At 62.4% G+C, this 55,122-nt stretch carries 61 protein-coding genes and 1 pseudogene (1 of these 62 cut by a window edge); 31 read left to right on the forward strand and 31 right to left on the reverse strand.

Going from position 1 to position 55,122, the window contains the following annotated elements; all coding sequences use genetic code 11:
* A protein-coding gene (gene ald, locus ASH00_RS04340) for an alanine dehydrogenase (protein ID WP_056545365.1) crosses the window boundary here: on the forward strand, positions 1–536 show its end. Its footprint begins 577 nt before the window's first position; the window shows 536 of its 1,113 coding nt (coding positions 578–1,113); its start codon lies off the left edge, out of view; its stop codon occupies positions 534–536.
* Here ald and ASH00_RS04345 read toward each other — a convergent pair.
* A complete protein-coding gene (locus tag ASH00_RS04345) occupies positions 533–1,555 on the reverse strand; it encodes a Gfo/Idh/MocA family protein (protein ID WP_056545367.1) in 1,023 nt (340 codons plus the stop codon). The genes ald and ASH00_RS04345 overlap by 4 nt on opposite strands.
* Before the next feature lie 138 nt (positions 1,556–1,693).
* Here ASH00_RS04345 and ASH00_RS04350 point away from each other — a divergent pair, with 138 nt between their 5' ends.
* The gene (locus ASH00_RS04350) at positions 1,694–2,194 is read left to right on the forward strand and encodes a hypothetical protein (RefSeq protein ID WP_056545368.1); all 501 of its coding nucleotides are present in this window, start codon (positions 1,694–1,696) and stop codon (positions 2,192–2,194) included.
* 37 nt (positions 2,195–2,231) lie between these two features.
* Here ASH00_RS04350 and ASH00_RS04355 read toward each other — a convergent pair whose 3' ends face one another.
* Both ASH00_RS04355 and ASH00_RS04360 read right to left on the reverse strand, forming a co-directional pair.
* The gene (locus ASH00_RS04355) at positions 2,232–2,423 is read right to left on the reverse strand and encodes a hypothetical protein (RefSeq protein WP_056545370.1); all 192 of its coding nucleotides are present in this window, start codon (positions 2,421–2,423) and stop codon (positions 2,232–2,234) included.
* Positions 2,424–2,476: 53 nt separating this feature from the next.
* Positions 2,477–3,439 carry a lantibiotic dehydratase C-terminal domain-containing protein gene (locus ASH00_RS04360; RefSeq protein ID WP_056545372.1) on the reverse strand — a complete coding sequence of 321 codons (963 nt, stop codon included), beginning with the start codon at positions 3,437–3,439 and terminating at the stop codon, positions 2,477–2,479.
* 617 nt (positions 3,440–4,056) lie between these two features.
* Between ASH00_RS04360 and ASH00_RS04365 the strand changes: the two genes are divergently transcribed.
* Positions 4,057–5,025 (forward strand): helix-turn-helix transcriptional regulator, encoded by a 969-nt coding sequence (locus ASH00_RS04365; RefSeq protein ID WP_056545374.1) that lies wholly within the window; start codon positions 4,057–4,059, stop codon positions 5,023–5,025.
* Between the two features lie 46 nt (positions 5,026–5,071).
* The gene (locus tag ASH00_RS04370; RefSeq protein WP_056545376.1) at positions 5,072–6,373 is read left to right on the forward strand and encodes an aminotransferase-like domain-containing protein; all 1,302 of its coding nucleotides are present in this window, start codon (positions 5,072–5,074) and stop codon (positions 6,371–6,373) included.
* 52 nt (positions 6,374–6,425) lie between these two features.
* Here ASH00_RS04370 and ASH00_RS04375 read toward each other — a convergent pair whose 3' ends face one another.
* The 4 genes from ASH00_RS04375 to ASH00_RS04390 all read right to left on the reverse strand — a co-directional run bounded on the left by ASH00_RS04375 (position 6,426) and on the right by ASH00_RS04390 (position 11,261).
* Entirely contained in the window at positions 6,426–7,841 is a 1,416-nt protein-coding gene (locus ASH00_RS04375; protein WP_056545378.1) for a dihydrolipoamide acetyltransferase family protein, read from the reverse strand.
* Positions 7,842–7,851: 10 nt separating this feature from the next.
* Positions 7,852–8,826, reverse strand: a complete 975-nt coding sequence (locus ASH00_RS04380) for an alpha-ketoacid dehydrogenase subunit beta (protein WP_056545380.1) — start codon at positions 8,824–8,826, stop codon at positions 7,852–7,854.
* Positions 8,826–9,998 (reverse strand): thiamine pyrophosphate-dependent dehydrogenase E1 component subunit alpha, encoded by a 1,173-nt coding sequence (locus tag ASH00_RS04385; RefSeq protein WP_056545382.1) that lies wholly within the window; start codon positions 9,996–9,998, stop codon positions 8,826–8,828. The genes ASH00_RS04380 and ASH00_RS04385 overlap by 1 nt, the downstream gene beginning before the upstream one ends.
* A 123-nt stretch (positions 9,999–10,121) precedes the next feature.
* Positions 10,122–11,261, reverse strand: coding sequence for a histidinol-phosphate transaminase (locus ASH00_RS04390; protein WP_056545384.1), 1,140 nt, complete (start codon positions 11,259–11,261; stop codon positions 10,122–10,124).
* Positions 11,262–11,365: 104 nt separating this feature from the next.
* Here ASH00_RS04390 and ASH00_RS04395 point away from each other — a divergent pair, with 104 nt between their 5' ends.
* Positions 11,366–11,770, forward strand: coding sequence for a phage holin family protein (locus ASH00_RS04395; protein ID WP_056545386.1), 405 nt, complete (start codon positions 11,366–11,368; stop codon positions 11,768–11,770).
* Here ASH00_RS04395 and ASH00_RS04400 read toward each other — a convergent pair.
* Both ASH00_RS04400 and ASH00_RS04405 read right to left on the reverse strand, forming a co-directional pair.
* Positions 11,732–13,006, reverse strand: a complete 1,275-nt coding sequence (locus ASH00_RS04400; RefSeq protein ID WP_056545388.1) for a hypothetical protein — start codon at positions 13,004–13,006, stop codon at positions 11,732–11,734. The two genes, ASH00_RS04395 and ASH00_RS04400, sit on opposite strands and share 39 nt — an antisense overlap.
* Positions 13,003–13,302, reverse strand: a complete 300-nt coding sequence (locus ASH00_RS04405; RefSeq protein WP_056545390.1) for a hypothetical protein — start codon at positions 13,300–13,302, stop codon at positions 13,003–13,005. Before ASH00_RS04405 ends, ASH00_RS04400 begins: the two co-directional genes overlap by 4 nt.
* 170 nt (positions 13,303–13,472) lie before the next feature.
* Here ASH00_RS04405 and purB point away from each other — a divergent pair, with 170 nt between their 5' ends.
* Positions 13,473–14,912, forward strand: a complete 1,440-nt coding sequence (purB, locus tag ASH00_RS04410; RefSeq protein ID WP_082565875.1) for an adenylosuccinate lyase — start codon at positions 13,473–13,475, stop codon at positions 14,910–14,912.
* On the opposite strand, the gene ASH00_RS16955 is transcribed toward purB, so the two are convergent.
* The 4 genes from ASH00_RS16955 to ASH00_RS04430 form a co-directional block, all read right to left on the reverse strand.
* Positions 14,909–15,505 carry a 2'-5' RNA ligase family protein gene (locus ASH00_RS16955; protein ID WP_235563202.1) on the reverse strand — a complete coding sequence of 199 codons (597 nt, stop codon included), beginning with the start codon at positions 15,503–15,505 and terminating at the stop codon, positions 14,909–14,911. The genes purB and ASH00_RS16955 overlap by 4 nt on opposite strands.
* Positions 15,435–16,346, reverse strand: coding sequence for an FHA domain-containing protein (locus ASH00_RS04420; protein ID WP_056545395.1), 912 nt, complete (start codon positions 16,344–16,346; stop codon positions 15,435–15,437). The genes ASH00_RS16955 and ASH00_RS04420 overlap by 71 nt, the downstream gene beginning before the upstream one ends.
* Positions 16,347–16,349: 3 nt before the next feature.
* Positions 16,350–16,595, reverse strand: coding sequence for a hypothetical protein (locus tag ASH00_RS04425; RefSeq protein ID WP_056545397.1), 246 nt, complete (start codon positions 16,593–16,595; stop codon positions 16,350–16,352).
* Between the two features lie 133 nt (positions 16,596–16,728).
* A complete protein-coding gene (locus ASH00_RS04430; protein WP_056545400.1) occupies positions 16,729–18,195 on the reverse strand; it encodes a cryptochrome/photolyase family protein in 1,467 nt (488 codons plus the stop codon).
* Between ASH00_RS04430 and ASH00_RS04435 the strand changes: the two genes are divergently transcribed.
* The gene (locus ASH00_RS04435; protein WP_327019683.1) at positions 18,079–18,813 is read left to right on the forward strand and encodes an ATP-binding cassette domain-containing protein; all 735 of its coding nucleotides are present in this window, start codon (positions 18,079–18,081) and stop codon (positions 18,811–18,813) included. The genes ASH00_RS04430 and ASH00_RS04435 overlap by 117 nt on opposite strands.
* Here ASH00_RS04435 and ASH00_RS04440 read toward each other — a convergent pair.
* Complete coding sequence (locus ASH00_RS04440; protein ID WP_056545402.1) at positions 18,810–19,538, reverse strand: response regulator; 729 nt, start codon at positions 19,536–19,538, stop codon at positions 18,810–18,812. The genes ASH00_RS04435 and ASH00_RS04440 overlap by 4 nt on opposite strands.
* Entirely contained in the window at positions 19,535–21,145 is a 1,611-nt protein-coding gene (locus ASH00_RS04445) for an ATP-binding protein (RefSeq protein WP_235563151.1), read from the reverse strand. The genes ASH00_RS04440 and ASH00_RS04445 overlap by 4 nt, the downstream gene beginning before the upstream one ends.
* Positions 21,146–21,355: 210 nt before the next feature.
* Here ASH00_RS04445 and ASH00_RS04450 point away from each other — a divergent pair, with 210 nt between their 5' ends.
* From ASH00_RS04450 to ASH00_RS04465, 4 genes are read left to right on the forward strand one after another with little or no spacing between them, the layout of a single operon-like run.
* The gene (locus ASH00_RS04450; protein ID WP_082565878.1) at positions 21,356–22,354 is read left to right on the forward strand and encodes a Bug family tripartite tricarboxylate transporter substrate binding protein; all 999 of its coding nucleotides are present in this window, start codon (positions 21,356–21,358) and stop codon (positions 22,352–22,354) included.
* A gap of 5 nt (positions 22,355–22,359) precedes the next feature.
* Entirely contained in the window at positions 22,360–22,908 is a 549-nt protein-coding gene (locus tag ASH00_RS04455; protein ID WP_056545404.1) for a tripartite tricarboxylate transporter TctB family protein, read from the forward strand.
* A complete protein-coding gene (locus ASH00_RS04460) occupies positions 22,901–24,460 on the forward strand; it encodes a tripartite tricarboxylate transporter permease (RefSeq protein WP_056545406.1) in 1,560 nt (519 codons plus the stop codon). Before ASH00_RS04455 ends, ASH00_RS04460 begins: the two co-directional genes overlap by 8 nt.
* Positions 24,457–24,849, forward strand: coding sequence for a universal stress protein (locus ASH00_RS04465; RefSeq protein ID WP_056545408.1), 393 nt, complete (start codon positions 24,457–24,459; stop codon positions 24,847–24,849). The genes ASH00_RS04460 and ASH00_RS04465 overlap by 4 nt, the downstream gene beginning before the upstream one ends.
* Before the next feature lie 60 nt (positions 24,850–24,909).
* Here ASH00_RS04465 and ASH00_RS04470 read toward each other — a convergent pair whose 3' ends face one another.
* The 4 genes from ASH00_RS04470 to ASH00_RS04485 all read right to left on the reverse strand — a co-directional run bounded on the left by ASH00_RS04470 (position 24,910) and on the right by ASH00_RS04485 (position 27,321).
* Complete coding sequence (locus tag ASH00_RS04470) at positions 24,910–25,410, reverse strand: SRPBCC family protein (RefSeq protein WP_056545410.1); 501 nt, start codon at positions 25,408–25,410, stop codon at positions 24,910–24,912.
* Positions 25,411–25,434: 24 nt separating this feature from the next.
* A complete protein-coding gene (locus tag ASH00_RS04475; RefSeq protein ID WP_056545413.1) occupies positions 25,435–25,770 on the reverse strand; it encodes an ArsR/SmtB family transcription factor in 336 nt (111 codons plus the stop codon).
* A gap of 63 nt (positions 25,771–25,833) precedes the next feature.
* Entirely contained in the window at positions 25,834–26,376 is a 543-nt protein-coding gene (locus ASH00_RS04480; protein WP_056546645.1) for a dihydrofolate reductase family protein, read from the reverse strand.
* A 387-nt stretch (positions 26,377–26,763) separates the two neighbouring features.
* Positions 26,764–27,321, reverse strand: coding sequence for a TetR/AcrR family transcriptional regulator (locus tag ASH00_RS04485; protein WP_056545414.1), 558 nt, complete (start codon positions 27,319–27,321; stop codon positions 26,764–26,766).
* Between the two features lie 63 nt (positions 27,322–27,384).
* Here ASH00_RS04485 and ASH00_RS04490 point away from each other — a divergent pair, with 63 nt between their 5' ends.
* Positions 27,385–28,932 carry an MFS transporter gene (locus ASH00_RS04490; protein ID WP_056545415.1) on the forward strand — a complete coding sequence of 516 codons (1,548 nt, stop codon included), beginning with the start codon at positions 27,385–27,387 and terminating at the stop codon, positions 28,930–28,932.
* Between the two features lie 70 nt (positions 28,933–29,002).
* Here ASH00_RS04490 and ASH00_RS04495 read toward each other — a convergent pair whose 3' ends face one another.
* On the reverse strand, positions 29,003–29,647 hold the full coding sequence (locus ASH00_RS04495; protein ID WP_056545416.1) for a DUF3105 domain-containing protein: 645 nt from the start codon (positions 29,645–29,647) through the stop codon (positions 29,003–29,005).
* A 59-nt stretch (positions 29,648–29,706) separates the two neighbouring features.
* Positions 29,707–30,366 (reverse strand): DUF305 domain-containing protein, encoded by a 660-nt coding sequence (locus ASH00_RS04500; RefSeq protein ID WP_056545417.1) that lies wholly within the window; start codon positions 30,364–30,366, stop codon positions 29,707–29,709.
* 130 nt (positions 30,367–30,496) lie between these two features.
* Between ASH00_RS04500 and ASH00_RS04505 the strand changes: the two genes are divergently transcribed.
* From ASH00_RS04505 to ASH00_RS16605, 10 genes are all read left to right on the forward strand, one after another.
* Complete coding sequence (locus ASH00_RS04505; protein ID WP_056545419.1) at positions 30,497–30,808, forward strand: metal-sensitive transcriptional regulator; 312 nt, start codon at positions 30,497–30,499, stop codon at positions 30,806–30,808.
* 29 nt (positions 30,809–30,837) lie between these two features.
* Positions 30,838–31,062, forward strand: a complete 225-nt coding sequence (locus ASH00_RS04510) for a heavy-metal-associated domain-containing protein (RefSeq protein ID WP_056545421.1) — start codon at positions 30,838–30,840, stop codon at positions 31,060–31,062.
* Positions 31,063–31,099: 37 nt separating this feature from the next.
* The gene (locus ASH00_RS04515; protein ID WP_056545423.1) at positions 31,100–33,376 is read left to right on the forward strand and encodes a heavy metal translocating P-type ATPase; all 2,277 of its coding nucleotides are present in this window, start codon (positions 31,100–31,102) and stop codon (positions 33,374–33,376) included.
* 197 nt (positions 33,377–33,573) lie between these two features.
* The gene (locus tag ASH00_RS04520; protein ID WP_157358989.1) at positions 33,574–33,747 is read left to right on the forward strand and encodes a hypothetical protein; all 174 of its coding nucleotides are present in this window, start codon (positions 33,574–33,576) and stop codon (positions 33,745–33,747) included.
* Between the two features lie 117 nt (positions 33,748–33,864).
* A complete protein-coding gene (mobC, locus tag ASH00_RS04525) occupies positions 33,865–34,062 on the forward strand; it encodes a plasmid mobilization relaxosome protein MobC (protein ID WP_235563152.1) in 198 nt (65 codons plus the stop codon).
* A complete protein-coding gene (locus tag ASH00_RS04530) occupies positions 34,063–35,661 on the forward strand; it encodes a relaxase/mobilization nuclease domain-containing protein (RefSeq protein WP_056545429.1) in 1,599 nt (532 codons plus the stop codon). It abuts the gene before it with no gap.
* A 23-nt stretch (positions 35,662–35,684) separates the two neighbouring features.
* Positions 35,685–36,464, forward strand: coding sequence for a hypothetical protein (locus tag ASH00_RS04535; protein WP_056545431.1), 780 nt, complete (start codon positions 35,685–35,687; stop codon positions 36,462–36,464).
* A gap of 72 nt (positions 36,465–36,536) precedes the next feature.
* The gene (locus tag ASH00_RS04540; protein ID WP_082565879.1) at positions 36,537–37,118 is read left to right on the forward strand and encodes a matrixin family metalloprotease; all 582 of its coding nucleotides are present in this window, start codon (positions 36,537–36,539) and stop codon (positions 37,116–37,118) included.
* A 10-nt stretch (positions 37,119–37,128) separates the two neighbouring features.
* A complete protein-coding gene (locus ASH00_RS04545; RefSeq protein ID WP_157358990.1) occupies positions 37,129–37,746 on the forward strand; it encodes a hypothetical protein in 618 nt (205 codons plus the stop codon).
* A gap of 463 nt (positions 37,747–38,209) precedes the next feature.
* The gene (locus tag ASH00_RS16605; RefSeq protein ID WP_157358991.1) at positions 38,210–38,386 is read left to right on the forward strand and encodes a hypothetical protein; all 177 of its coding nucleotides are present in this window, start codon (positions 38,210–38,212) and stop codon (positions 38,384–38,386) included.
* A 124-nt stretch (positions 38,387–38,510) separates the two neighbouring features.
* Here ASH00_RS16605 and ASH00_RS16350 read toward each other — a convergent pair whose 3' ends face one another.
* Positions 38,511–38,723 carry a DUF4913 domain-containing protein gene (locus ASH00_RS16350; protein ID WP_082565880.1) on the reverse strand — a complete coding sequence of 71 codons (213 nt, stop codon included), beginning with the start codon at positions 38,721–38,723 and terminating at the stop codon, positions 38,511–38,513.
* 54 nt (positions 38,724–38,777) lie between these two features.
* On the opposite strand from ASH00_RS16350, the pseudogene ASH00_RS16355 reads away from it, so the two are divergent.
* Positions 38,778–39,666: pseudogene (locus tag ASH00_RS16355) on the forward strand (IS5 family transposase).
* On the opposite strand, the gene ASH00_RS16360 reads toward ASH00_RS16355, so the two are convergent.
* From ASH00_RS16360 to ASH00_RS04580, 6 genes are read right to left on the reverse strand one after another with little or no spacing between them, the layout of a single operon-like run.
* A complete protein-coding gene (locus tag ASH00_RS16360) occupies positions 39,625–39,900 on the reverse strand; it encodes a DUF4913 domain-containing protein (RefSeq protein WP_082565881.1) in 276 nt (91 codons plus the stop codon). The pseudogene ASH00_RS16355 and the gene ASH00_RS16360 overlap by 42 nt on opposite strands.
* The gene (locus ASH00_RS04560) at positions 39,897–41,681 is read right to left on the reverse strand and encodes a type IV secretory system conjugative DNA transfer family protein (protein ID WP_056545441.1); all 1,785 of its coding nucleotides are present in this window, start codon (positions 41,679–41,681) and stop codon (positions 39,897–39,899) included. Before ASH00_RS04560 ends, ASH00_RS16360 begins: the two co-directional genes overlap by 4 nt.
* Positions 41,678–43,270, reverse strand: a complete 1,593-nt coding sequence (locus ASH00_RS04565; RefSeq protein ID WP_056545443.1) for an ATP/GTP-binding protein — start codon at positions 43,268–43,270, stop codon at positions 41,678–41,680. The genes ASH00_RS04560 and ASH00_RS04565 overlap by 4 nt, the downstream gene beginning before the upstream one ends.
* Positions 43,271–44,113, reverse strand: a complete 843-nt coding sequence (locus tag ASH00_RS04570) for an SCO6880 family protein (protein ID WP_327019686.1) — start codon at positions 44,111–44,113, stop codon at positions 43,271–43,273.
* Between the two features lie 44 nt (positions 44,114–44,157).
* On the reverse strand, positions 44,158–44,778 hold the full coding sequence (locus ASH00_RS04575) for a fibronectin type III domain-containing protein (RefSeq protein ID WP_082565882.1): 621 nt from the start codon (positions 44,776–44,778) through the stop codon (positions 44,158–44,160).
* Between the two features lie 19 nt (positions 44,779–44,797).
* Positions 44,798–45,349: a fibronectin type III domain-containing protein gene (locus ASH00_RS04580; protein ID WP_442854342.1), complete on the reverse strand. Its 552-nt coding sequence runs from the start codon at positions 45,347–45,349 to the stop codon at positions 44,798–44,800.
* Between the two features lie 77 nt (positions 45,350–45,426).
* On the opposite strand from ASH00_RS04580, the gene ASH00_RS04590 reads away from it, so the two are divergent.
* Entirely contained in the window at positions 45,427–45,744 is a 318-nt protein-coding gene (locus ASH00_RS04590) for a hypothetical protein (protein WP_157358993.1), read from the forward strand.
* A 29-nt stretch (positions 45,745–45,773) separates the two neighbouring features.
* On the opposite strand, the gene ASH00_RS04595 is transcribed toward ASH00_RS04590, so the two are convergent.
* The 3 genes from ASH00_RS04595 to ASH00_RS04605 all read right to left on the reverse strand — a co-directional run bounded on the left by ASH00_RS04595 (position 45,774) and on the right by ASH00_RS04605 (position 47,372).
* Positions 45,774–46,133 carry a DUF1622 domain-containing protein gene (locus ASH00_RS04595; RefSeq protein WP_056545455.1) on the reverse strand — a complete coding sequence of 120 codons (360 nt, stop codon included), beginning with the start codon at positions 46,131–46,133 and terminating at the stop codon, positions 45,774–45,776.
* Positions 46,130–46,519, reverse strand: coding sequence for a hypothetical protein (locus ASH00_RS04600; protein ID WP_056545457.1), 390 nt, complete (start codon positions 46,517–46,519; stop codon positions 46,130–46,132). Before ASH00_RS04600 ends, ASH00_RS04595 begins: the two co-directional genes overlap by 4 nt.
* Before the next feature lie 85 nt (positions 46,520–46,604).
* Positions 46,605–47,372: a hypothetical protein gene (locus ASH00_RS04605; RefSeq protein WP_056545459.1), complete on the reverse strand. Its 768-nt coding sequence runs from the start codon at positions 47,370–47,372 to the stop codon at positions 46,605–46,607.
* A 206-nt stretch (positions 47,373–47,578) separates the two neighbouring features.
* Here ASH00_RS04605 and ASH00_RS04610 point away from each other — a divergent pair, with 206 nt between their 5' ends.
* Genes ASH00_RS04610 through ASH00_RS04640 form a run of 7 tightly spaced genes read left to right on the forward strand, consistent with a single transcriptional unit; the run spans position 47,579 to position 54,859 of the window.
* Entirely contained in the window at positions 47,579–48,079 is a 501-nt protein-coding gene (locus tag ASH00_RS04610) for a substrate-binding periplasmic protein (RefSeq protein WP_056546648.1), read from the forward strand.
* Positions 48,076–49,053, forward strand: a complete 978-nt coding sequence (locus ASH00_RS04615) for a cation diffusion facilitator family transporter (protein WP_056545461.1) — start codon at positions 48,076–48,078, stop codon at positions 49,051–49,053. Before ASH00_RS04610 ends, ASH00_RS04615 begins: the two co-directional genes overlap by 4 nt.
* A gap of 46 nt (positions 49,054–49,099) precedes the next feature.
* Positions 49,100–49,672: a hypothetical protein gene (locus ASH00_RS04620; RefSeq protein WP_157358994.1), complete on the forward strand. Its 573-nt coding sequence runs from the start codon at positions 49,100–49,102 to the stop codon at positions 49,670–49,672.
* 59 nt (positions 49,673–49,731) lie between these two features.
* Positions 49,732–50,700 carry a cation diffusion facilitator family transporter gene (locus tag ASH00_RS04625; protein ID WP_056545465.1) on the forward strand — a complete coding sequence of 323 codons (969 nt, stop codon included), beginning with the start codon at positions 49,732–49,734 and terminating at the stop codon, positions 50,698–50,700.
* 40 nt (positions 50,701–50,740) lie between these two features.
* Positions 50,741–52,108, forward strand: a complete 1,368-nt coding sequence (locus tag ASH00_RS04630) for a glucose-6-phosphate dehydrogenase (RefSeq protein ID WP_056545468.1) — start codon at positions 50,741–50,743, stop codon at positions 52,106–52,108.
* On the forward strand, positions 52,105–54,081 hold the full coding sequence (locus ASH00_RS04635; RefSeq protein ID WP_442854338.1) for a glycoside hydrolase family 15 protein: 1,977 nt from the start codon (positions 52,105–52,107) through the stop codon (positions 54,079–54,081). The genes ASH00_RS04630 and ASH00_RS04635 overlap by 4 nt, the downstream gene beginning before the upstream one ends.
* Before the next feature lie 25 nt (positions 54,082–54,106).
* A complete protein-coding gene (locus ASH00_RS04640) occupies positions 54,107–54,859 on the forward strand; it encodes a ZIP family metal transporter (RefSeq protein WP_056545470.1) in 753 nt (250 codons plus the stop codon).
* Positions 54,860–55,122 lie beyond the last annotated feature (263 nt).

Genomic DNA, 55,122 nt, shown 5'->3' on the forward strand with positions numbered 1-55,122 from the left:
TCACCGTTCTGGACATCAATATCGCCCGGCTCCGGGAGCTCGACGCCCAGTATGCGGGCCGCGTCCGCACCATCGCGTCCAACGCCTTCGAGATCGAGCGGGCGGTGCTGGAGGCAGACCTGGTGATCGGCTCGGTGCTTATCCCGGGCGCCAAGGCGCCGAAGCTCGTCACCAATGACATGGTGTCGCGGATGAAACCGGGCAGCGTCCTCGTGGATATTGCCGTGGATCAGGGCGGCTGCTTCGAGGATTCACACGTGACCACGCATGAGGAACCCACGTTCACCGTGCACCAGTCGCTCTTCTACTGCGTAGGGAACATGCCCGGCGCCGTGCCCAACACGTCCACCTACGCGCTGACCAACGTGACCCTCCGGTATGCCGTGGCGCTGGCTGATCGCGGAGTGCGGGGTGCCTTCGAGGCTATTCCTGCCCTGGCATACGGGCTCAACGTTGCGGGCGGTGCGGTGGCGCACTCCTCAGTGTCCGAGGCACACGGCCTCGAACTCACCGAGGACTGGCGCCAGCTCGTCTAGACGGCGTGAGCCGCTTCGATGATCCGGTGGGCACGCAGACTGTCCGCCGGATCAACCGGGACGAGCCCGCCGTCCTGCAGCGCAGCCGCGAGAAGGTCATAGAACGCGGGATAGTTGCCGTCCTCCGTGGGATGCCGCGTTGCCTCGTGGTCGAATCCGAGCAGGCCCCAGGCGAGTTTGTCCTCCACACCGTAGCCGGGATCGGAGGGCAGCATGCCTGCATCAACGGCTGCTTCCTGAACGTCCACTCCCCACTTGGTGTACGCGGATCCGGAGCCCGTGACCCGGAACCGCGGGGCCGCCTGCGGCGCGAGTGCGTTCATCCAGAGGTGACTGATCACGCCTGAGGAATGCTTCAGGGCCACAAAGACGTCATCGTCCGGCCCTTCGGCTTCGCGGTGGGCCGCACGTTCCGCATGAATGAGCTCAGCATCTCCGAAGAGCTGCAATGCCTGATCGATCAGGTGCGGGCCGAGGTCATAAAGGATACCGCCGCCCTCCTCGGCTCCGCTGGTTGCTTTCCAGGGTTTGGTGACCAGCGGCTTATAGGTTTCCATCCGGGATTCGAACCGCCGCACCTGGCCCAGCTTGCCCGCCTCGAGCAGCTTTCTCACGGTCAGGAAATCGCCGTCCCAGCGCCTGTTCTGGAAGACCGTCAGCAACTGCCCCTCCGCCTGTGCCAGCGCGATGAGCCGCTCACCGTCCGCTGAATCAACGACAAAGGGCTTATCCACGACGACGGCGGCGCCTCCCCTCAGCGCCCGCTCGGCCAGCTGGGCGTGAGTGGCCGGAGGCGTACTCACGACAACGAGATCCAGCAGGTCCAGCTGCTGCCACAGCTCATCGACGGTGGAAAGGGTCCGCGTGTCCGGATAGCGGGCTTCAACCTGCGCAATACGGTCCCCGTTGGATGTCACGACAACATCGAGTGAATACCGGCTGTTGGTGCTGATGAAGGGCGCGTGAAATACCCGCCCACCAAGGCCGAATCCGATGAGGGCAGTCCTGATTTTCTCCATGGCCCAACCCTAGGGCCACGGCGGGACTTGAGCACCAGGACTTGTTTCACCGGTCCGAATTTGCGGACGGGTGAAGCCATACTATGATCATCTATCGGTCAAGCAGTGGCTATTGAATCTCTCACCTTAAGGGACCCTATGGCCACCGCTTCGGACCCCGGCATGCACACACCTTCTGATCCTCGCATCGACCTGCCCGATCCCTTCAGCACTGCTGAAATCAACGAAAACGACGGCGCGCCGCTGCACACGCATTCAACGCGGCTCATGCTGACCACGGCAGCACATTTTGTCCAGGAGCACCTGCATTCCCAGCTGGCCGAACTCCGGCTGACTCCGGTTGACCTGTCGGTCCTGAGCGGTCTGGCGGAGTTGTCTGCAGCCTCCATCCCCGATGTTGCAGCGCAGTGCCTCCTGTCAGAGGAGATCACCGCACGCTCCCTCGCCGAACTCAGCCAATTGGAGTTCGTGAAGGCGGAGAACGCCAGGTATTCGATGACCGCCGCCGGCCGCCGCGCGCTCACCGAGGCACGTGATCTCGAGGATGATCTGTTCGCCGAGAAGAGCACAACACTGCGCATGGAACTCGGCTCATTGATCAGCCGTCTTCGCGACGGCGGAGTACTCGACCCGAAGTAGCTTGAGCGTCGGTCCTTCCGGAGAGGGCCCTGCTCGGCTAGTGCCAGAGACTGCCTGCCCACGCAGCATCGCGCAGATAGTCGCGGGCCGCTCCCACGTCCCAGAGCTCTCCCTGGGAGGCGATCACACCCATGCCCCGAAGGTCCTCGACCGTATCGGGGGAACATCCCAGGGCCTCGCTCAGGTCGTGTGCGTCTGCGGCGAGGATGACGTCTTCGTTGTAGGCCATGCGTGCACTTTTCCTTTCTCGTCTGGGGTGGCGACGATCGAGCAGGACGAAGGTCAGTTCCGGCTGAACAGGGCGCGTTCCCGTTCAACGCTCCAGGTACGGGCATACAAACCGAGTACTGCTTCCTCACGGGGACTGAAACCCAGGCGGTTCAGTGTCATATGCGCGTGATGGACCGTCAGGTGCTGGGCGCTGCGGCTGACTCGGGCCCTGTCCGCGCGGTACAGATAGGCGTCCAGTGTGCGGAACCACCGGCGTCTCCAATTGTGGACCGCTGACTCGGCGGCGGTAGCGGCCATCAGACTTTGAAATGCGGGCGTCTTGGCGCTCACCTGGTTGGCCATGGCCTCCCGAACGGCGGAGCCGCGGGCACCGAGATCCGGCGTGCAGGTCCTGAGATGGCTGTCCCAGTAGTAATCCCAGGAAATTCGGCGCCGATCAGCCCAACTGGCTGATCGCGAGCCCGTCATCATGCTGCGTGCAGAGTCGAAAACAACCAGCGCGGCAAAAGCGGACCGACTGTGCATCTTGGTGAAGCGCTGTGTGCCCCAGGCAGCGAGCTCGGAGGAGAGTTCGAAAACTTCCTCTGCCAGCTGCAGGCCTTCCACGCCGCCGTACTTGAAGAGCTCAGACTCAAGCTGGGGATCCGCATCTTCCGCCCCGCGCAGATAGTAACCATGCGTAGCGGGAGTTGAGGTGGATTGCCGGCAGGGCATCGCGGCCAGAGCGCCGCCATTGCGCTTCAGAAGTACTTGATGGACTGTTTGCAACCGTTCAATTGTGGCCGGCTGCGCCAGAATGTGCAGCCGTACCTGAACAGATGACGATGGTTCTACACTCCGCGTGTAGAACCATCTTTCGGCCCGCAGTACGTGGGCCTGCGCCGCCAGCGGGGTAACCAGGTCTCCAATGATGCCGTCCGCTACATCGAAGCCGCCTGCATGAGTGGAAAGATGCCACCATTGAGTGCTGAGTGCGGTTCGTGAGGCGGTTCGAACTGCGGTCAGCTGACTCATGGCATCCTCCTTCGGGCTAATGGTTACCCCCGCTGGGGCGAGTCTTTGGGGCGTTTCAGCTTCGCGACGAAGACCTGAATCGCTGTGTGGTTGGTCTTATTTCGGCCAATCCCAGCTTGCGGTTACCGTCTTTGGCCAGTCCCAGCTAGCTGCTCCAACTGCCGGGGTTGCCGGTGCAAGAACCGCTGCTGCGACAAGGATCCCTGCGGCTGCGCCGATAATCTTCTTCACTGGACGTTCCCTTTCGTCAGGTTGCATGTGACGCGATCCGGCTCGCCGTCGAGCCGGTAAAACCAGCATGTGCGTGGCGGTTGCGGGTTGTCCAGCTGAGAAGGCGCCCTATTCAGGACATGGCCTGATGAGGACAAATGCCGTCTCAGACGTTCCCGGCGGACTGTCCAAGGCGAGCCCGTCCGCCCGGTAATACCGCGGTTTGCGTTCCATTTCATTCCTGCACCGGCGTGCACACAGGACGATGTCATTAACCTGACATGTCATGTTTTTACAGCACCGATTTTGGCGTTCAGCGGCCAACTTCGGGACGGGCACGGCGAGCCCAGCCCTGAGGTCTGTAGGCTACCCCTAGAGAAACGCGACAGTCGGAAAGGGAAACCGGGATGCTCGACGGCATATCCATTGAGCTCTACCGGTATGCCGTTGGCCACCCGGGATGGATCAAATCCGAGGCCTCCGAGGCGCTTGGGTACACCCTACGGGAGATTGACTCGGCGATGGAAGTGCTCGTGGAGCGCCGGCTGCTCAGCGAGCAGGGCGCCTCCGCACACGCGTACATCGCCGTTTCTCCGGACGTTGCTCTGGCTGATCTTGTTGACGCCGATGAGCGCGCTGTGCAGGATCTGCGGGCGAGGATAGCTGCCCGCCGGCGGGAACTCTCCACCCTTGTGCCCACCTATCTTGAGGCCCGCAAAAGTGTTATCACCAGCTCCTCGGTGGAGACGCTGGAAGATCCACACCTGATCCATCGCGTCCTGATCGACTATGGCAGGGATGTCACGGAAAAGGTGCTAATTGCCCAGCCCGGGCAGGGATCCACGGCCGATGTGCAGGAAGAAAACGTTCGTAAGGACTTGGAACTGCTGAGACTGGGAGTGGAGCGCAAAACGTTGTATGACGTCAGCACCCGTGACCACGTTCCGACGCGCAAGGCAGTTGCCGCCATCACCGCCGGAGGCGGACGTTTCGGTGCCCTTCCGCGAGTCCCGCTACGAATGCTGATCTTCGACCGGAAACTCGCCCTCGTAGCCCGTCAGCTGGGACATGACGACAAGGCCGCACTGGTGGTTCGGGACCCTCACCTTATCCACATTTTTACCCAGCTGTTCGAGTTCGCCTGGGAACTCAGCGAGCCCTTCCTGATCGACGAGCCGACCGTCTCCCCTCTCAACAGCACGCAGCAGGCTATCCTCAAAGGTCTCGCAGCGGGCTATTCCGATGAGGTCATCGCCCGGCGCCTGGACATCAACGTCAGGACCTGCCGCCGCCACATTGCGTGGATGCTCGAGACTCTCCACGCTGACAGCCGGTTCCAGGCAGGCATCAAGGCACACCAGGCTGGGTGGATCTAGAAAACTTCCGTTGCCTATGAGTGAACGCGTCCTCTAGACTCATCGCGTGACCTCCCAGGATGAACTGAACTCAACGCTGCTGCCCGCCGAAACTGAAGTGGCCCTCGAACGGGCCGTGGATTCCGCTCACCGGCACGAGAGTCTGTTTTCCGAGCGAGCCGCGAACATCAAGCAGTCAGCCGTTCGCGATGTCTTCGACATCTCCATCCGGCCAGGGCTCGTCTCGCTGGCCGGCGGCAGCCCCTATCTGAAATCCCTCCCCATGCAGGACCTCGGCAAGACCGCCGAGCGGATCATCGCCGAACACGGGCTGGAGGCCCTGCAGTACGGCGGCGGCCAGGGCATGGAACAGCTGCGCCAGCAGATCTGCGACGTAATGGCCGCCGAAGGCATCACTGATGCGGATCCCGCGGACATCGTCGTGACCACAGGCTCGCAGTCAGCTCAGGATGTGGCAGCCAAGGTGTTTTGTGACCCGGGTGATGTGATCCTGTGCGAGGACCCAACCTATGTCGGTGCACTTAACACCTTCGAGGCGTACCAGGTGGACGTTCAAGCCATTGAGATGGACGAGCAAGGACTGGTTCCGGAGCGTCTTGAACAGCGGATCGCGGACCTGCTCGCCGAGGGCCGCCGCATCAAGCTGCTCTACACGATTCCCAGTTTCAACAATCCCAGCGGCATCACCCTGGCGGCTGACCGTCGCCAACGGATTGTCGACATCTGCCGTGCGCACAACATCCTGATTCTTGAAGACAACCCCTACGGTCTGCTTCGCTTCGACGGTCACCCCCTGCCGCCGATGCGGGCGGAAAACCCTGATGACGTCATCTACCTTGGATCATTCTCGAAGATTTTCGCGCCCGGAGTCCGTCTGGGCTGGGCGCTTGTGCCCCGGCATCTGCACCGCCGGTTCTACCTTGCGTGCGAGGCAGTTGTGCTGTGTCCATCGCCATTGACCCAGATGCTGGTGTCGGCGTATCTGAGCGACTACGACTGGCAGGGCCACCTCGCCAACACCCGGTCGCTGTACAGCGAGCGGTGTTCCACCATGTTGAAGGGGCTTGCCGCGCACCTCCCCGAGGGCGTCAGCTGGACAACGCCGGACGGCGGTTTCTTCGTGTGGGTCACGCTGCCGGAGGGCGTGGACACCTATCCGCTGCTCTACCAGGCCATCGACGCGGGGGTGGTCTTCATTCCCGGTGCCGCCTTCACTCCGTCCGATGAGCCGTCGAACAAGCTGCGCCTCGCCTTCAGCGCCGTCTCACTCGAGGACATCGAAGAGGGCATCCGTCGACTCGCCCCGATCCTGAGGACCGCGATGGAGGAAAACGCGTCTCGCGCATAAAACACTGCGAGGCCGCATCGCCCCGAACGCCCTGGGATCCAGTCCGGGAAACTTAGTCCAGGAGTAGAGCGGGTTCTTCCAGGATCGACGCGACGTCGGCCATGAAGCGGGCGCTGAGATCGCCGTCGACGACGCGATGATCGAACGATCCGCCGAGGGTGGTGATCCAGCGGGGAATCACCTCGCCGTCAAGCACCCACGGCTTTTGCTTGATGGTTCCAAAAGCTACGATCGCGACTTCACCGGGATTGATGATGGGTGTTCCGGTATCGATGCCGAGCGCACCGATGTTGGTAACCGTCAGGGTTCCGCCTTGCATCTCCGCCGGCTGGGTCTTGCCGGCCCGTGCACGGGCCGCCAGATCATTCAGCGCCACCGCCAGTTCCTTCAGGGAAAGATCCTGTGCGTCCTTGATGTTCGGCACCATGAGTCCGCGCGGCGTCGCCGCTGCAATCCCCAAATTCATGAAGTGCTTGACCAGGATTTCCCGGTCCGTCCAGGTTGCGTTGACCGACGGGTTGCGCGCCGCCGCCCAGATGACGGCCTTCGCGAGAATGAGCAGCGGTGACACCTTGATGCCCTCGAAGTCGCGGGAGGCTTTGAGCCGCTTCACGAACTCCATGGTCCGGGAGGCATCAACGTCAACGAAGATACTCACATGCGGTGCTGAGAAGGCGCTCTCCACCATCGCCCGCGCGGTGGCCTTACGGACACCCTTGACTGGGATGCGCTCGATCCGCTCGCCCTGCGGACGGGTGGCTGCACCCCAGAACGACGGCGCGTGGTCCTGCTCAGCGTCCCGCTGGGCTTGGTAGCTCAGCAGGTCCTGTTTGGTGACCTCACCTGAGCCGCCGGTAGCGGGAACGTCGGCCAGGTCGATGCCAAGATCACGGGCGGCCTTGCGTACGGGCGGCTTCGCGAGGGCGCGCCGCACTGCCCCGGATATTGCTGCGGCCGTGCGGGAAGTCGGCGTCGTTGGGGATTGCACTTCGGTGACGTGCCCCGCCGGTGGTGCGGGCGTCGTCGTCGTCATTGGGGTTGCCTGCGTGCCGGCGGGACGGTTGCTGCGCGGCCTGCGGCGGGAGGAATCGGCCTTGGGGCCGGTTCCGACCAGGGGTGCGTTGGCGTCCGCAGCCGTTGTTGCTGGCGCTGCAGGCGGAGTGACAAGTTCACCGGGGACATGGGCCGCGGCCGGCGCACCGTCTGTGGCTCCGGGTCCTTCAAGTGGAGAGTCCGAAACGGAGATGATCGGGGTGCCCACCTCGACCGTCTCGCCCTCCCGGACAAGGAGCTCGGCAACAACACCGGCGTAGGGAGACGGCAACTCAACAAGCGATTTGGCTGTTTCGATCTCGACGATGACGTCGTTGACGGCGACGGTCGCGCCGGGTTGTACCTGCCAGCGGACAATCTCGGCCTCCGTGAGACCTTCGCCCACGTCAGGAAGGTTGAAGGTATTCAGCGTCATGGGAGTCCTTCTAGTAGGCGAGCACCGCGTCGAGCGAGTGCAGGATGCGGTCTAGGTCCGGCAGGTAGTGTTCCTCGGTGCGTGCAGTGGGGTACGGCAGGTGGAATCCGCCCACCCGGGTGACCGGCGCCTCGAGGGACAGGAAGGCGCGCTCAGTGATCCGCGCGGCGATCTCCCCGCCGATGCCACCGAAGGTAGGCGCTTCGTGTGCTATCAGCAGGCGGCCGGTCTTGAGCACCGACTCCGTGACGGTGTCGAAGTCGATCGGTGAAATGGACCGCAGATCGATGACCTCGACGCTTGTGCTGTCTTCAGCGGCCGCGTTCGCTGCGGCGAGAGCCACCGGCACCAGCGGCCCGTAGGCCACGATGGTGGCATCGGTGCCTTCGCGGAGCACCTCTGCCTGGAACGGGCTGGCGGGCACCGCCGATACGTCCACTTCCCCCTTCAGCCAGTAGCGGCGTTTCGGCTCAAAAACGATCACCGGATCCGCGCAGGCCACCGCCTGCTGAATCATCCAGTACGCGTCATGCGGATTGGACGGGGTGATGATCCGGAGGCCCGCGGTGTGCGCGAAGAGCGCTTCGGGCGACTCTGAATGGTGCTCCACGCTCCCGATCCCGCCGCCGTAGGGAATACGAATGACAACCGGCGCGGTCAGCAGACCGTCGCTGCGGGCGTGAATCTTCGCTAACTGAGTAGTGATCTGGTTGAACCCAGGGAACACGAACCCGTCGAACTGGATTTCGCAGATGGGGAGGTACCCCCGCAGGGCAAGACCGATGGCAGTGCCGATGATCCCGGACTCGGCCAGCGGGGTGTCGACCACGCGTTCCGCCCCGAACTGTGCCTTGAGCCCCTCGGTGACCCGGTAAACACCACCGAGATCCCCAATGTCCTCGCCCATGAGGAGGGCACGAGGGTGCGCGCTCAGCGCGGCCCGGAGGCCCTCGTTGATTGCCTTGGCTATGGTCATCACTGCCATCAGCGGGCACCTCCCTCGACGTCGAAGCCTGCTTCATAGTCTCTCCAGGCGTTCAGCTCCTCCTGGATGAGCGGATGGGCCTCCGCGTACGTTGTGGCGAAGCGGTGCTCAAGCCCCGGCGCGCTCATGGACAGGACCGCGGTGCGCAGGCCCTTGGCGAGCCCGACCGCCTCCTCCTCCAGTTGCTGAAAGAAATCGTCACCGGTGCCGGCTGCGCGCAGGTGACGTTCCACACGGGTGAGTGGATCTCGGGCGACCCACCGCTCCTCCTCGGCGGCGAGGCGGTACTTCGTGGGGTCATCGGCAGTGGTGTGTGCACTCATGCGGTAGGTGAAGGCTTCAATGAGCACAGGTCCCCCGCCGTTTCGCGCGCGATCCAGCGCCCAGCGCGTGACGGCCTGCACGGCGAGGACGTCGTTGCCATCAACACGGATCCCGGGGAAACCGTACCCGTGAGCGCGGTGGGCCAGGGGAACCCGGGACTGGACTTCCGTGGGTACCGAAATGGCCCAATGGTTGTTTTGGCAGAAGAAAATCGCGGGCGCGTTGAAGGACGCGGCGAAGACCATCGATTCATGGACGTCGCCCTCGGAACTGGCGCCGTCTCCGAAGTAGGCCACCGTGGCGGCTTTTGGCAACGATGGCTCCGCGAGCTGATCCCGCTGCATGCCCATGGCGTAACCGACGGCGTGCAGGCACTGGGCCGCGAGCACCAGTGTGTACAGGTGGAAGTTGGTGTCCTTGGGGTTCCATCCACCGTTGGTGACGCCCCGGAACAACTTGAGCAGGTCTGCGTGGGCGACTCCCCGTGACACTGCGACGCCGTGCTCGCGGTACGTGGGAAACGCGTAGTCCTGGACCTGCATGGCGCGTGCGGAGCCGATCTGCGCTGCCTCCTGGCCGCGCATCGGCACCCACAGCGCAAGCTCTCCCTGACGCTGAAGCGCGGTCGCTTCCTGATCGAAGCGCCTGATCAGGTACATTTCCCGATACAGCGCGGCCAGCTCATCCTCCGCGGGTAGATAGCCCCTGAAGGCCGAGCTCTTGAGCTCTCCCTTAGGAGAGAGCATCTGCACCATGCCGGACGGGTCCCGGGGGAACTCCGGCAGGTGCCGGGCGTCGAGCTGCTCCTCTGCATCAAACTCGGCCGCAGGTAGGCGGGATGTGGCCATACTGTGGATCCTCGCAGGTAATATTCCGTGGGTGTTATATCTATTCGACCGTTCATGCACTACAGTGCATGCGCAGTCCTACAAGAGTAACGACGACGGCGCCCACGTCCTATTTGTGAAGTGCTAGGAAACTCCCGGACCCTTTGTGTACGTGGCACAAAGCTCGAGGAACCGTGAGTTCGCCTCGGGTTCGCCGATACTCACCCTGATGCCTTCTACGCCGAAGGGCCGGACGGAGAGAGCCCGCTGTTCCGCCAATGCTGCGAATTCCGGCGTGTTTTCTCCGAGCGCGAGCCAGATGAAGTTACCCTCGGCCTCCGGCACCTCCCAGCCGAGGTGCTTCAGCCCGTCGACCACGCGGTTGCGTTCGTCGACGATCGTCTGAACCCGTTCCCGAACCTCGTCAATGTGCTGCAGGGAGGTGACTGCCGCATGCTCGGCAATCTGGGACACCGCGAAAGGGGTTGCACTGACGCGAAGGTGCTCGGTGAGTGCCGGCCGGGAGATGGAGTATCCAACCCGCAGCCCGGCGAGGCCATGAGCCTTGGAGAAAGTGCGAAGGACAATGACGTTGGGGTAATCGCGGTATAGCTGAAGGCCGTCGACGGCCTCTTCTTTCCGGACAAACTCCACGTACGCTTCATCCAGCACCACAACGATGTTTCTCGGCACCTTGGCGAGGAAACCGCGCACTTCCTGCTCTGCCAACGCCGGGCCGGTCGGGTTGTTCGGTGTGCATAGGAGGATCACCCGGGTGCGGTCGGTGATTGCTGATGCCATCGCGTCGAGGTCATGGGTCGAATCCGGAAGCAGTGGGACCTGCACACTCATCGCTCCGGCCAGTCCGACGCAGATCGGGTATGCCTCGAAAGACCGCCAGGGGTAGATGACCTCGTCCGGTGCGTCGTAATCGTTCTGACCTGCGAATGCGGCGAGGATCTGATTCAGCGCTCCGAGGCTTCCGGCGCCGGTGACGATGTCCTCGGGAGGCACTCCCAGAAAAGCCGCGAGTTCGGTGCGCAGTGTTGTAGTCATGGGATCCGGGTAGCGGTTGACTGCCGTCTGACTGCCAATCGCCTGCAGTACTGCCGGGAGCGGTGGAAGCGGATTCTCGTTTGAAGAAAGCTTGAAGCTTTGTAGACCCTCGATCACTACCGGGGGTTTCCCGGCGGCGTAACGGGGCAGGCGGCCAAGTACGCTGCGCGGGTGGATGCGGGTGACCTCTTCCGCAGCAGCATCGGTGTGGTGTTCGGGTGCACTCATGTGCACAAGCGTACTGGGCAGGAGATGCACGTCGGGCGTCGGCGGAACACCGGAACTTCTGCCGGATCGATGAACCGCAACCGGAGATGTGACAGCATTGGTGCATGCTCAGGTTCATAGTGAGGATACTCATCAATGCTCTTGCCCTCTGGGTGGCAGCATGGCTGCTGCCCGGCATCGAGGTGGGGTCGGAAGCCGCTACTGAAGTGTCCACCAATGGAACCGTCGCAAGCATGCTCTCGTACCTCTTCGTTGGTCTGGTATTCGGGATTGTCAACGCGCTGGTCAGGCCCGTCGTGTCCCTGCTCTCGCTGCCCCTGACTATCCTTACCCTCGGGCTCTTCACGATCATCATCAATGCAGGCATGCTGATGCTGACCTCCTGGCTGACCTCCTTCACGCCTATCGGTTTCGTGGTTGACGACTTCTTCTGGACCGCGATCCTGGGAGCGATCATCATCAGCCTTGTCTCACTCGTTGCGGGTTCGATCACCGGAACCAGGCGTTAGCACCGGGCCCAGCTTCCGTTCGCTGCGTGGTGCGTTGGGCGGCGCCGGCTGCGTGCCCAGCAACGAAGGACGGGTGATCTGAAAAACGTGACGCTTGGCCGAGGCTCCCGTAACAGCCGCGCCGAGCGCCGCAGTAACCGGTGCAATTGAAGGGTGCGTGCTCAGGTCCACGGCTTGTGCGCCTTCTCGGTAACTGTCGATCTTGTGCGCTGGGCCTAAACCAAATTCTTCTCCTTCCGCCAGTTTGGCGTGGTGGTCCAGGACGACGGAAACCTGGTTGGGCTGGTCTTCACGCGGAAGGAGGTCTACATGGGGCACGATGTCCCAGGTATGGGCAAGATGGAGAAATGTGGTCTCATCGGGGGTTTCCTCCAGTTCCACCGGCGATCCCGCCGTCACCACCTGAGCGATCGAGTACTTCTCAGACACAGGGCCGCTGTTGGCGAGGTTCATCGCATGCATGCCGCCCTGGCTGTAGCCAACGAGAACCACTGTGGCGCCTTCTTCGGCATCTACGCCTTCCAAAGCGCGAGCCACAGCATCGCCGACGTACGCGCTGTTCATTCCTCGCGCCTCTGCCACTCCATGGAAACTGAAAGGTTCTTCCCAACTACTCCCTTCCGAACCCGGAATCACCACAACATAGGTAGATTCTGACTCGCCCGCCACTTCAAGGATCTCGAAGGCGCTTCCCGGCTCTGCGCTGGCGTGGGAGACCTGTGCCAACAAGTTGTCGACGGTTCCATCCAGGTGTGCGGCCTCGGATCGTGTGTGCTCGACGGTCAACGGAGCAGCCACCAGTGGGAACGATCCAAAAGGATCTCCAGCAGTTCGCGTGTCACCGATGAGCCCACGAACCACGACATCAGCCGCCTCATACGCAAACCGGCTCAACCGGATCTTGTCTGCGGTGCTCCGGAGCTCAGAAGTGCTGTCAAGGAGCCTTCGGCGCGCCAGATTGATCGCTTCTGCGGCCGCTGCGCCACTTGAGAACGACGCCGCGGTAGCAACTACGTTGCCTGCCGCCATCAACTGGAGCGTCGACAATCGGGCGTCCACAGCGGCAACGGTCTCGGCCACACTGCTTAGTTCTTGCCCAGCGTCCCCAACAATCTGCGCTCCCCTGTCCAGCTCCTCCCATTGGAAGCGGATCCCTCCGACGCCGCCAATAACCCTTGCAACGCCGTCGACATCCGGTGACGTGTGCACGGGTGTCAGGTCATGCTCGGTGCTCATATTTGCGAGCCGTTTGTTGTTTCGCCCATACGCAGCGCGACCCCATACCCCTCCATCGATACAGCGGCCTCACGCAAGAGAACTGATGCGCTGCGAAGGCCGGTTTCCCTCTCGATCAGATATGCGCGGAAATTGCGTCCTGCCGGAGATTCCCAGCCGATACTCCGAGCGACACCGAGCCGCTCGCGCACGGCGTCGACAACATCGGCCTGTAGACGCAGTTGTCTGGCGAAGTCGCGTGCTGCCTCGCTAGGCTCCTGCTCGCAAATTAAGCCCGACGCCATACTGAGATACATGCTCCTCACTCTCCTCACCTCGCTGTTGTATCTGCCCATGACGCTAGGCGCCGACGAAGGTCCGGAGCTCGGCAGGCGGGGCGTATGTTGATATCCCGCAGGAATCCTGTGCCTGTGGAGGAGTTGTCACGCATGGGAGGTATACCGCCGGTCATGGAATGATTGGTCCCATGCCGCACACTCCTTTCTCCCGGGTCAACCTTGCGTCCGTATCGATTCACCAGGGTGACAGCCAGGTGCCGATCGCCATTGGGCCCCTCGACGGGAGATACCGTCCAGCAGTTGCACCGCTGGTCGATTACCTGTCTGAAGCTGCACTTAACCGGGATCGCGTTCACGTGGAAGTGGAGTGGCTGATCCACCTCACCCGCAAGAGCGTCCTGCCTGGAACGGCTCCACTCACCGACGTGCAGGAAGCAGCGCTCCGGGAGATTGTCACTTCGTTTGATGGCAGCGCGGTCAGCGAACTCGCCGAAATTGAGCGGGTCACTGTGCATGACGTCAAGGCGGTTGAATACTTCATTGGAAGCCGGCTTGAAGGCATCGGCATCAGCCGCCTGAAACCCCTCGTCCACTTCGGTTGCACCTCTGAGGACATCAACAACCTGTCCTATGCTCTCGGAGTGAAGGGCGCAGTGAAGAATGTCTGGCTTCCTGCGGCGGAGGCGCTCGTGGACCAGGTCACGGCAATGGCCGAAGAATCCCGGTCCGTCCCCATGTTGTCGCGGACCCATGGACAGCCCGCCACGCCCACCACCCTGGGCAAGGAGCTCGCCGTCGTGGCGCACCGCCTGTCCCGGCAGCTCGAACGCATCCGCCGTACGGAGTACCTGGGGAAGATCAACGGGGCAACCGGCACCTTTGCCGCCCACGTCGCCTCCGTGCCGGGCGCCGAATGGCAGAGCATCGCCAGAGAATTCGTGGAAGGGCTGGACCTGACCTGGAACCCGCTGACCACGCAGATTGAATCCCACGACTGGCAGGCCGAACTGTACGCCGACGTTGCCCGCTTCAACCGCATCCTGCATAACTTCTGCACGGACGTATGGAGCTACATCTCGATCGGTTACTTCGCGCAGGTGCCGGTAGCGGGAGCAACCGGTTCCTCGACCATGCCGCACAAGGTCAATCCCATCCGATTCGAGAACGCAGAGGCCAACCTTGAGATCTCCTGCTCGCTCCTGGATGTCCTGGCCTCCACCCTGGTGACCTCACGGTGGCAGCGCGATCTGACCGACTCCTCCTCCCAGCGCAACATCGGTGTGGCTTTCGGGCATTCACTGCTGGCCATCTCCAACGTCTCCAAGGGGCTCGATCGCCTGGATGTCGCGGAGTCCGTGCTGGCTGCTGACCTGGACACCAACTGGGAGGTCCTTGGGGAAGCCGTCCAGATGGTGATGCGTGCCGAGGCGATCGCTGGAACTCCGGGCATGGAAGACCCCTACGAGCGGCTGAAGGACCTCACCCGTGGACACCGCGTTGACGCAGCTCGAATGCGTGAATTCGTTCTCGAACTGGGGCTCTCAGCGGAGGCTGAGGAACGGCTGCTCGCGCTGACTCCGGCAACCTACACCGGCATTGCGGAACATCTTGTGGACCACCTCCGCTAACCGGTCGTGCTGCCAAGCGCCGCCGTCGTTTTTTCATGGCTGTCCCAGCGCCGCAGGGTGGGGAGAATGAGCTGGCCGTGATCACCGGGTAGGAGGTCGACTGCCTCAGCCACCTGCCCCGACGTCATGCCGCGGGCGAGCGTGATGTGCGGTATCCAGCGGTCAGGGACGCAGTTCCCGGTGACACCCGGCACGCCGTCGAGAGCCTGGTGCACGGCTCGATGAAAGTCATAAAGTGCTCTACTGACGACGCCGAGGCGCGCCAGCACCTGGCCCCGACCGGTCCTGAAAAGCACCAGACCCGCCGTGTGGATGGGAAGCGGCAGCGCCTCTGCGAGCGCCGCAAGAGTGCTGTCATACTCAGCCGGAATCCGTGGCGCAGCCAGCAGGGTGATATGAGCGCGGTTCGAGGCCGCGGTATGCCGTGCCTGCGAAGGTAAGCCGGCTCGCTTGAGGATGTCCCAGTCTGAGCGCAGAAGCTCCCCCCGGTTGCGTCGAGGAGGAGTTCCACACTGTCCATCGTCAGCGCGGATTCTGCCGGTAGTCTCCGATGCCGAAGGAGCCGTCTTCCTCGACCGTGCCTGATCTTGGATCGTATTGCGGCCGCTGGTACGCCATCTCGCCGCCGCTGCGGCCGCCGAATGGACGCCCGTGGTCGGCATACTCCTCGCGGAAATATGCGAGGCACCAGTTCCCGAGCTGGACACGTGCGCCGGTCCTCAGGATGGACGGGCCGTCCGTTTGGACACTTCCCCGAACGGGTCCATGTGGTATGAGCACGTACTCGTCGTCGGCGTTGTGCTCTACGGTGGCATGCACGGGAAGCAGGCCGTCGAGCACCAGATCGGCGTCCGGCGAGCTTCCTATCACCAGCTTCTCCCCAACCAGATTTACTTCACGAGGGACCTGCCCGTTCCAGGTCTCGGAATCCTGCACGAAGATGAGGCGCGGACGCCCGCTGCCCCGCGTGTGGTGGGTGGTGGTCACCTGGCGACGGATGCGGCGGTTCACCGTGGGAACGAGGGGAAACGGGGTCGACGGCGGCAGTAGCGGCACGCTGGATTTGCGGCTGCCGCCCCGGATCAGAGGAGCCAGTGCCGTGATTGAGCCCGCACGGATGTGCGCTGACCGCGTCATCAGGCGCTGGGCCATGGACGTTTCCACCTTGCCGATGCTTACCAGGGTTCCGGCAGGACCGGCGATGGTCACGGTGAGGCCCTTGGTGGCCAGGTTCGCTGCCAGCTCGCGGACACTCTCCAGAGAGGGCATACCCCCGAAGCCTGCTACCGCTGGATCCTCGCAGTAGATGGTCACCTCGGACCCGGCCGCGCTGACGGTGCCGTTTGTGGCGCGGGTGGATCCGCCGTCGTCGTTCTCCGCAAACGAGAAGGCGAGGTTAATGTCCAGGCGTACGCGCTGTGACGGTTGTGACACGGGTTAGCCCCGGTGGGTGTCGGAGCCCGCGGCGTCGTTATCGCTGGTGGTGACCCGTACGGTTCCGTTCAGCTTCCAGGTTGCGCGGGGTGCGTCCGGGCCGATGTCCCGCGGCACTTCAACGGTCATGTCGATGAAGCTGTAATTGACGGCAGCGCCCTTACCGGTGAGATAGGACCACATTTCCTCGGCGAGGTCAGCCCAGTCACGGATACTGCGGTTGCTATCAACAGAGGTGTTTTCAGACATGGCGAATTTTCCTTGCGTACTTTCGGTTCTGCCTGGCGCCCTCTACCCGCCTGACCTGACAAGTCCGAGCTTAACCCGCGCCGGCCCACAAGTGAACCCTTCCGCCGGAACCTGTTCCCGCAACTTGCGCAGCTCAGGCAAGCCACCGCTCAGCCTCGGCAGCAAGCTCCTTCCGGCGCCCGGCATCCATTCGGTCAAGCAGCCGCACGCTCATGCTCGAGCGGGGGTTCCTGGCCAGCAACTCCCGGTGATCCGCCACGAACTGCCAGTACAGTGCGTCCCAGACGTGCTGCCAGTCGCCCTGAGGCAGGTCGCTCATCTTCCGCAGGTAGTTGCTGCCGCTGATGTACGGCTTTGTGGTGATCGCGTTGCCGGCTGCGAACTGGCTCATCGCGTAGACGTTCGGGACCATCACCCAGTCGTAGGCGTCGATGAACATGGCCATGAACCACTCGTACACGTCATCCGGATCGAGACGGAGGAGGATGGCCGCATTTCCGAGCACCATCAGCCGCTCGATGTGGTGCGCGTAGCCGGTGTCGAGGATGCGGCGGATGACCGTGTCCACCGGCTCTATTCCGGTGCTGGCCTCATACCAGGACTGATCCAGGTGACGGGACATCCCGAGGTGGTTACTCGTCCGCATGCGCCGCCCGTGCAGGACGTAGGATGCTCGCATGTACTCCCGCCAGCCGATGATCTGGCGGACGAATCCCTCTACGCTGGCGATCGGAGTGCCATGCCGTCTCGCGTAATCCAGAGCGATTTCGACGACGTCGGCCGGGCTCAGCAGCCCGGTATTCAGGCTCGAGCTGAGAGCTGAATGGAACAGGAATGAGTGGGTTTCGGCTATGGCATCCTCGTAGGGGCCGAACAGCTCGAAGCGTTCAGCGAGGAAAACCTCGAGGGCTTCGGCGGCCGCGTGGTGTGTGACGGGCCAGTTGAAACCGTCGGCATCGCCCGGGTTGTCTGGAAATTCTTCACGCACCCAGCTTCGGGTGGAGGCGGCGTCCTCGTCGGTTTCCCTGCTGAAGGTCGGCAGGGCAGGCACCATAAGCTTCTTCGGAAGTTTTTTCCGGTTCTCGGTATCGAAACTCCACTGCCCGCCCGCGGGCCCGCCGTCGTCATCGAGAAGGATACCCAGCCGCTTGCGCTGCCACTCGTAAAAGTTCTGCATCCGCCACCCGTTGGACGAGAAATACTGGTCCAGGTCAGCGTTGGTGCAGATAAATGATGGGCTGTCCTCCACCGTTGTCTCGATCGAGAGCTGCCGGAGCGTCCCGGTGAGGCGTTGGGCCAGCCAGTCGTCGACGACGTCGTAATAGGTACAGGAGGTCGCACCAATCCGCGTGAGCACCTCGGCGAGCGCCGCCTGGCTGGACGTTGCAGAGTCTGTCTCCACGTACTCGACTTCCCGGCCTGACTCACGCAGCCGGCGCTCAAAGGCGCGCATGCTTTTCCTGTGCAGAAGGAGCTTTTGCACGTGAAACCGGTACTGACGGAAGAACAGGTCGTCCTCCACAAGGATGTAGCACCGGGAATCCGGCGCATCCAGGTGCTCTTCGAAGAGCTGGTGCGGAAAGATCAGCTGCGCGTGCATGTCCACACAGTAGTACTGACAGTCAGGGCGGACTGCCAGAATGGGGCCATGGCATTCGACCGGCACCCCATCCGACGCCTGGAGGAGAGCCGGGACAACACCTTGCCGCGCAACGTATGGCCTGCCACGCTGCCGCCGGTTGCGCAGGTGCTCCAGGACGGACTGAACCTTGGCCGGGCAACGGTGTTTGTCGGTGAGAACGGCTCGGGGAAGTCAACGCTGATCGAGGCAATCGCTGAAGCGTACGGTCTTTCGGTCGAGGGCGGCTCCACCGGTGCACGGCATAGCACGCGGGCCTCGGAGTCCGGATTGAGCGAACACCTTCAGCTGGTCCGGAACGCCGGAACCACGCGGCGCGGCTACTTCCTGCGTGCAGAGACCATGCACGGGTTCTTCACGTACCTGGAGCAGAACCCGGGGACCCGCGGGGACGCAGCGTTCCACGACATGTCCCACGGTGAGTCCTTCCTGGAGCTCGTGGTGGACCGCTTCCGCGGGGCAGGGCTATGGGTGCTGGATGAGCCGGAATCAGCGCTCTCCTTCTCCGGCTGCCTGGCACTGGTGGACAACTGGCGCGAGTTCCTGAAAGCCCCCGACCGGTACCTGCGCCATGTCTAGCGCTGGGCACCCGTCCACACATAGAACTTCTCCGGCCTGCCCGCCGCACCGTACTTCGGCACAATGCGCGCGCTGCCCTTCGTCACGAGGTACTCGAGGTACCTCCGCGCGCTGACCCTTGCGAGCCCGAGCTGGGACGCAACCTCGGACGCAGAGAAGCCGACGCCGGAGGTCCGGAGCGCACCGATCACGGATTCAAGGGTGGGCTGGGACAAGCCTTTCGGCAATGAGCCCGTCAGCATCGGAGGCGGCGTCTGCGGAGTCCTCGCCGGCGTCGCGGAGAGCAACCTGTCGATGCGGTCCTGATCCAGGGGACCGGCTGAAACGGAGCTGTGCTCCGCGATGCTCGCGCGGTGCTGAACGTAGTCGTCCAGCCGCTGCATCAGGACCTTCGAGTTGAATGGCTTGACGAGGTAATGAAGTACCCCGCCAGCCATTGCCGCACGCACCGTTTCCAGTTCCCGGGCGGCTGTGATGGCAATGATGTCCACCGGGTCACCGGGGATGGTGCGGGCGGCCCGCAGCACGTCGATTCCGGACATGTCCGGCAAATGAATATCGAGCAGCATCAGCTCCGGCTTCATTTCATGCACCTTCTCAAGCGCCTCGCCGCCGGAATTTGCCACGCCAACGACGTCGAAGCCTCCGTGCGCAAGCAGGAACCCTGAGTGCACACCGGCAATCTCCTGATCGTCGTCGACGACCAGCGTTCGAATCAGGCTCACGGAGCGAGCACCCCGGTGGCGTGAGGTTCCACTGAGCTCGGAAAGTTCTGCTCCGGCGGAACAGGCGCCGGGCCGAGCGTCACTGCAATGTGAGCGCCGCCCAGCACCGACTCCGTGAGCGTCACGCTGCCCGCGCGGCGCTCTGCAACGCGTTGCACGAGCGCCAGCCCGAAGCCGCGCGAACTTGTGCCTGCGACGTCCTTGGTTGAGAACCCCGTTGCAAACACCTGCGAGCGCAGGTGTTCGGGGATCCCGGGGCCGTCGTCGGACACCGCTATGGAACAGCCACCGGCGTCAGAGGTGAGCCGGACGTGGATTGTCCCGTTGGAACCGACGGCGTCGACGGCGTTATCGATGAGGTTCCCCAACACCGTTACCGGATCCGTGGTGCCGTCCGCCTCGAAGGCCGAAGCCTCGTCCACGATCAAACTGATGCCCTTTTCGGCGCAGATGGTGGTCTTGGCCATGAGGAGACTTGCGGTGTCCGGATCGCTGACACCGGGCGAGAAGTCTCCAGACACGACCGACCCGCCATGACCTGATCGGGAAATGAAATCCACCGCCTTGTCTGTGCGGCCAAGCTCGAGCAAACCCGAGATGACGTGCATCTTATTTGCGAACTCATGCGCCTGGCTGCGGAGGGCTTGCGTGACATCACGCGCACCATCCAGGTCCAGCAGCAGCTGGTGGAGTTCCGTGCGGTCGCGCAGCACCAGCACGCTTCCCACGCGGCGACCGCCAACGACGGCGTCGCTTGAGCGCGCGAGGAGCACCCGTTCACCCACCAGAACGGTCTCATCGGCGTCCCCTGCCGAACCGAACATGCCGGCCAGGGCGGGTTCCAGGACGGCGCTTGCCGGCTGCCCCTTCACCTCATCTCCCAGCTCGAGCAACCGCTTGGCTTCGTCATTGAGCACGGCAAGCCGTCCGCGTTCATCAACCGCGACCACCCCTTCACCGATGCCGTGCAGCATGGCGTCACGGGTCTCGAGCAGCGCTGCGATTTCTTCCGGTTCGAGCCTGTAGATGCGGCGCCAGACCAGCCGTGAGATCCAGATCGATCCAGCGGTTCCGGCAAGGGCAGCCACGATGAGCCAGGCGAGGAGCACAGGCAGGTCTTCCTGCAGATCCGCCGCGAGAGTTGACTCCAGGGTGCCCACGGAGGCCGTCCCGATCACGGTGCCGTCCTCCCCCCTGATGGGAACCTTCACGCGCCAGGACTCGCCGAGTGTTCCGGTCTGCGTGCCCACGAAAGTTTCACCGGACAGCGGGACGGATGGATCAGTGGACACCATCTGACCGATCATTTCCGGGTTCGGGTGTGAATACCGGATTCCGACGTCGTCAGTCACCACCACATACGTGACTCCAGTGGCCTGCGTGGTGAGTTCAGCAATGGGTTGGATGACCGCGCTGGGATCCTCGTCGTCGAACGCGGCCACGACGGACGGTAACTGGGCGATTGATTGCGCCACTCCGACCATGCGGCCCTGGTAGGCATCGCGAATCTGCTGTTCCTGCATCCGGACGGCAACCGTGCCGGCCACCAGCACAATGATCAGCACAATCAGCAGCTGCAGGAAGAACAGCTGTGATCTAAGCGACATTGACCGGATCATCCTTCCATTCTCGCATGATCGGGTGTATGGAACCGGCGGAAAGCCAACGCTGGATCCGGAACTTTCTCATGACCATAAAGACCACTACGCACGTTGTGACCGTATGGTTCCCGCGCGGCTCTTCCCTTCCTACGCTGGACCGGAACGTGTGGTGAGGCGCATCACATGTCGGTATTGAACGTAGGAAGGTTCCACCCAATGAAGCTCGAGAGCACAATGAAGCGCTTGTCGGCTGTAGGCGCCATCGGCGTCGCATCTGTCCTTGCCCTGTCCGCCTGCGGCAGCACGTCCGGCGGCACGGAAGCCGAGTCCGGAATCGACCGGCTCAACATCATCGTCCCTGCCGATCCGGGTGGCGGTTGGGATCAGACCGGCCGTGCCATGCAGAAGGATCTGCAGGATAACGACCTGGTGGGCAACGCTTCGGTAGTGAACGTCGGCGGCGCGGGCGGCACTAACGGCCTTGCGCAGCTGGCCACCGAGCAGGACCCCAACACACTCATGGTGATGGGCTACGTCATGGTCGGCGCCGTCGAAACCAATGCAGCCCAAACGCGTATCGAAGACACCACGCCCATTGCGCGGCTGACTGAAGAACCGCTGGTCGTCGTCGTGCCGGCCGATTCACCGTTCCAGAGCATCGACGATCTCCTCTCCGCAGTCGAGAAGGACGGTCAGGGCGTTTCCATCACCGGCGGATCAGCGGGCGGCGCGGACCACATCCTCGCCGGCCAGATGCTGAAAGAGGCCGGCATCGCCCCCGATAGCCTCAACTACATTCCCTACTCCGGTGGCGGTGAGTCGCTCGCTGCGCTGCTCGGTAACAAGGTGTCTGCCGGCATCTCAGGCGTCGGCGAGTACGCCGAACAGGTGAAGGCCGGCAAGCTGCGTGCACTCGCAGTGTCTGGTGCAGAGCCCGCAGCGCTGTTGCCGGACGTTCCCACCCTGACGGATGAGGGCGTGGACCTGGTGCTGACCAACTGGCGCGGCGTTGTGGCCCCGGGAACCATCGACGAAGCCAAGGCAGCCGAGCTGACCGAACTGGTCACTGAAATGTCCGAGACCGAAGCCTGGCAGACCACGCTTGAAACCAACGCCTGGGACGACGCCTTCCTCGCCGGCGAGGAGTTCGACGCCTTCCTGACCGAAGATATCGCCGCCGTAAAGACCACGCTGACCGAGATCGGTCTGCTGTAACGGCGATGAGCTCTTCAATCAACGAGGCGCCGGGCGGGAGCGGCACCAAAGCCGCGACCGCCCGGCCCCTCGGCGAACTGGTCTTCGCGGGAATGATCGTCGGCGTCGGCGTCGTCGGTTTCATTGCCGGCGCGCAGATTCCCATCCCGCCGTCCGCCGGCGTTGTTGGCCCCCGTGTCTTCCCGTTCATCGTCTCCGGCATCATGGTGGCCATCGGCATCGGGCTGGTCATCCAACTCCTTCGCGGACACACCGGTGCTGCCGAGGAAGGCGAAGACATTGACCCCAACGTGAAGACCGACTGGCTCACCGTCGGCAAGCTCGTCGGGTTCCTCGCCATTCACATCGCACTCATTGTTCCGCTCGGCTGGCCGGTAGCGGCCGCCGTCCTCTTTTTCGGTGCCGCGTGGTCCCTCGGTGCCAAGCCGTGGTGGCGCAACGCAATCATCGCCGTCGTTCTCGCGCTGATCCTCCAGTTCGTGTTCGCGGGACTTCTCGGGGTCTCGCTGCCGGCCGGTTTCCTCCTGGAAGGAGTTGAAATCTTCAATGGATAATTTCATGGCATTGCTTGAGGGTTTCAGCGTTGCGATGCAGCCGATGTACCTGCTGTACGCGCTCGGCGGTGTGCTGGTGGGTACCGCTGTAGGCGTCCTGCCGGGCATCGGCCCGGCCATGACCGTGGCACTGCTCATGCCCATCACGTACAGCCTTGACCCGACGGCGGCCATCATCGTCTTCGCGGGCATCTACTACGGCGGCATGTACGGCGGCTCCACAACCTCGATCCTCCTGAACACACCCGGCGAATCAGCCTCCATCGTCACAGCCCTCGAGGGCAACAAGATGGCCAAGGCCGGCAGGGGTGCGGCGGCACTGGCGACGGCTGCGATCGGCTCGTTCATTGCCGGCACCGTCGCCACCGTGCTGCTGAGCTTCGTTGCACCCTATGTCGCTGAATTCGCCGTGCAGATCGGGCCCACCGAGTACGTGGCGCTCATGATCGTTGCGTTCCTGACCGTCGGGGCATTGCTCGGTGCCTCCGTGCTGCGGGGGCTCGCGTCGCTGGCGCTGGGCCTGTTCATCGCCCTGATCGGCGTCGACGCACTGACCGCCCAACAGCGGTACACCTTCGGCAACCCGTTCCTGGCGGACGGTATCGACGTCGTTCTTGTCGCCGTTGCACTCTTCGCGGTCGGTGAGGCGCTCTACGTCGCGTCCCGCCTCCGCCACGGTCCCGTCAAGGTGATTCCCGTGGCCGGGCGCTGGACCAACTGGATGCGCAAGGAGGACTGGAAGCGGTCCTGGAAGCCCTGGCTTCGTGGAACGTTCATCGGCTTCCCAGTGGGAACCATTCCCGCCGGCGGTGCGGACGTCGCAACCTTCCTGTCCTACGCCTCCGAGCGGAAGCTCGCGAAGGGCGAGCGGAAGAAGCAGTTCGGCAAGGGCGCCATCGAGGGCGTCGCCGGTCCCGAGTCCGCCAACAACGCGGCCGCGGCCGGTGTCCTGGTTCCGCTGCTGACGCTTGGCATTCCGACGACGGCCACCGCAGCCATGATGCTCGTCGCATTCCAGCGCTACAACATCCAGCCCGGACCCCTCCTGTTCGAGGTTGAGGGTGCACTGGTGTGGGCGCTGATTGCGAGCCTCTACGTGGGCAACCTGATGCTGCTGGTCCTGAACCTGCCACTCGTGGGTATCTGGGTCAAGATCCTGCAGATCCCCCGGCCCTACCTCTACTCCGGAATCATGGTCTTCGCTGCGATGGGCGCCTTCTCAGTGAACTTCACCCCGGTGGACGTGTTTGTCCTGCTGGTCATCGGCGTACTCGGATTCTTCATGCGCCGCTACGGCTATCCGATCGCCCCGATGGTGGTGGGTCTCATCCTGGGTCCGATCTTCGAGGATCAGCTCCGGCGTTCGCTTGCCATCTCGCAGGGTGATCCGACCGCACTGGTCAGCACACCGATCGCCGCGACCATCTACGCGGTGCTCATTGTCATCTTTGCCCTCTCCTTCTGGTTGAAGAAGCGGCAGAAGGCCATGGAGTCCGAGGTAGCTGATGAAACCCCGGTTGCCACCGTCGAGCTGAAAGAGGGCGGAAAATGAGTGCTGTTGTACTCGGTTACGTGCCGAATGCGCTGGGTGACGCCGCCGCGAAAGCCGCGGTTGACGAGGCTCGCCAACGCGGCGCGACACTCGTGGTGGTCAACACCACCCGCGCGGACCGCCTGGTGGACCCGACCTACGCCGACGACGACGACATGTCCCGCCTGCAGGACACGCTGCGGACTTCCGGAGTGGACTTCACCGTCCATCACGGAACGTCGAAGGACACGGCCGCGGAGGACGTGCTGGAGGCGGCTGTTCGCCATGCCGCCGAACTCATCGTCATCGGGCTGCGTCACCGAACACCGGTGGGCAAGCTCATCATGGGTTCCACAGCGCAGTCGATCCTGTTGGGCGCCGCGTGCAACGTGCTCGCAGTGAAGGCCTGACTGCTGACAGGTTAATGGCCCCGGTGGAGACATCCACCGGGGCCATTGCATTCTTCCGCCTCAGACGCTGGCCCGCTCTCCCAGGATCTCGTCGATCTGGCCCATTGCCTCCTTGAGCCCCTCCTCCATGCCCATCTCGATCATCTGCTGCAATTGCTCGGCGCTCTCGAAGCTGGATGCCACCGTCATCCGTGTGCGGCCCGCTTCAACCTCCTCCAGGATGACGACGGCGTGGGTCTCCCCCATTTCGCCCGTGGGGGCACCGGACTCATCGGCAAAGCCGTCGTTGAACTCCAGCCGCCGGGGCGAGTCAATCGCGGTGAACTTCCACCAGCCGCGGCTCTTCTCCCCTTCCGGGCCCGTCATGAAATAGCTTGACGAGCCGCCCTCGCGGAACTCGTGCTTGTCGAACGTGGCCGGCCACGTCGGCGGGCCCCACCAACGCTCGAGCTGGCGTGGATCCTCCCAGATCTGCCAGACGCGTTCGACGGCGGCGTCAAACTCCGCGACGATCGTGAGACTGAGCGCCTCGAGGTCCTTTTCGGTACTGATGACAGCCATGATGCTTACCTTTCCTGATATCGACTACTCATCCTCTGCGAGGATTTCGGTGATCCGGTCGACGCGCTGCCGCCAGATCTGCTCGTACTCGTCAAGCAGCTGCCGCGCCTTCCGAACTGTTTCCCGGTTGGCACGCACCATCTGCTCCCTTCCGCGTTTCTCCTTGGTGACAAGGGACGCCTGTTCCAGCACCGCTACGTGCTTCTGCACCGCCGCGAAACTCATGGCGTAGTGCGCAGCCAGGGCTGAAACTGAGTGCTCCTCGCTGATTGCTCGGAGCACAATGCTGCGTCTCGTGCTGTCCGCGAGTGCGTGGAACAATCGGTCCACTTCAGGTTCCGAAAGCTGATCTACAACCATTTGGTTGTAGATTATTCCTCCACGGTGCAGGGGTCAAGGGGTCAAGGGGTATTGCGGCTGTTTTTAGAGGACCGTGTAACGCGTCTGCACAGCCCCGCCCATGAGCGCCCTCACGTCATCCAGTTGGAGTCGCACATCCGCCGGGAGTTCGCCGAACAGCGGCTTCCCTTCGCCAATAAGCACGGGAACGCGCGTGAGGGTGATGGTTCGGATCAAACCAGCGGCAAGGAAGGTGCGCACAGTTCTGCCGCCGTCCACATAGACGTTGCGGGCGCCGTCGTCATCCAGCAGCGCAGTGGCCTCGCCGAGTGAGCGCACAATCCGGATACGGGGGTCATCGGTTTCGAGCGTGGTACTCAACACGAGCACCGGTGTATCGCCGTAGAACCACTCCCCCATCCCCTGCACCACGTCATAGGTGCTCCTTCCCATCACCAGGTGGTCGACCGAAGCCATGAATTCAGTGAAACCTGATACGTCCGGGTTGTTGGCCTCCCCGGCTGATGCGTCGCCTGTCAACCAATCGAGGCTATCGTCGGCCCTTGCGATCATCCCGTCGACGCTCATGCCAATGAACACATGCCCGGACCACTGCCGCTGAGTCATGGAAGCATCGTAGACCCGGCAAGTATTTCTAGGGAGCGGCGGAAGCCTCGAACGGCAGCTTTGATCCTTCCGGAAAAGGCAGAACGCCCTGAAAGGGACGAGCGTCATCCAAGCGCCGGCATCTTCCCTACCGAAGAAGATGATGCGCCCGTCAACCTCGAGCTGATCCTCGTCCGCATACTCGACGCCGGGAGAACAGCCGTCTGCCATGGCTGCAATCCGGACGGTGTCGCCGGCGGCGATGTCACCGTAGGGGCTCGGTTTCAGGACGTCCTGGACGTCGAATCGATAAGCGCGGGCAGTCGCTGTGGGACCACCGGCGGAACCAGGACCTCGCCGTCGCGCGCCGCTGCATGCGATAAGGCTAGTCCGCCAGCAGCACTGCGGCTATGACCCCGGTTGTGTATGCCCACCCTCGCGGACAATGAGGTCCACGATTGCGAGGACCTCCTTGAGGTCATCGCCGCTCTGCTGTTCGGAACCGGCGCCGGCGAAGAACGCGGCGTCGTAATACAGTCCGTCGCCGAGCAGCTTCACGGCGCGGGCAACGGCGCGGCTCCCGAGCTCGGCTTCGAGGGCACCCAGCCACTGCTCCTGAATGAGCGCGAAGGTTTCCTGTGCTTTCGGGTGGCCCTGCTGAGCGAGGCGCGCCATGGCTACGAGTGCCCGGTCCAGGGGGCTGTTCTCATACATGGAGGTACGGACGTAATAGCGCGCCGGACCTTCCGGATCCGCCGCCATTGCCTCCCGGTCCCGGGCAACGAGACCCTCGAGGCGATCAGCAAGCCCGTCAACGAGGGCCTCCTTGGATGGGAAGTGATAGAGCAGCCCACCCTTGGACACGTCAGCCGCCGCGGCCACCGATTCCATGGTGGCACTGCGCTCCCCATCGCTGATGAGGATGCTTTCGTAGCTGTCGAGAATCCGTTCGCGGGCACTGGCCATGACCTTCATCATACTGACGCCGACTCGCTTTACTGTACCGGCTGGACGGTATAGCTTAATCCCATGACTCAGTTCTACACCTCTGTCCCGGCTGCCACCCGCTCGCTCGCTGTCCCTCCGCGTGCCGGTCGCCGTGAATGGTGGGCGCTGGCGGCTCTGATGCTGCCGGTGCTGCTGGTGGCAGTGGACAATACGGTCCTGAGTTTCGCCATGCCGGAAATCTCGCTCGCGTTCAACACCAGCGGTACAACCCTGCTGTGGATCATCGACAGTTACCCGCTGGTCCTCGCCGGCTTACTGGTTGCAATGGGCAGTTTCGGCGACCGATTCGGACGGCGCCGGCTTTTGATGATCGGCGCCACCGGGTTTGCTGTCTTTTCCGTGGTTGCCGCTTTCGCCCCCACGGCCGAGTTTCTGGTGGCAGCCCGCGTTGGTCTCGGTGTGTTCGGCGCCATGCTGATGCCGTCAACGCTCTCCCTCATCCGAAACATCTTCCTCGACCGGAACCAGCGCCGCCTTGCTGTCGCGGTCTGGGCAGCCGGTTTTTCGGCGGGTGCTGCCCTCGGTCCGCTGGTGGGCGGCGCACTCCTGGAGCATTTCTGGTGGGGCTCGGTGTTCCTGTTGGCTGTTCCCGTACTCCTGGTCCTTCTCGTTGTTACGCCCCTGCTGGTTCCGGAGTCAGCGGATCCCAACCCGGGCCGCGTCGACTACCTGAGCATCGTGCTCTCCGTCAGCACCATGCTGCCCATCGTCTTCGCTATCAAGACCTTCGCGAAAGGCGGCTCGGCAGCCGTTGTTGCTGCCGCCGTCGTCGTTGGTCTTGCCGCGGGTACCGCGTTTGTCCGCCGCCAGTTGAGGCGGCAGAATCCCATGCTCGATGTGCGCCTCTTCACCGTGCGGCCGTTCACCGGTGCGGTGCTGGTGAACCTGCTCGCAATATTCTCGCTGGTCGGGTTTCTCTACTTCGTGTCCCAGCATCTGCAGCTGGTGCTCGGGCTCAGTCCGCTGGAGGCCGGCGCGGTCCTGGTGCCCGGCCTGGTCATGACGATTGTTGCGGGACTCGCCGTCGTGCCGCTGGTCCGGAAAGTTGCACCACATGTGGTGGTGCCGGCCGCCCTGCTGCTTTCGGCGGGAGCATATGCGTTCGTCGCGCTGCTGAGCCAGGGCGGATCGATCGGCGCCTTGCTTGCGGCCTTCGTGCTGCTCGGCGCGGGCGTGGGTGCATCCGAGACGGTGTCGAACGACCTGATCCTGTCCAGCGTGCCGGCAGCGAAAGCGGGCGCAGCGTCAGCCATCTCGGAGACTGCCTACGAGGTCGGCTCCGTCTTCGGCACCGCGCTCCTCGGCAGCATCCTGCTCGCTTCCTACCAGGAGCACCTGAGGCTTCCTGCCGGGCTGAGTCCCCAACAGGGGACGACGGCGACAGAAACGCTGGGCGGCGCCATCAACGTCGCGTCGGAACTGCCTTCGGAGACCGGGGCGCTCCTGTTGGAGTCGGCGTTCCACGCGTTCGACAGCGGCGTTGTTCTTACGTCAGGAATCGGCGCGGTTCTCATGCTCGCCGCATCTGGCCTAGCCTTCTGGAGCCTGCGTAAGCCGTCCGCCGCCTGAGCCTCATTAAGCAGGACACGCCCCCTATCCCGAGGGATAAGGGGCGTGTCATGCTCATTCAACGTAAGGATTATGCGGAGGGGTCAAGCGCTCCGCTGCAGGCCGCACCCGGCTCGCGGGTCTGCTCCCCCTGGATGTACTTGGTGAGGAAGGCAACGAGACGCTCATCGTCAGCCGAGTCAACGCCCAGCTGAAGGCCCCAGGCGCTCGCCATGATCGGTGATTCCTGGCCTTCGTAAGGGCTCAGGAGGACGTAGCTCCGCTCCCCCACGAGATCGGTGAGGGCATCGATCTCGGACTGCTCCAGATCCGGCTGGTAGGTGATCCATACAGCGCCATGCTCAAGGGAGTGGACGGTGTTCTCATTGGGGATCGGCTCCGTGTAGATACCGCAGTTGGTCCAGATGGCGTTGTGGTCACCACCGACAGGAGGAGACTGCTCATACTCAACGGGTCCGGGGACGTGCTCGAAGGATGTCACCTCGATGGTTTCAAGACCTTCAATGGGCTGCTCGGCGAGCGCATCCAGGCGATCGTTCTCCCGCACCTGCTGCACAATTACGATGGTGACAGCGACGATGATGGCGACAATCACCAGTGCAATGCCGCCGAAGATCAGGCTGTTCCGCTTCCGTTCGCTGGCCCGCTGCTGTGACTGGAGCGCCTTCAACCGTGCCTGCCGGTCCACGTTCTCCTGAGCTCGTTTCTTATTCAACGCGCTGATTTCCTTCTGTATTTGTAAGGGTTCGGGTCTAAATGTACCGGGCGGGTGGCCTAGAGCTGCGCCAGGAGCTTTTCCATCTCCACGATCTCAATCTGTTGGCCGGCCGCCATCTTGCGGGCGAGCTCGCGGAGTTCCGGGTCCTCCGCCAAATCCACTCCCGCCTGGGCCATGTCCACACCGGCTATGTGGTGGTCAATCATGAGCTCGAGGTACAGCCGCTCAGCGTCCTCGCCGGTGGCTTCGGCGAGCGCCTGCATTTCTTCGGGCGTTGCCATGCCGGGCATCAGAGTGCCCGCGGCGGCGTCATCCTCGCCTTCGGCGCCTGTGCCGCCATCGGCATGTGCGGTGTGTCCGCTGCCTGCCATCCACGCCATCCGATCCGCGTCACTGCTTTGCGGCAGCCCCCATTCCTCCAGCCAGGCGTACATCTGGCCCACCTGGTGCTGCTGGGTCATGGCGATGTCATACGCAATAGTGCGGATGACGACGTCGTCAGTCTGGTCACGCACGATGCGCGACATCTCCACGGCCTGGGAATGGTGGACCTGCATGTCACGCGCGAATCCAGCGTCCGCACTGTTGGTTCCCGGCGTCTCAGGAGCTGCCGCCACCCTGCCTGCGGTGAAGGCAAGGGCAAATAGGGCGGCCACCGCTATGAGGCCGAGAAGGAGGAGGACGCGCTTCTGCCACGCCTCAAGGTTGAGGGTCATGAGGGGTTGCCTTTCGTGTCTTGTTATCTAACGTAGGGCACCGGGCGAATCGTTCCCAACCCATACCCCCTAGGGGTACTTGACCCATACCCCCGGCGGGTATATGTTGGAGTGACAACCGGGAGGAATCATGACGCAGACAACAACGGAACACGGTTACACCGCTGACAAGGAGGCATACCTCCTCAGGCTTAAGCGCATTGAGGGACAGGTGCGTGGAATTGCGCGGATGGTGGAGGAGGACAAGTACTGCATTGACGTCCTCACCCAGGTTTCCGCCGTGAACAAGGCACTGCATGCGGTCAGCATCGGGCTCCTTGAAGAGCACATTGCTCACTGCGTCGTCGGTGCCGCCAATGAGTCACAGGCGTCCGGAGACCCCCGGGCAGTTAACGAAAAAGTTCAGGAGGCAACAGCGGCCATCAGCCGACTGTTGCGGTAATTCCTGCATATCACCGAAGGAGAACAATCATGAGCACCACAACAGTCAGCATCTCGGGCATGACCTGCGGCCACTGCGTTGACTCAGTCAGCGAGGAGATCTCCGCCATCGAGGGCGTCCAGAACGTCTCCGTTGAGCTGAACAAGGGTGGAATTTCCACCGCAACCGTCACCTCAGAGGGTGACATCGACTCAGAGCAGATCGGCGAAGCCGTAGCGGAAGCCGGCTACGTCGTCGTTTCCAACGACGCGTAGTAGATCTCCGGCGAAAAGCCGGCCTGGAAGGACCATCATGACCACCACACCGGACACTACAGAAACCGCGAGCGCCACCAGGGTAGTTGAGCTCGATATCCAGGGCATGACCTGCGCTTCATGCGTGGGTCGGGTGGAGCGCAAACTCGGCAAGCTCAGCGGCGTCGAGGCGAGCGTCAACTTGCCACTGGAATCCGCCAGAGTGACGGTGCCTGCACACATCTCGGACGAAGACATCGTCAACACGGTGAATGCCACCGGCTACACCGCGCAGCTGAAGAAGTCGCCGCACGGCCCCGGGCCATCCTCGGAAGGCGAACCCGCGGCGGACGGGATGGACCATGATCACATGTCGCACGGAGGCACGGCGTCCCAGCTGCGTCCCCGCCTGATCACCGCTGCCATCCTGACCGTCCCGGTATTCCTCATCTCGATGATCCCGGCGCTCCAGTTCCCGCACTGGGGTTGGGTGGGGCTTGCCCTCAGCACGCCGGTAGTGACGTGGTCTGCGTGGTCCTTCCATAAGGCCGCGGCCATCAACGCGCGGCACTTCTCCTCCACGATGGACACGCTGGTGTCGATCGGCGTCACCGCCGCTTATCTGTTCTCACTGGGCCAGCTGCTCGCTGACCCGATGGTCACGGCGCATGTCGGTATGGATATGGGCGGGCACGCGCTCTACTTCGAGGTTGCCGCCGTCGTGGTCACCTTCCTCCTGCTCGGCAGGTATCTGGAAGCCAATGCCAAGCAGCGGGCCGGTGATGCACTGAAGTCCCTCCTCAATCTCGGGGCCAAGGATGCCACCGTGCTGCGCCAACAGGGCGGCGAGCGTGTGGAAGTGAAGGTGCCGGCGTCGTCGTTGGTGCATGGTGATGAGTTCGTTGTCCGGCCGGGTGAGAAGATCGCGACCGACGGCTTCGTGGTCGAGGGACGCAGCGCCGTGGACTCCTCCCTCATCACCGGAGAGTCAGTGCCCGTCGAGGTTGGCCCGGACAGCACCGTCACCGGCGCAACCATCAACACGTCCGGCCGGCTGATCATCCGAGCAACCCGCGTCGGCAGCGAGACCACCCTGGCCCAGATGGGCCGGCTGGTCAGCCAGGCGCAAAGCGGCAAGGCGCCGATCGCACGGCTCGCCGACCGCATCAGCGCCGTCTTCGTGCCAGTGGTCCTCGTGATCGCGGTGCTCACCTTCGTGGCGTGGCTCGTCTTCAGCGGTGATATCGAAGCTGCCTTCACCGCAGCAGTCGCAGTGCTGGTCATTGCCTGCCCGTGCGCGCTGGGGCTCGCAACACCGACCGCGCTGCTCACCGGCACTGGCCGGGGCGCCCAGCTGGGCATCCTCATCCGGGGTCCCCAGGTCCTCGAGGACACCCGGACGGTCGACACCATCGTTCTGGACAAGACCGGCACCGTGACCAGCGGCCGGTTGTCCGTGACGGACGTCGTCGTGCTTGGTCCCCACAGCCGGGAAGACGTGCTGTCGCTCGCGGCGGCAGTGGAGTCCGCCAGCGAGCACCCCATCGCGCAGGCCATTGCGGCCGCCGCTCCGGGGCACCAGCCGGTGAGCGACTTCATCAGCTCCGCCGGCGGCGGTGTGCGTGGGACCGTTGACGGTTCCATGGTGCTGGCAGGGCGTGCCGGTTGGCTGGAGGAGAACGACGTCGACATCACCGCTGCGCACCGTTCGGCTCTTGCTGCCGAGCAGGAGGCCGGCTCCACCGCCATTTGGGTTGCCGTCAATGGTGAGGTTGCCGGGCTGATCAGTCTGCAGGACACCGTCAAGGAGTCCTCAGCAGCTGCCATTGAGCGGCTCAAGCAGCTCGGGCTACGGCCTATGCTCCTCACCGGTGACAACGCCGCCGTGGCTCGGAAGATCGCCGCGGAAGTAGGCATTGCTCCCGAAGACGTCATGGCGGACGTGCTCCCCGAAGGCAAGGTAGACGCCGTGAAGCGGCTCCAGGCTGAGGGGGCCACGGTCGCAATGGCCGGCGACGGCGTGAACGACGCCGCTGCCCTGGCACAGGCGGATCTGGGCATCGCGATGGGGTCGGGTACCGACGTCGCAATCGAAGCCGCTGACCTAACGGTGATGGGCAACAGCCTGGAACAGGTGGCCCAAGCCATCGAGCTGTCCCGGAAGACGCTCGGCACGATCAAGACCAACCTGTTCTGGGCCTTCTTCTACAACACGATCGGCATCCCGATTGCCGCGCTGGGGCTGCTGAACCCCATGGTCGCCGGAGCTGCGATGGCGGCGAGTTCGGTGCTGGTGGTCGCGAACTCACTGCGGTTGCGCCGGTTCGGGAAATGATCAGGCGAGCTCTCTGATCTGCCGGACGTCTGAGCCATCTCATGACTGATGCGGCTGAGGCGCTGCATGGTGGTCATCGTCGGAGTGATTCATGGCTGTGACATAGCTTTGAAAGCGGCGAAGACTTCCATATGCAGAAGGCTGAGTGTCTCTCCCGGCCCGGTCTGGCTTCATTGGTTAGTCCAAACTCGCTTGGTGTGACCAGCGCGTCCAGAACACCGACCGGCAAGTGGCTGGCCTACTCGCCGCCTGCGTCCGACAAAGCCCTCGACGCACTGCATGAAGGTGACACCCTGATCGTCACCACCGGGCCCGTGCGGCGACTTCTTCAGCTGTGCGGTGCAGCGGGTCCAATCCCGCCCGTGCGGTAAGGATCAAGTTGGGAGGTGTCGAGGAACTGATCCCCCTGTGCTTCCGACGGCTGTACCAACCGGACTGCTTCTGAGATCCTGGTTAGTGCCGCTCTGTACGCGGAAAACTCCGAGTCATTGGCTGAACGTCGAGCGCTGGGGATAGAGCTGATGCAGGCCCGCCGCCTACTGGCGACGATCTCTAACAACGTGAACCAGATTGCCCGGCACGCCAACGCGGGGGACGAGTTCCCTGAGGACGCTGCTGCTGCCGTCGCTGCTGCACGGCGGGTAGCTGATCGCATGTACGAGCTGGTGGAAGAGTTGGGCCGGTAGATGATTCCCAACGTTTCCCGTGGTGACCGGATGACCGGCCTGATGGTCTACCTTGCAGGACCGGGCAGGGCCAATGAGCACACCGAACCGCACCTAGTGGCCGGTTCCGCGCCGATCATGGCATGGCACGATGATGCCGAGTTGAACCGTGATGCAGCCGTAGCAATCGGGCACGAGCTGGACCAGGCGAAGCGCTTCCTAAAGGTCGATGTTCCGGGCGGGCACGTCTGGCACTGCTCACTGAGCCTGCGAGCTGAGGAAGGCGACTTGTCCGATGAGAAGTGGGCGGATATCGCGCACGACTTCATGGATGAAATGGGATTCACCGAAGCCAGCGGGAAAGCTCCCGCGTCATGGGTTGCTGTCCGTCACGGACACAGTAAAGCCGGAAACGATCACATACATATTGCCGCGTCGATGGTGCGCGAGGACGGTACGAAGTGGAGTCCCCACAATGACTTCCGTAAGTCCCAGGAGTCATGCCGGACACTGGAGAAGAAGTACGGACTAGAGCAAATCTCAGGCGTCCATGTTTCACGAGGCATCAAGCGTGGAGAGCGTGAAGCAGCGCAGCGCCGAGGGTACGCGGAGCCAGAACGCCTGTCGCTGTCGAGGAAGGTTCGAGGCTGCGCCGTAGCCTCCCAGGACGAAGCAGAGTTCGTGCGCAGGATGCGCCGCACTGGTGCGCTGATTCGTCCCCGGTTCGCAGCGGGCCGTGATGATGTAATCACCGGCTACCGGGTGGCAGAGCGGCCCGTGAAGGGCCAGCGTCCTATTTGGTACAGCGGCACTCGTCTAGGCAGTGACTTGACCCTGCCGAAGTTGCGCAGCGGGTGGGAGGACAGCCCGCAGGCAGCGAGTGAGGCTGCACAGGAATGGACGGCGGCGAGCCGTGGGCGGCGCGTGGTCAGCGCTGGCCGGGAGCTGAACGAACCAGATCCGCAGATGTGGCAGCGGTACTCCGATGAACTGTCGGAGCTGAACAAGTCACTGGCCGCAGTGCCGGTCGAGGATCACGCAACGTGGGCCCACGTTGCCCGCGAAACGTCCGGTGCATTCGCAGCCTGGTCAAACAGTGTCGAGGCCGCACCCGGAGCGCTGGCCGCGACCGCTGACCGCCTCTCAAAGACAGCCCAGCTACGCCAGTACCCGGTACGCCCGCAGCGGACCGTAGGACCGTCCGCAATGGGTGCAGCGAAGATCCTGATGACGGCGACGAGCAGCAATCAGACAGCCGCCCAGGCAATGATGCTGGTTCAGTTGGCGAACCTCGCGAAGTCGATCCACGACATGCACAAAGCAGCTGGAGACGTGCGAGCTGCACAGCAGATCAACACCGTTGTGCGAGAGCGGCTGAGGACCGTTGCCGTAGCGCTCAACCCCGAACCAGCGACAACCCTCCAGACGGCTACCGCGCAGAGTCCTACCGGTCCCGTGCAGGGGCCGGCAGTGGATGCCGAGACTGCCCTAGCGGCTGCGCTTGCAGCTCGTGACCATGGGACACCGCAGAGAGGCGGTTCAGTGCTGCCGCCGAAAATCGAACCGGCGCGCAAACCCACCTTGACGACACCGAAACATGACCGTGGCATCGAACGATAACCAGATGAAGGGGAGATCAGGCAATGAGCGAATCAGACGGCATTGAAGAAGCTATAGGAGGACTCTCGCGCACGGGAGTTGCGGTAGCCGGTCGGCTTGGAGAGCAGTTCGCGCGGATGCGTGAGCAGTCATTACGCGAGCAGCAAGCAATCGAGGAACAGCGAGGCAAGGAACTCCAGGCCCGCTACGAAGCCCAGCGCGGAGCTGCACGAGCGCAGCTCGCACCCACGGCAGATGATCGGTGGTGGGATCAGGCGCGGCCAGAGGACATTGAACGAGTCCACGAGGTAGCCACTGCGTGGAAAGATTTCGACCCCACAGCGCAGGAAGCCGCCGAGCGTATCCGCCGCGAAGTGAGCCAACGCTACGGCGTTGACGTGAATAGTCCCGGAGCTGACGATAACGCTGTCAGCCAGGCACTAGCGCAGGCAGAACGCGACCGTGCCGAAGCTGACCGGCAACGAGGGGCAGCAGAGCGGGACGGAACGGACGCAGCTCTTGTGATGGGGGCAACGGGCCGGGAGGACCGCAGCCGAGAATCAGAGGTCGAGCGAGAGAATGCCGCAGCCCAGGAAGCCGGGCCGCTGTACGACAGTGAAGAACGCCGGCAGTCGTTCGCAGCGTCGCTGGAAGGGAAAGCAGATGCCGAAACGATCAATGCCCGCATCCTCGCTGACCGTGACCAGGCGACCCCGCCCACTGAGGCAATCACCGGGAAGCCGGGCAGGACGAAGGCAGCGAAGCGTGGCAAAGGTCTAGGACGAGGCCGGGGCCAAGACGTGCAGCCCGAGATCTCCCGCTAAGCGACACCTTACGCACTGCAAGGCTTTCCCCCACAACCCAATGGGGGGTTGTAACAAATAGGTGGGGGTCTCATGAAATTCTCAAGAACCCGGCGTGATCAATCTGCCGGGACTGCACGCACAACCAGCGTAATAGCGTCAATGCTTGCGGTGGCTGGTCTTGTTATAGGGCTTGTATCGGTACCGACTTCGGCGCAGGCTTACGCCTTCAACGGATGTAAATGGCCTTCTACCAGCCTGCGAATCGACTATCGATATGTGAACGGGCCTTACCGAACGGCGTTCAACTATGCGGTGAGCAACTACAACGCCGCAACTCAAGTAACACTCACAGCGGTCGATGTGAGCGGACCGACCTTCACCGCACGGAACCAGAATTACGGCGTCACAGGTTGGGAAGCTCAAGCCACCACGAACTGCCCGTTTGGAACCACCACATCATCAGCTCTACGGATGAACCAGTACTACCTACAGGGTGACGAGCCGTTGAATCGCTTGAAGGTCGTCTGGGCTCATGAGATCGGGCACGGGCTGGGGCTGGCACACGTGAGCACCGTTGCTCGGGTCATGCATACATATCCCTCCACCTCATACTCCGTAGGGGTAAGCGGACTCACAACCGATGATGTCAATGGCATCAACGCAAGGTATTAAGGAGGCGATCATGAAGGCAACAATTCATAGAACTCGTGTGACAGTCATCGTCCTTGTGGGCCTGATGACCGCGGCCGGCCTGGCGAGCTGCGGAGCATCGCCCAATGACGACACAGCTACCCGCTCGGTCGTACAGGAACCAACAACAACACAGGGAGAAGCCCACGCAGCGAGGGTAAAGCTATATCCGTCATTGAAAAGCATGGCTGATGACAGCACGGCAGTTGTTGTTGGTACGGTAACTGCGCAACGCGTTGCGGCGGACATCGATCCTGCCACCGATTTCACAATATCGACCATCAGCGTCACCAGCGCGAAAAGATCAAACGGTTCGGTGAAGAGCGGAACAACGGTGGAAGTTCGCCAATTCGGCTCAGCTAACCAGGTGCCTCTCGTGCCGCTCATGGAGGTCGGTGGAACTTATCTGGTGTACTTGACCGCCTCGGGGCTACCCGGCGAACTGGGCACCCAGTTCTACGTGACCGGCAGCAACGCGGGACTGTACCAAGCCGCAGTATCTGGCCCGCTGCGTCAAGGTGATATAAGCAAAACTGTCTTCACACAAGTGGCAGCCGAGGAAGGCGAAGCTCTGCCAGCAGAGACGACCGTCGATCAAGCCGCAGGTTAAGTTTTCGATCTTGCAGAACGTCTCCGGGGCCCAGCCCCGGAGACGTTCTGCGTTAATTGATATCGAGGCTTAGCGGCGAGGGCCAGCGATCGACCGTCTTATTGCGTATCCGGAGAAGATTGCAGCGGCTATGCCAATTACCCAGGCCGAAGCGCTCACCCCTGAAGCACATTCAGGGTTTCCCTCTGCGGGAACAGCCCAATCGCTACAGTACGATCCCATGCTCCCAAAGATGACGAGTATTGCGATGAGCACGGTCAGCAGCGCTACGCCGATCCACACCCAACGATGCCCGCTCTGATCCACCATATTCGAACACTACTCCGTGAGGGATCGGAGCAGTAGCCGGAGCTGGTCTGGACGTTGACTACGGACGAATTCAGCTGAGGCAAGTGTAGAGACGGTGCTTTTGCGCGGCTACATCACCGCGACGTGTTAGTTCGCCTTGGTCAATGATTCCGGAATGAAAATCGATCATGTCGGCGACATCGGAGCGACTCACCGGGCGATCCTTGCACCATATGTCCAGGTAATCGAGGACAGCCAGGCGTTCCGGTTCGGCAAGGGGTTCAAGGAGATCAGCGGAATGCATCTCCGCTTCGCTGTGTCCGTCGTCTCGGCTCATGTGACGACTGTATGAGCGCGGACTGGACGTTCTCTGTGGGACCCGCTCGCTGGACGGCAGAACCACCGTTGGCGTAGCAATCAAGCATCATCATTCCCGGCTGCCAGCGCTTGTAAGCGAGACGAATATGGGGAAGCGCTCACTGGGGGATGAACAAACCCGCAGGGGGAGGCGTGCACGGCAGCGGTTCCAGCCGGGGATTGTGGCCCTTTTCCGGGGAGCAACCTTTGAAGGGGCCCTCAGTGGAAAGCAGGATCGGCATGTGGTGGTCAGCATGCTCCCGCCACCACGCGCTCATTCCGGACTTGCCGTCCCGGCGTAGATCCTCCCACGCCCTCCAGAGCGCTTCCAGGCGGCTAGGGCGTGTCTGCTAAATATCCGGCTTGCCGTGTTTGAAGCTGGATGAATGGTTCGTGCGAATGTGATTTCAGATGAGTTGTGGTCGGTTATCGAGCCTGTCCTGCGGACGGCACCGGGCCGCCGGGGCCGGCCGTGGAATGATCACCGACTGACACTGGAGGGCATCTGCTGGCGGTTCCGCACCGGTTCACCGTGGCGGGACCTGCCAGCCGAGTTCGGTGCCTGGCAATCAATATGGGAGCGGCACCGGCGCTGGTCGGCCGACGGATCTTATGAGCGGATGTTCACCGCAGTGAAAGAATCCACCAGCGCAAATGACATCGAGCTGGAGTCGCTGCTCTCGGTTGACTCCACCAGTGTCCGGGCACATCAGCATGCCGCCGGAGCACCGAAACTGAAGGCCGCTGCGGACCACACAGGGGGCGGGAGCGAGTTACAAGTTTCTGCCCGACGAGCCAGCTGACCACGCGATCGGACGCTCAAGAGGAGGGCTGACAACAAAGATTCATGCCCTCACCGATAGGGCATGCGCGCCGGTCACGATGCTGCTCACACCCGGGCAAGCCGGGGATAACCCGCAACTGCTTCCGCTGCTAGCAGTCCATAAGATCCAGGACGGCACCCGGTTCCGGCTGCTGGCCGATAAGGCCTATTCCCATCCCTCAACCCGCAGCGAGCTGCGCTCCCGCAGGATCAAGCACACCATCCCGGAACGCTCAGACCAGATCCAACGGCGCAAAGCCAAAGGCTCCGCAGGCGGCAGGCCACCGTCCTTCGACCCCGCGACCTACAAAGAACGCAACACCGTCGAACGCGGCTTCAACCGCCTCAAGCACTGGCGCGGAATCGCCACCCGATACGACAAATACGCCACAACGTTCCTCGGCGGAGTACTACTCACCGCGATGATCACATTCCACCGAGTCCACAATTAACAGACACGACCTAATCGCTTCACCGTGCCGCCACCACTCAGGGCACCAGGTGTGGCCTCCCTGCACGTTCAGTGTGCGCCGGTAGTTCAGTGATAGGTGCTCCTGCACGAACAGATCAACCGTGGCGAACACGAGTGAGGGTTCCTCTTCCTCACCCGACGTCGTGTCAGAGTCCAGATCGTCCGGTGACGTGTCCTGGTCGATTTCGTCCCAGTCTCCGAGCGCGTTACTCATTTGCTGTCAACCGCCTGAATCCACTTGTTCGGCGAGGGAGTCGTGTCGTCGTCCGAGGTCACCGAAGGTGCCCGGTTCGATGGATCATGGGCGGCGATAGAAGCCTTGATCTTCTCAGCGTCCGGGCCGACCATCCACGGCATGGTTTTGATGAGGACCGGGCGGATACCGGAGGCGAACACGATAGCGCGGCCACGTTCGAGCGACACCAGATCGTCGGCTTCAAGAATCCTCTCCTTCCGGTTCGGATCAACACTCGTGCTGCGCCCGTTCTTGCCCCGGCTCGTGGTGCGCCCGGTGTACTGGTAGTCACCGATGAACTGAGACAGCTCACTCATGAACTCAGGTTCGGCGACACCGCCGCCGTAGACCTTGACGTTGGATGCTGACCAGAGCTTACGCATCCCGTCCTTGCCCCACACCGAAACGCCCTGCGAGTACGACTGTAAAATGGTCATCAAGACGATGCCGCGTGAGCCGTAGTGGCTGTATTGATCGGGGAGGCTATTCCACCGGCAGACATTCGCCGCCTCATCCAGAACACCAACCATGGGAGTAGGAAGCCTGCCGCCAGGAGAGACGACAGCGTAAGCCTCAGCGGCTTCCACCGTCGCTACCGTCAGCGCCGTGACCAAAGGGCCGGCGGTGCCGGTTCCTTCCTTGGAGAGGCTGTACAGCGTGTTCCTGCCGCGCACGAACTCTTCCGGGCTGAACTCAGGCCGACGAGCTGAACCGGCGGGGTTTACCCATGCCGCTACCGTTCGGTTCGTCAAGCAGCTCACATACCCCAGCGCGGTTCCGTAGATCCCGTCTCGTTGCGGGCCAGCGTAATTCATGATGCTGGAAAGTCCGTCAGCGTTCATGGTGTAGCCGTGACGGCGCAGGATCTCGACGGCTTCATCCTCGGTGGGATCTGTCAGCCAGCCGTGGATCTGCGTGATGGGCCGGTTGTCGCACGCCGCTGCCAGGAGTAGCGCGGTGAGCAGATCCCCGCCGTGCTTGTCGAAGTACGGATGCTTTGCGCTGCCCAGCGGGCGGCTTCCAGATGAGAAGTGCTCAGCGAGGTTCCCGGCCTTGTTTTCGTCCGTGACATAGGAGAGGGGATTCCACCACCAGGTGGGTTCTTCCCCGGCGACGCCTTGGGGATCGAACACCCACACGTCGCCGTGTTCAGCTCGAACCTCGCGGGTAGCATCGGCAACGTCTCGCTTATTGGAGGTCACCACCACAGCCCCAGGAGCGGCCACAATCGCCGGAATGGCCCGTGAGGTCGTCTTACCTGTCCGAGGCCCCCAGATATCGACGTGCATATCTTCCCAGCTGCCGAAAAGATCCTGCCCGGAGATCACTGCTTTACCGATCGGTACACCGGGCGAGTCAGGGACACCGAGACGCTTAGCCGTTTTCAGCGCACCCTTGCGGGTCAGCGGGAGCAGAGCCTTCCCTTTCGCCATATGGGTTGCAGCCCGGTCTACCCGCTTCTTCTTACTGCCCGAGCGCACCACGAGAACGACGATCCCGATTGCCAGGATGAGGACCGCTGCGCCGATACCAGCGGCAATGAACGTGGATTCAGTAGGCCACGGGATCTCCTGCTTGAAGAGGCCCGCGATCAGCTCCACCGGGTGAGTTGGTGGAGCAGCTATCCCAGCCAGGGAAGATCCCCAATGCGCAGCTACCCATGTACCACCGACCACAGCGGCCAGAAGGCCGAGGATCGAGAAGAGCACGATGCCTTCAGTGAAGTCTCCTGCACCGCCCTTGCGGTTTGGTGCGCTCATGCCGGATCTCCTGCCGTTGGTGAGGCCACTGCCGTCTCCGCGAGTAGTGGAGCTTTCTCTGAGGTGTCGTGCCAGCGCTTATTCGTGTCGTTGAGCTTCGCTTCCACTTTGGTCAACCCGATATGGACAGGGATGCCGGGCCGTCCGCCTACTTTGATGAGGAACTTCCCCCGTCCGGGCGGTTCAATGTCCAGCCCGCGTGAGTCCCAGGCGGGCGGATCTTGCCAGGACACGAGTTTTTGCTGTTCCTGCCGGGAGAGTGGAATCGCCTTGGTCAGCAGTGTCATTTCGGAGGCCGGGAGGCCACCACAGATGACCATTCCGGAACGCTCGACAAAGCCTTGGGCCTTCATCCTGTCCTCTTCGGCTGGCAGGGCGAGAAGGTCACTCATGGTGTGGGAGATCATTACCTGTCCCACGCCGACAGAGCGGTTAAGGCGGGTGAGCGCGTCTACCCGGTCCACCATGCCTTTACCGGCGCGCAGCGCCCGCCACAGCTCATCGAGAATCACGAAGTAATGCCGTCGAGGTTCCAGCCCGGCGTCAGCGAGTGCGTGAGCTACGTTGACGGTGCCGAACCCGTAGGACCAGCACGCCAGCAGCACTGCGGCTTGGAGGTCGGTTTCCGTTTCGTCAATGGTGGACACGTCGAACACCACGGCTTTGCCACGTTCCATTGGCTCTGAGGTGTGCCGGGAGAAGATTTCCCCGAGCTTCCCGCCGCCCGTCAAACCGAGCAGCGTCGCCTCTAGAGCTTTCGTTTCCTGCTGGTAGAGCTTCCAATCGCCGCGATTGAGGGCGACCTGCTGCAACTCGTCCGGGCCGTCCTGGATGACTTTGAGCAGATCCCCGAGCACAGGAATGCCCTCGAAGTGCTCATCGAGCCAGCGCAGCGCCCGGTCGATAATGGTCTGTTCCTGATCGGTGGGCGGCTGGTTCCGGCTGATCGTAATGAGTGCAACCACCATATTCAGGCGCCGCCCGTGAGCATCAGCACGGACGCGCACAGCTGCATCCTCGTGGCCTTCGTCCTCGAGGAGCTGCGCGACCTCAATAGCCTGCCCAGGATCCAAAATGTTCAAATATCCGACGCCGCGGCCGAGCTTGATGACCTGCCCTTTGAGGGCTTCAACCATGTCAACGTATTCGCCCTTCAGATCCCCTAGGACCAGGGGACTCGTCCCCTGTCCCGCTAGACCAATGCCCATGCGGCGAACCAGCGTTGACTTGCCCAGTGCTGGCTTGCCGAGGACGAACGCTGAGGGGTTAGAGATCAGTCGGGCGCGCTGAAACCAGCTGATCGGATCGCAGCAGACCGTGGCCTGAGTTTCCTCATGCTTACCCAGCGGTACACCGATCATGGGTGAAGACGTACCGGAGGAAAACGGCCACAGCCCACACACCTGCACTGTCGTTCCCCGGTACTCCCGCACGGTGGGAACCAGCGCGGCCGCGCCGCCGCCACGGCCACGCCAGCCACGGGCACCAGGTACTTTCTCCCGGATCGCCGGGGCTTTCTTCTGCTTCTTCTTTTTCGGCTCCACCGGTTCTACGTGGTGCCGGCTTTTCTGGATCTTCATATGCGCCATTTAGAGCGCCTCCCGAATCTCAGAGGGCAAGAGGACGTGCTTAGGCAGCACCAAACCAATCGGCAGTGACGCCGCAAAGGCAGTGTCCTGTGACCCATAGGCACGGCGCAGCAGCAATCGGGCAGCTCCGGAGGTTTGCTCAATCGCGGCCACCGCGTCAGGTAGCCGGTCCAGACCGTTGACTGTGGCCGTGACGACCAGGCCGAAGTTCACCAACCCGGCACCCTGAGCTTCTTCTGCCGCTGTTTGAGCCGCTGAGCGGGCATCGACCAGCGCACGAGCTGAGGGACGGTTACACGAGGTAATGCGGACGTTGGCATTGTTCTGATCCCGTTCGACCAGCTGCGCGGCCCGGGCCGAATCCATCGGCCGGTACAGCAGCGTGATCCGCTTGCGGTCCACGTCGCCGTGCGGGGCCAGGAGCTTGGAAAGGACATTGGCGTGGACCGAGCCACGTGGAGCGCCGGTCATGGTCCACGACGCCGAATATGCGCCCTCGTGGCGGTAGTTCTCCCAGTTGGTTTGAGCACCGGACGGGCCGACTTCGCCCCAGGTGAGTTCTACAGGGTGCCCGGAGGCGTGAGCCTCATCAATGACCAGTGCAGCCGGTGGATCGTAGGCGACCCGGACAACCTCACACAGTTCTTGTGCTCCCATGGGGCGGGCGATACCTGCCCCGGTTGCCTGCAACCGCTGAGACAAGCCAGGAAGCCGGGAGGCGAGATCACGGGCGACTTCCTGAGGTTCGCGTTTCCGGGAACCGGAACGCATAGTGGCGTTGAACGTGAGGGTGATCCACGGAACTGTTGGTGGGAGTTTCAGCCGCCGGAAGGATTTAGGTATCGGTCTGTGGTTACGCGGCCCGGGGGTTCAACCGTCGGACGGTTCTAACCGTTTGCAACGGTGAACGGTCCTGCGACACCTCCGTTGCTCGACTTGACGTAGATTCTTGCCGGATTCTGCGCTGGCGCAGCTCCGTTGCGGAGCCTGATGCTGAAGTCGCCAATTCCTGGGGGAGCGGCCGCGGTCACCGTGGCTACCGCGCCAGGAATTACTGCACCGATTGCTCCGGTGCTCGTGACGCGATAGACCGTGACGGTCGAACCTACAACCGAGCCTGTGCCGATCACCCGGAAATCACCCGCTTTCCATTTCGCGGACGTGATGGTGAGCCGGTCGGTGACGGGCTGGATGGTGGTGGTCACCTTCGCCGATTCAGCTCCGAATCCGGCAGCTGCCGTCTTTGCCTTGATACTGAATCCGTAGCTGGCGCCGCCCGTTAGGCCGGTGATGGTTTGGGTTCTGGCAGTTGTCTCCGGGGGCTGGGAACCAAGTGGCAGCGCCGTCCCGTTACTCCCGTACACGGTCACCCGGTATCCGGTTACGGATGATTCAGATGGGTCCCATCGAAGGATCGCGGACCCCTGCCCTGCCGTAGCGGTGAGGCCCGTTGGGGCACCTGGTGGAACCGTGGAACCAGCAGGCGGAGCATACTCACCCTCGATGATCTGGAAGTTCCCCGCCTGATCAAATGCTTGCGACTTTCAGGGTGGTCGGCCCGGTGATGGCTATCGGAGTGGTGTAGAGGCGCGCCGTGTCGGACGGTAGGCCACCGCTGACAACGGGTGATCCGTCTGTCGTGAAGAAGTTCTGCCCGTCGCCGGTGACGGTCACCGAGTTTGTTTGGATGACTGCGCCGGGATCCGGTGCTGGCGAAAGTGCCAGCGTGGGTACCGTTGTGTCACCGGGCTGTGGCACCGTCGCGGGAGCAACAGTGTATGCGTCGCTCATGCGGGGTCCGGCGAGGGAGCGGACTTCCACAGTGTAGGTTGAGGCCGGGTTCAGATTGGCGATCGTGCTCTGAGTGGCGGAAGCACCCGTGCGCATTCCCAGCTGAACCTGCTGCCCGTTCGTGATCGCTTGGTCTATTGCAACCACGCTGTATCCAGTGACCGCGGCGGCGCCCGGTTGCGCCGCTGCGGTTGTCCACTTCACCTGCATGGAGGTCTTGTCGACGGAACGTACCACCGAGGCGGCGCCCGGGGCAGGCCCGTCTGGTCGCCCGGGCCGGCGGGGCAGCCGCCCATTCCCGGACCGCCTAGTTCGCCAAACTCGGCGATTGTCAGACCCTGTCGATTACCGTCGGCGTCTTCCTGTTGCCACGCCATGGCACGCTCGCCCAGTTCCGCCGCGGCCGCGATCTGCGCCGTTGCGGGGTCGTCGAACTGGTAAGTCGCCACGAACGTTCCGTGCTGGTGGGGGCTGCGTTCCTGTCGGCACGTAATGACGTTCCGATTAACCTGGTCATTATTGTGATGGGCGTGCTCACCGCTTGGACTTCTTCTGGATGGCCGGACCTGGTATTGGGGTTGGTGATCATCGGAGTCAATGTGAGTGCTGCGAAGGAAATCTGGGATGCAGCTCATCAGGAACAGTTGGCTGCGAAAGCTCTCGCCGGCGAGGACATCGACTGATATGTGCTTTGGTCGGCCGGCTGAACGATTTATTTCAGTTCGGATTCGTGTTTTTTCTGCCAAGGCCACCGTCCTGTGATTTCGAGTTCGAGGGAGAAACTCAGGAAGGTCCGGATGAGGACGATGAGGGCGAGCACGCCTACTGACTGGAAGGTGGGTGCCACTGCGACTGTGCGGATGATGTCCGCAGCGACGAGCAGCTCCAGGCCGAGGAGGATCGAGCGGCCCAGGCCCTTGCGGTATTTCTGATATACGTCGTCGCCGTGCTGCCGTTTCAGAAGCCCGTATGCGGCGAACAGCGTTGCCACAATGGCACCAAGAACGATGGCAAAGACACCTGCGGCATCGACGATTTTACCGGCGGTCTCCATGATCTCTTTAAATGTCATGCCTTCGGTTCTCCTTCAGTTTCGTTCGAAAAGACTCTTTGTCTCACGGCAACTATGGCGAGCGTTCGGTTCGAATCCTCTGAATGGTCTCTCGTTGACGCGCCGAGTATCTCCCGGGCCAGGTCTCTAGCCGCGGGGGCCTCGTCTGCTGGGAGGGGCTTCACCTCATCCAGGGTGAAATGCGGCAGTGCATCTGGTTGCCGTTCGAGCGGAATAGCTTCTTGTTTTTCCAGTGCCGCTGCGCCGCTGAGGACGAAAGCACCCAAGACAAGAACTAACAGTGAGTCGCTGAGCGGGAAAACTCCCAGAAGGCAGAGGGCGGAGAAAGCGGCATCAATGATGAGGACGGCGAGCCCCAATCGTAGGAGAAACGCCTTGCTGCTCATGTATTACCTCTGATCGGACTTCCTTGTTTCATGGTGCTTCTGCTGTGTTCGGTGAAGGCTGGGAAATCAGGGACGGCTCCGCCTTTCAGCCCTGGATGGCGGTAATGAGGGTCAGTAAGCCACCGTAGAAGACGAGTCCGATGCAGAACCAGCCGAAGCTGGAGTTGCGCTCTGGTGGGATTTCTTCCCTGAATACGTTCAGCAGGATGGATCCGCCGAGGAAAGCGGTCAACAGGGCGACAAGAAGGGTGCTTGTCGGTGCGGCTATCGACCCAACAATCCAGCCCGCGATGAGTGCTCCGGCCAGCAGGAGACGGCCGGTGCGGTCGAACCGGTGTGCGTAGCGTTCTCGGAGTCCTCGGTCGGTGAGGACAAAGTGAAGACCCATAGCGATGGTAAACAGCAAGGCGAACAGCAGGCCGGTCCTTACCCGAAGGGCAAGGGTGTAGGTGATCAAGATGTTATAGACCATGAACGAGGCCAGGTGGAGCCAATACATGCCAGCCTCGTTCTTACTCCCGGCCGCGGAACTGCGGGAGGCAAGGCGTTCGAGCCCGTAGAAGACGATAAAACCGCTCAAGGCGACGAAGAAGATCACCAGTTCCAGCAAAGGCGTGGGATCCAGGACGTCTTGCAACGTTTCGCCCACCGCTTCATTTCCTGCTGCAAGCTCCGGCAGTAGGTGAAGGAACACATAAGCCGTTGCTATTCCGCCGGCGAAGGAGGCGGTGAACCGCTCCGGAATGAAAGGCAGCCGCCGTATGCGTGGTGCTGCAAGATGCAGTGCCGTCAGAACCAGGGTCAGGCCCAGCGCAATCCACACGCTTTCAGCTACACCTATTTCCAGATTCATACTGATCTTCCGGTCGATAGGAGAAATCCAGCCACCGCTGGGCTTCAATTTTCGGAACAACAGTACCCTTACTATTACGCTGGCACGGGTGTGCGCAACCTGGACCATAAGCGCGGAGACTCGTGTAGGCGGCGAAACTACCGGACACGAAAGAAAGTGCGGCAATGCACGCGTGTCACTCTCGGCCCCACTATTCATACCAACAGATGAGGGTTTACGGTGAGATCGTGAATGGTTCACAGAAGACACTGATCCTGGCCTTGGCTATGTTGCTTCTCCTGTCTGCCTGTGGCGGAAATTATCCCGCCGATCCCTATGGCACCCTGCAGAGGGCCACCGGGGGAAGCTTGCGCGTCGGCGTAGCCCAGAACGAACCATTCACGTCGGTCGTGGGCTCCCGGCCCTCCGGGTTGGAGGTCGACTTGATCCGTGAATACGCCGAGAGGATCGGGGCGGAGGTCCAATGGGAGACCGACGGAGAGGATGATCTCATGGAGGAACTTTCCCACGGTGAACTGGATGTAGTGATCGGCGGCATCACCGAGCACACTCCATGGAAGACAGAAGTCGGGCTTACCAATCCATACGCCACGACAACCAACGCCGGTGGTGAGCAGGAGAAGCATGTCCTTGCGATCCGGAAGGGCGAGAACGCGTTCCTGATGGACCTCGAGCGCTTCCTTGAAGGAAAAGAGCTTCCAATATGAGCAAGATCCTGGGAGAAGTGGACAATGAGATCCTCCCCAAAGAAGTGGAGGATCACCTACACAAAGCGGTGCGTCTGGAATGGATCACAATCGCGGCGGTGCTCGGGATCGTGGTCATCGTATTTCTGTCCATGGGTAATTCCCAGGCAATGAAAACCGCGTGGATCGAGGACATGCTGTCCTTCGTTCCTCCCATCGCGTTCCTGATCGGTGTTCGGATGACCCGTCGACCGGCCACCGCGGGGCACCCCTACGGCTACCACCGGGCCATCGGCGTTTCCCATATGGTCGCAGCGTCTGCCCTTTGCGTAATGGGCGGTTTCCTCATCTTCGACTGTCTCAAAGCGTTAATCGCGGCCGAGCACCCGACCATCGGCGCGATGAACCTGTTCGGCACACCGGTGTGGAGCGGCTGGATCATGATAGCGGCGATGGTGATCACAGCGATTCCACCTGTGATCCTCGGCCGCCTGAAACTGAGGTTGGCCCCGCCGCTGCATAACAAGGTCCTGTACGCAGACGCAGATATGAATAAAGCCGATTGGATGACGTCGGTCGCAGCAATCGTGGGCATCGTGGGTATCGGATTGGGGTGGTGGTGGGCTGACGCCGCTGCTGCCTTGGTGATCGCCTTCAGCATCATGAAAGACGGAATTACCAACCTTCGGGCGGCTCTGGCCGCGTTGATGGATGCCCGCCCGACAACGGTCGACAACGCAACCGTCCACCCTTTGCTGGGAAAGGTGAACGCATACTTGCGCGACGTGGAGTGGGTCAGTGCCGGCGCTGCCCGGCTCAGAGATGAAGGCCAAGTCTTCCATGTGGAGGGCTTCGTCGTCCCCAAGCAAGACGAGAAGGCGACGGCCGAACGGCTCGACGCAATCCGGGAAGGGCTGCTCACCATGGACTGGAAGATCCGGGACGTCGTCGTAACGGCAGTGAACGAGGTTCCTTCTGTACTGGGAGAGAAGTGACCCAACGCGCTGACGGAGCGTGCTGATCCGGAAGGGAGGCGACACAGTGAAAAACCAATCGGACGGACGACCAGCCGTTTTGGGATTGATGGCCGATCCCGGGCTACCGGCCGCCGTCGCCTCGGGAGCTTTCGGCATTTTCTATGCCTCCATGTGGTCGATGGCTGATGCGCTGTCTATTCTGCGGTTATCCGTGATGAGCTTCGCGGTGATCTCCGCGCTTAGTGCATGGCTCATCATTCACAACGGGCTCTGGACGAAGTCCGATGGAAGACCGGACACCAGCCAGGTGATCCTGGATAACGCAGCGACCATCATCACAGTCGAGCTAAGCGTGGCCATGATGTATGTGGTCCTGGTCCTGTCGGGGCTGCTGTTCTGCTTGGCGCTCACCGTAATTGCAGCCACCTACTTACAGGAGCAGCTCGGTCACCCCGTCGGATTGTTTGATTACGTCCATTTGGCGTGGCTTGCTTCCTCCCTGGGCACGTTGGCGGGGGCGTTGGGCTCAAGTTTCGACAGCGACCGGGCGATATATGAGGCGACCTACAGCCGCCGCGAGCATGAAAGGCGCGAGCTCAACAAGCACCGCGAGCTCAACAAGGACAAGGAGGGCTAGGAACACAACGGCGCCTGGACTGGGTTGCCGCGAAAACGTGCAGGAATCGGGAGGGTGTTATGTCGGGTAGCGGGGGCAAGAAAGCGGTGATCGCCGCGCTGAGCGCGAACATCACCATCGCCGCACTGAAGTTCCTGGCGTTCGTGCTGACGGCGTCGTCGGCCATGCTTGCTGAGGCGATACACTCGGTTGCCGACTCGGGCAACCAGGCGTTGTTGTTAATCGGAGGCAAGAAGGCCAAACGCACCGCCGACGCCCAGCACCCGTTCGGGTTCGGTCGGGAACGTTACATCTACTCCTTCCTCGTGGCCATCGTTTTGTTCAGCGTGGGAGGTCTCTTCGCTTTGTTCGAGGCCTACGAAAAATGGCGGCATCCCGAACCAATCGAAGGGCCGTGGTGGTGGGTCCCGCTTGCCGTACTGGGCGGGGCGATAGTCGCCGAGTCGCTGTCGTTGAAAACTGCAATCGTTGAATCGCGGCCGGCGCGCGGGAACTCCGGGTGGCTGCAGTTCGTGCGGAGATCCAAATCACCCGAACTTCCCGTGATCCTCCTTGAAGACACCGCTGCCCTGACCGGGCTGGTCCTTGCTTTCGTTGCTGTCACTGCGACGCTTCTGACTGGAAACAGTGTGTGGGATGCAGTTGGTACGGCCCTGATCGGGCTGCTGCTGGTCGCCGTGGCCGTCTTGCTTGGCATCGAAACCAAGTCCTTGCTGCTGGGCGAAGCAGCATCAGTTCAGAACATCGAAGAAATCAAGGTAGCGCTTCAAGGAGAGGGTCGGGTCAGGATCATCGACCTCAAGACCCTCCATCTCGGTCCGGACGAACTGCTCGTGGCAGCGAAAATCGCCACCGACAGCTCGCAGACCGGTTCCGCGCTTGCCAGCGTAATCAATGATGCAGAAAAACGGATCCGTGCGGCAGTGCCGATCGTGACGCGGATCTATCTCGAACCGGACGTGTATGTCCCAGCTGCCACTTCCGACCCAGGGCCCAAAGACGAGGACAACAGCGGCTCCAAAAAATAGCCCCCGAAATGGATTGCACTACCTCGAAGGAGAGCACCCGATGGATGACATCAGCACCCTCATTATTCTGGGAGCGACAGGCGACCTCACCTCGCGCCTGCTGTTGCCAGGTGTTGGCCGGCTATTGACGGACCAACCCGGACGGCGGCTGAAAATCGTGGGTGCGGACCTGCCCACCAAAGACCAGGATGAGTGGTCGGCGACAGTGAAATCCGCTTTCGACAGCGCCGGCGCGAACGGCGACGCTGTCGAGCACGCCCTCACCCACACAAGGTACCTGCCCACCGATGCCACATCACCCGAGCAGTTACGGCAGCTGATGGAGGCGGCAGAGGGCATCCCGGCCCTGTACTTCGCGTTGCCCCCATCCGTGACAGCCAGGGCGATAAATGCCCTGCACGACGTCGGACTGCCCGAGCATACCGTCCTGGCGCTGGAGAAGCCTTTCGGGACGGACCAGCAGAGCGCCGCCGACCTCAACCGCAAGCTGGCATCGCTGGTGACAGAAGAACAAATATTCCGGGTCGACCACTTCCTGGGGAAATCCAGTGTCCTCAACATCCTGGGATTGCGCTTCACCAACGTCCTGTTCGAACCGCTCTGGAACCGGGACCATGTTGCGAAGGTCGAGATTGTCTACGACGAACAGCTCGGCCTTGAGGGACGCGCCGGCTACTACGACAGCAGCGGGGCGCTCATCGACATGATTCAGTCCCACCTCATCCAGGTGATGGCCCTGGTCACCATGGAGGCGCCCACCTCGCTCGAGGCCGCCGATCTGCGGGCTGTGAAGACCGAAGCGTTACGGGCGGTCCGACCATGGGGCTCGGACCCGGCTACCGCGAGCAGACGCGCCCGCTACACCGCAGGCACCATTGACGGCCGCCAGCTTCCCTCCTACGTAGAAGAGGAAGGCGTGCAGGCCCGGCGAGAAACCGAAACCCTCGCCGAAGTGACGCTGGAGTCACAGTCCTGGCGCTGGGCCGGGGTTCCGTTCACTCTGCGATCAGGTAAGGCGTTGGGCGAACGGCGCCGGGAAATCGTCCTCACCTTCCGTGACGTGCCTCACGTTCCCGAAGGCATGCAGGGAATGATCTCTCCCGCAGTCCTGCGACTGAGGCTCGGACCGGACAGCATGTCTCTCGAGTTCAACATCAACGGCCCCGGAGACCCCTATGTCATCGACCGGGCGCACCTCATGACGGAGTTTGGCGAAGGCCGCCTGAATCCCTACGGCGAGGTTCTCAACGGCATCCTTCAACGAGACCCCTCGCTCTCCCTGCGAGGGGAAGCAGCTGAACAGGCGTGGCGGGTCATCGACGAAATTCGTGGAGCCTGGAGTAACGGGCGCGTGCCTCTGGAGGAGTATGCCGCCGGCTCCGGCGGACCGGAGCACTGGGGCAAGTGAGCGACCAAAGGGCCGACCGCCCGATGGAAGCAACCAAGTCAACGCCACTGGAGGAGTACGCTTTCCTGTCCGATTTGCGCACCGGTGCTCTCGTCTCACGCGATGGAAGCATCGACTGGTTGTGCTTCCCGCGGTTCGATTCACCCTCGGTGTTCGCTGCCCTGCTCGGAACCCCGGAGGACGGACGATGGAAGATGTCCGTCGTCGACGGAGAGGTGTCCGAGCGCCGTTACCGGCCGCGGACGTTTGTCCTCGAAACCACCTGGCGGACTCCCACTGGAACCGTCGTGGTAACGGATTTCATGCCACCGGACGACGGGCAAAGCGACCTGATCCGGCAAGCACACTGCACTGAAGGAACCGTTCAGCTCGAGCACGACCTACGGATCCGCTTCGATTACAACCGTTCCAAACCGTGGACCCGTCGGGTAAAAATCGATGAAAGCGAGCAGGACGGCCTACTGTCCATCGCCGGACCGAATGCTTTGCTTCTCACCGGGCCCCTGCTACGGTCCCACCCGGAGCAGCGTGCCGATCCCGTGGCCGAAACCGGGCAGCCCGAATGCCCCCCGGATAAGGGGCACCCGGGACACTTCCAGGGCGGTGTCTCAGACCGGTTCACCGGGACGTTCTCCATGGGAGCCGGAGATGTGCTGAGCTGGGCGTTATTGTGGCACGAATCCCACAGGTACCCTCCACGCCCGGTCGATCCTGCGAAGGCTCTGCAGCTGACCAGTGATTACTGGACCCAGTGGTCCTCCCGGGTCGACGTCCACGACCGTGAGCACGAACTCGTCCTGCGATCGCTCATGGTGTTGCGTGGCCTGACCGTCCAGGAGACAGGTGGCATTGTCGCTGCTGCGACCACTTCCCTTCCAGAAGAGTTCGGCGGTGTCCGGAACTGGGACTACCGGTACACCTGGCTGCGTGACGCGGCCCTGACCATCGAAACGCTCATCACACAGGACTTCACTGAGGGAGCCACGCATTGGCGGGACTGGCTGCTGCGCGCTGTGGCGGGGGATCCTGAAGAGTTGCAGATCATGTACGGGGTGGGCGGGGAACGCCAGCTCCCGGAATGGGAACTGAATCATCTGGCCGGCTATGAGGGATCCCGCCCGGTCCGCATCGGCAACGAAGCGGCCAAACAGTACCAGGCCGACGTCGTCGGTGAAGTGATGCTCGCCCTAGCAGCCCTGCGCGAAGCCGGCATACCAGACGACGAATCATCCTGGGGTCTCCAAAAAAACCTGCTGAGGTTCTGCGAACGGAACATGAACCGAAAGGGCCACGGCATCTGGGAGATGCGCGGCACCCCGGCGTTCTTCGTCCATGGACGGGCGATGATGTGGGCCGCCTTCGACCAGGGAATCCGCGCCGTGGAGAACCACGGGCTGGACGGGCCCCTGGACCAATGGCGGGCGCTGCGCCGCACCCTGCGAGAGGAGATCCTTGAGCACGGAGTTGATGAGAGGACCGGATCGTTCACCCAAACCTATGAGAACACCGAGGTTGACGCCTCACTGCTCCAGCTCCCCCACACGGGGATCGTCGGGTACGACGACCCCCGGATTCTCGCGACCGTCGCCCGGATAGAGCAAGAACTGCGCGGCGATCACGGCTTCGTCTACCGTTACCGCACCGAAACCGACGTTGATGGGCTCCCCGGAGGAGAATACCCATTCCTTGTCTGCTCATTCTGGCTCGTTGAACAATACGCCTACAGCGGCCGGAAGGATGACGCAGCCGCCCTGCTGGAACGGCTCACCGACTGTGCTACCGATCTCGGGCTGTATAGCGAAGAGTATGACCCTACCTCAGGGCGCCTGGCAGGGAACTTTCCTCAAGCATTCAGTCACCTCGGGTTCGTACGCGCCGTCAACGCCGTCGAGGAAGCCACAGGCAACCAGCGGCTCTCCAAGCGGGACCGGCGCCCCGGAACCGACCCAGCAAGAGATGAACGAGGGGAATAACCGCAATGACCGGTATGGAGCAGTAATGCCCGAGTGGCTCGCAGCCGGAACCGCCGGGCTGCTGGGAGGAAGTGCCCTCCTCCTTGGCAGTGCTATCGGCTGGTACGTTCGGGTGCCGCTTGCCGTTGTCGCGGCGGTTATGGCATTCGGGTCCGGCGTGCTTATTTCGGCGCTCACCTTTGAGCTGGTGGAGAAGGCAGAAGAACTGGGAGGCCTGTTTCCGACGGCGCTGGGTTTCCTTGCCGGCTCCGTCATCTATGTAGGGCTGAACATGTTCTTGGCAAGATACGGTGCGCGACACCGGAAGCGTTCAGGCTCACAACAACCATCCCAGGACGAACAACCCACGAGCGGCGGGGCGATAGCGCTGGGCGCACTGCTGGACGGGATACCGGAGTCAATGGTCCTCGGAGTCGGTTTCATCGCCGGGGGCGGTCTGAGCCTGCCGATGCTGGCAGCAGTTTTCATCTCCAATGTTCCCGAAGGGCTCTCCAGCTCCGCCGGATGGAAGCACGCCGGGCGCAGCCGCGGTTACGTCTTTGGCATATGGGGGGCCATCGCCATCGCTTCAGGCGTAGCAGCAACCGCCGGCTACGCCCTCCTCGACGGCGCCAACCCCGGGACACTCGCCTTCGTCAACGCGCTGGCGGGCGGGGCAATCCTGGCGATGATCACAGACACGATGATCCCGGAAGCCTTCGAAACTGCCGCCATGTACTCGGGCCTTCTGGCCACCCTCGGCTTCCTTACCGCTTTCAGCATCCACTCCATCAGCTGACCAGAACCAAAGCACTGATACCTCCAACAGGACAACCGAAAGAGGAGACCATGACACAGGTCGAAAGATCCGACAGTGACAATGCGCAACGTCAACTAGCCATATTCGACGTCGTGAAACGGGCTCCGGGCAAAAGCCACACCGAGATCAAGGCCATGCTCGCCGAAGCCTTCGAACAGCGGGGTCTCATCCCCCAACCGGCTCCATGGCTGGACGCTGTCGCGACAGAAGCCGCCTACGGCAAGCCCTACCTTATCGATGTG

Source organism: Arthrobacter sp. Soil782 (genome assembly GCF_001428435.1).
GTDB classification, from domain to species: domain Bacteria; phylum Actinomycetota; class Actinomycetes; order Actinomycetales; family Micrococcaceae; genus Arthrobacter_D; species Arthrobacter_D parietis.

Excerpts from the sequence above, each read along its gene's own strand:
- ASH00_RS04345 (WP_056545367.1), bottom strand. The coding sequence starts at position 1,555 with ATGGAGAAAATCAGGACTGCCCTCATCGGATTCGGCCTTGGTGGGCGG.
- ASH00_RS04350 (WP_056545368.1), top strand. The coding sequence starts at position 1,694 with ATGGCCACCGCTTCGGACCCCGGCATGCACACACCTTCTGATCCTCGC.
- ASH00_RS04355 (WP_056545370.1), bottom strand. The coding sequence starts at position 2,423 with ATGGCCTACAACGAAGACGTCATCCTCGCCGCAGACGCACACGACCTG.
- ASH00_RS04360 (WP_056545372.1), bottom strand. The coding sequence starts at position 3,439 with ATGAGTCAGCTGACCGCAGTTCGAACCGCCTCACGAACCGCACTCAGC.
- ASH00_RS04365 (WP_056545374.1), top strand. The coding sequence starts at position 4,057 with ATGCTCGACGGCATATCCATTGAGCTCTACCGGTATGCCGTTGGCCAC.
- ASH00_RS04375 (WP_056545378.1), bottom strand. The coding sequence starts at position 7,841 with ATGACGCTGAATACCTTCAACCTTCCTGACGTGGGCGAAGGTCTCACG.
- ASH00_RS04380 (WP_056545380.1), bottom strand. The coding sequence starts at position 8,826 with ATGGCAGTGATGACCATAGCCAAGGCAATCAACGAGGGCCTCCGGGCC.
- ASH00_RS04385 (WP_056545382.1), bottom strand. The coding sequence starts at position 9,998 with ATGGCCACATCCCGCCTACCTGCGGCCGAGTTTGATGCAGAGGAGCAG.
- ASH00_RS04390 (WP_056545384.1), bottom strand. The coding sequence starts at position 11,261 with ATGAGTGCACCCGAACACCACACCGATGCTGCTGCGGAAGAGGTCACC.
- ASH00_RS04395 (WP_056545386.1), top strand. The coding sequence starts at position 11,366 with ATGCTCAGGTTCATAGTGAGGATACTCATCAATGCTCTTGCCCTCTGG.
- ASH00_RS04400 (WP_056545388.1), bottom strand. The coding sequence starts at position 13,006 with ATGAGCACCGAGCATGACCTGACACCCGTGCACACGTCACCGGATGTC.
- ASH00_RS04405 (WP_056545390.1), bottom strand. The coding sequence starts at position 13,302 with ATGTATCTCAGTATGGCGTCGGGCTTAATTTGCGAGCAGGAGCCTAGC.
- purB (WP_082565875.1), top strand. The coding sequence starts at position 13,473 with ATGCCGCACACTCCTTTCTCCCGGGTCAACCTTGCGTCCGTATCGATT.
- ASH00_RS04425 (WP_056545397.1), bottom strand. The coding sequence starts at position 16,595 with ATGTCTGAAAACACCTCTGTTGATAGCAACCGCAGTATCCGTGACTGG.
- ASH00_RS04430 (WP_056545400.1), bottom strand. The coding sequence starts at position 18,195 with ATGCACGCGCAGCTGATCTTTCCGCACCAGCTCTTCGAAGAGCACCTG.
- ASH00_RS04445 (WP_235563151.1), bottom strand. The coding sequence starts at position 21,145 with ATGTCGCTTAGATCACAGCTGTTCTTCCTGCAGCTGCTGATTGTGCTG.
- ASH00_RS04450 (WP_082565878.1), top strand. The coding sequence starts at position 21,356 with ATGAAGCTCGAGAGCACAATGAAGCGCTTGTCGGCTGTAGGCGCCATC.
- ASH00_RS04455 (WP_056545404.1), top strand. The coding sequence starts at position 22,360 with ATGAGCTCTTCAATCAACGAGGCGCCGGGCGGGAGCGGCACCAAAGCC.
- ASH00_RS04460 (WP_056545406.1), top strand. The coding sequence starts at position 22,901 with ATGGATAATTTCATGGCATTGCTTGAGGGTTTCAGCGTTGCGATGCAG.
- ASH00_RS04465 (WP_056545408.1), top strand. The coding sequence starts at position 24,457 with ATGAGTGCTGTTGTACTCGGTTACGTGCCGAATGCGCTGGGTGACGCC.
- ASH00_RS04470 (WP_056545410.1), bottom strand. The coding sequence starts at position 25,410 with ATGGCTGTCATCAGTACCGAAAAGGACCTCGAGGCGCTCAGTCTCACG.
- ASH00_RS04475 (WP_056545413.1), bottom strand. The coding sequence starts at position 25,770 with ATGGTTGTAGATCAGCTTTCGGAACCTGAAGTGGACCGATTGTTCCAC.
- ASH00_RS04480 (WP_056546645.1), bottom strand. The coding sequence starts at position 26,376 with ATGACTCAGCGGCAGTGGTCCGGGCATGTGTTCATTGGCATGAGCGTC.
- ASH00_RS04485 (WP_056545414.1), bottom strand. The coding sequence starts at position 27,321 with ATGGCCAGTGCCCGCGAACGGATTCTCGACAGCTACGAAAGCATCCTC.
- ASH00_RS04490 (WP_056545415.1), top strand. The coding sequence starts at position 27,385 with ATGACTCAGTTCTACACCTCTGTCCCGGCTGCCACCCGCTCGCTCGCT.
- ASH00_RS04500 (WP_056545417.1), bottom strand. The coding sequence starts at position 30,366 with ATGACCCTCAACCTTGAGGCGTGGCAGAAGCGCGTCCTCCTCCTTCTC.
- ASH00_RS04505 (WP_056545419.1), top strand. The coding sequence starts at position 30,497 with ATGACGCAGACAACAACGGAACACGGTTACACCGCTGACAAGGAGGCA.
- ASH00_RS04510 (WP_056545421.1), top strand. The coding sequence starts at position 30,838 with ATGAGCACCACAACAGTCAGCATCTCGGGCATGACCTGCGGCCACTGC.
- ASH00_RS04515 (WP_056545423.1), top strand. The coding sequence starts at position 31,100 with ATGACCACCACACCGGACACTACAGAAACCGCGAGCGCCACCAGGGTA.
- ASH00_RS04530 (WP_056545429.1), top strand. The coding sequence starts at position 34,063 with ATGATTCCCAACGTTTCCCGTGGTGACCGGATGACCGGCCTGATGGTC.
- ASH00_RS04535 (WP_056545431.1), top strand. The coding sequence starts at position 35,685 with ATGAGCGAATCAGACGGCATTGAAGAAGCTATAGGAGGACTCTCGCGC.
- ASH00_RS04540 (WP_082565879.1), top strand. The coding sequence starts at position 36,537 with ATGAAATTCTCAAGAACCCGGCGTGATCAATCTGCCGGGACTGCACGC.
- ASH00_RS04545 (WP_157358990.1), top strand. The coding sequence starts at position 37,129 with ATGAAGGCAACAATTCATAGAACTCGTGTGACAGTCATCGTCCTTGTG.
- ASH00_RS16605 (WP_157358991.1), top strand. The coding sequence starts at position 38,210 with ATGAAAATCGATCATGTCGGCGACATCGGAGCGACTCACCGGGCGATC.
- ASH00_RS16360 (WP_082565881.1), bottom strand. The coding sequence starts at position 39,900 with ATGAGTAACGCGCTCGGAGACTGGGACGAAATCGACCAGGACACGTCA.
- ASH00_RS04560 (WP_056545441.1), bottom strand. The coding sequence starts at position 41,681 with ATGAGCGCACCAAACCGCAAGGGCGGTGCAGGAGACTTCACTGAAGGC.
- ASH00_RS04565 (WP_056545443.1), bottom strand. The coding sequence starts at position 43,270 with ATGGCGCATATGAAGATCCAGAAAAGCCGGCACCACGTAGAACCGGTG.
- ASH00_RS04595 (WP_056545455.1), bottom strand. The coding sequence starts at position 46,133 with ATGACATTTAAAGAGATCATGGAGACCGCCGGTAAAATCGTCGATGCC.
- ASH00_RS04600 (WP_056545457.1), bottom strand. The coding sequence starts at position 46,519 with ATGAGCAGCAAGGCGTTTCTCCTACGATTGGGGCTCGCCGTCCTCATC.
- ASH00_RS04605 (WP_056545459.1), bottom strand. The coding sequence starts at position 47,372 with ATGAATCTGGAAATAGGTGTAGCTGAAAGCGTGTGGATTGCGCTGGGC.
- ASH00_RS04610 (WP_056546648.1), top strand. The coding sequence starts at position 47,579 with ATGAGGGTTTACGGTGAGATCGTGAATGGTTCACAGAAGACACTGATC.
- ASH00_RS04615 (WP_056545461.1), top strand. The coding sequence starts at position 48,076 with ATGAGCAAGATCCTGGGAGAAGTGGACAATGAGATCCTCCCCAAAGAA.
- ASH00_RS04625 (WP_056545465.1), top strand. The coding sequence starts at position 49,732 with ATGTCGGGTAGCGGGGGCAAGAAAGCGGTGATCGCCGCGCTGAGCGCG.
- ASH00_RS04630 (WP_056545468.1), top strand. The coding sequence starts at position 50,741 with ATGGATGACATCAGCACCCTCATTATTCTGGGAGCGACAGGCGACCTC.
- ASH00_RS04640 (WP_056545470.1), top strand. The coding sequence starts at position 54,107 with ATGCCCGAGTGGCTCGCAGCCGGAACCGCCGGGCTGCTGGGAGGAAGT.